The 55,439-nt window shown below is 53.0% G+C and carries 58 protein-coding genes and 5 pseudogenes (2 of these 63 running past the window's edge); 21 read left to right on the forward strand and 42 right to left on the reverse strand.

All coding sequences use genetic code 11. The features are described from left to right. The 3 genes in view from ACJO5Y_RS11085 to ACJO5Y_RS11095 are tightly spaced (at most 18 nt apart) and all read right to left on the reverse strand, a layout consistent with a single transcriptional unit that may run on beyond the window. Positions 1 to 1,114 carry the 5' portion of an MFS transporter gene (locus ACJO5Y_RS11085; protein WP_406987197.1) on the reverse strand. 176 nt of this gene lie to the left of the window's left edge, so 1,114 of the gene's 1,290 nt are visible here — the first part of the coding sequence; its start codon is at positions 1,112 to 1,114; the stop codon falls past the left edge of the window. After that, positions 1,107 to 1,829, reverse strand: coding sequence for an iron-containing redox enzyme family protein (locus ACJO5Y_RS11090; RefSeq protein WP_406987199.1), 723 nt, complete (start codon positions 1,827 to 1,829; stop codon positions 1,107 to 1,109). Before ACJO5Y_RS11090 ends, ACJO5Y_RS11085 begins: the two co-directional genes overlap by 8 nt. 18 nt (positions 1,830 to 1,847) lie before the next feature. Continuing rightward, a complete protein-coding gene (locus tag ACJO5Y_RS11095; protein ID WP_406987200.1) occupies positions 1,848 to 2,435 on the reverse strand; it encodes a GNAT family N-acetyltransferase in 588 nt (195 codons plus the stop codon). Positions 2,436 to 2,673: 238 nt separating this feature from the next. Between ACJO5Y_RS11095 and ACJO5Y_RS11100 the strand changes: the two genes are divergently transcribed. After that, complete coding sequence (locus tag ACJO5Y_RS11100) at positions 2,674 to 3,636, forward strand: DUF6635 family protein (RefSeq protein ID WP_406987201.1); 963 nt, start codon at positions 2,674 to 2,676, stop codon at positions 3,634 to 3,636. A 270-nt stretch (positions 3,637 to 3,906) separates the two neighbouring features. Further along, positions 3,907 to 4,113 carry a cold shock domain-containing protein gene (locus ACJO5Y_RS11105; RefSeq protein WP_406987203.1) on the forward strand — a complete coding sequence of 69 codons (207 nt, stop codon included), beginning with the start codon at positions 3,907 to 3,909 and terminating at the stop codon, positions 4,111 to 4,113. Between the two features lie 76 nt (positions 4,114 to 4,189). Here ACJO5Y_RS11105 and ACJO5Y_RS11110 read toward each other — a convergent pair whose 3' ends face one another. From ACJO5Y_RS11110 to ACJO5Y_RS11135, 6 genes are all read right to left on the reverse strand, one after another. Next, positions 4,190 to 4,351, reverse strand: a complete 162-nt coding sequence (locus ACJO5Y_RS11110) for a PFL_1563 family small protein (protein WP_406987204.1) — start codon at positions 4,349 to 4,351, stop codon at positions 4,190 to 4,192. 77 nt (positions 4,352 to 4,428) lie between these two features. After that, a complete protein-coding gene (locus ACJO5Y_RS11115; RefSeq protein ID WP_406987207.1) occupies positions 4,429 to 4,896 on the reverse strand; it encodes a hypothetical protein in 468 nt (155 codons plus the stop codon). Between the two features lie 82 nt (positions 4,897 to 4,978). Further along, the gene (locus tag ACJO5Y_RS11120) at positions 4,979 to 5,926 is read right to left on the reverse strand and encodes a DUF4124 domain-containing protein (RefSeq protein WP_406987209.1); all 948 of its coding nucleotides are present in this window, start codon (positions 5,924 to 5,926) and stop codon (positions 4,979 to 4,981) included. A 6-nt stretch (positions 5,927 to 5,932) separates the two neighbouring features. Next, complete coding sequence (locus ACJO5Y_RS11125; protein WP_406987211.1) at positions 5,933 to 6,790, reverse strand: ion transporter; 858 nt, start codon at positions 6,788 to 6,790, stop codon at positions 5,933 to 5,935. Positions 6,791 to 6,839: 49 nt separating this feature from the next. Beyond that, positions 6,840 to 7,295, reverse strand: coding sequence for a CopD family protein (locus tag ACJO5Y_RS11130; RefSeq protein ID WP_406987213.1), 456 nt, complete (start codon positions 7,293 to 7,295; stop codon positions 6,840 to 6,842). 53 nt (positions 7,296 to 7,348) lie between these two features. After that, positions 7,349 to 8,107, reverse strand: coding sequence for a TIGR01458 family HAD-type hydrolase (locus tag ACJO5Y_RS11135; RefSeq protein WP_406987215.1), 759 nt, complete (start codon positions 8,105 to 8,107; stop codon positions 7,349 to 7,351). A 177-nt stretch (positions 8,108 to 8,284) separates the two neighbouring features. Between ACJO5Y_RS11135 and ACJO5Y_RS11140 the strand changes: the two genes are divergently transcribed. The 4 genes from ACJO5Y_RS11140 to ACJO5Y_RS11155 are packed head-to-tail and all read left to right on the forward strand — an operon-like array spanning position 8,285 to position 11,457. Beyond that, positions 8,285 to 8,857, forward strand: a complete 573-nt coding sequence (locus ACJO5Y_RS11140) for a hypothetical protein (protein WP_406987216.1) — start codon at positions 8,285 to 8,287, stop codon at positions 8,855 to 8,857. Positions 8,858 to 8,888: 31 nt separating this feature from the next. After that, a complete protein-coding gene (locus tag ACJO5Y_RS11145) occupies positions 8,889 to 9,194 on the forward strand; it encodes a hypothetical protein (RefSeq protein WP_406987217.1) in 306 nt (101 codons plus the stop codon). A 53-nt stretch (positions 9,195 to 9,247) separates the two neighbouring features. Continuing rightward, positions 9,248 to 10,429, forward strand: a complete 1,182-nt coding sequence (locus ACJO5Y_RS11150) for an AAA family ATPase (RefSeq protein WP_406987218.1) — start codon at positions 9,248 to 9,250, stop codon at positions 10,427 to 10,429. Between the two features lie 14 nt (positions 10,430 to 10,443). Next, positions 10,444 to 11,457, forward strand: a complete 1,014-nt coding sequence (locus ACJO5Y_RS11155) for an MBL fold metallo-hydrolase (protein ID WP_406987219.1) — start codon at positions 10,444 to 10,446, stop codon at positions 11,455 to 11,457. Here ACJO5Y_RS11155 and ACJO5Y_RS11160 read toward each other — a convergent pair. Beyond that, positions 11,442 to 12,224, reverse strand: a complete 783-nt coding sequence (locus tag ACJO5Y_RS11160; protein WP_406987220.1) for a helix-turn-helix domain-containing protein — start codon at positions 12,222 to 12,224, stop codon at positions 11,442 to 11,444. The genes ACJO5Y_RS11155 and ACJO5Y_RS11160 overlap by 16 nt on opposite strands. Positions 12,225 to 12,375: 151 nt before the next feature. On the opposite strand from ACJO5Y_RS11160, the gene ACJO5Y_RS11165 reads away from it, so the two are divergent. Beyond that, the gene (locus ACJO5Y_RS11165) at positions 12,376 to 12,783 is read left to right on the forward strand and encodes a hypothetical protein (protein WP_406987222.1); all 408 of its coding nucleotides are present in this window, start codon (positions 12,376 to 12,378) and stop codon (positions 12,781 to 12,783) included. Between the two features lie 87 nt (positions 12,784 to 12,870). On the opposite strand, the gene radD is transcribed toward ACJO5Y_RS11165, so the two are convergent. Next, complete coding sequence (radD, locus tag ACJO5Y_RS11170; RefSeq protein ID WP_406987223.1) at positions 12,871 to 14,640, reverse strand: DNA repair helicase RadD; 1,770 nt, start codon at positions 14,638 to 14,640, stop codon at positions 12,871 to 12,873. Between the two features lie 18 nt (positions 14,641 to 14,658). Next, positions 14,659 to 15,138 (reverse strand): FKBP-type peptidyl-prolyl cis-trans isomerase, encoded by a 480-nt coding sequence (locus ACJO5Y_RS11175; RefSeq protein WP_406987225.1) that lies wholly within the window; start codon positions 15,136 to 15,138, stop codon positions 14,659 to 14,661. Positions 15,139 to 15,441: 303 nt separating this feature from the next. Between ACJO5Y_RS11175 and ACJO5Y_RS11180 the strand changes: the two genes are divergently transcribed. The 3 genes and pseudogenes from ACJO5Y_RS11180 to ACJO5Y_RS11190 all read left to right on the forward strand — a co-directional run. Next, on the forward strand, positions 15,442 to 15,738 hold the full coding sequence (locus tag ACJO5Y_RS11180; protein WP_406987226.1) for a hypothetical protein: 297 nt from the start codon (positions 15,442 to 15,444) through the stop codon (positions 15,736 to 15,738). A gap of 616 nt (positions 15,739 to 16,354) precedes the next feature. Continuing rightward, on the forward strand, positions 16,355 to 21,169 hold the full coding sequence (locus tag ACJO5Y_RS11185) for a M15 family metallopeptidase (protein ID WP_406987227.1): 4,815 nt from the start codon (positions 16,355 to 16,357) through the stop codon (positions 21,167 to 21,169). A 163-nt stretch (positions 21,170 to 21,332) separates the two neighbouring features. Beyond that, positions 21,333 to 21,452, forward strand: a pseudogene (locus ACJO5Y_RS11190) (hypothetical protein); the annotation flags it as partial. Positions 21,453 to 21,478: 26 nt separating this feature from the next. Here ACJO5Y_RS11190 and ACJO5Y_RS11195 read toward each other — a convergent pair. Then, positions 21,479 to 21,844 carry a helix-turn-helix domain-containing protein gene (locus tag ACJO5Y_RS11195; RefSeq protein ID WP_406987228.1) on the reverse strand — a complete coding sequence of 122 codons (366 nt, stop codon included), beginning with the start codon at positions 21,842 to 21,844 and terminating at the stop codon, positions 21,479 to 21,481. A 404-nt stretch (positions 21,845 to 22,248) separates the two neighbouring features. Further along, on the reverse strand, positions 22,249 to 22,890 hold the full coding sequence (locus tag ACJO5Y_RS11200; protein ID WP_406987230.1) for a DUF1294 domain-containing protein: 642 nt from the start codon (positions 22,888 to 22,890) through the stop codon (positions 22,249 to 22,251). A gap of 464 nt (positions 22,891 to 23,354) precedes the next feature. Here ACJO5Y_RS11200 and rlmF point away from each other — a divergent pair, with 464 nt between their 5' ends. Next, complete coding sequence (gene rlmF / locus ACJO5Y_RS11205) at positions 23,355 to 24,323, forward strand: 23S rRNA (adenine(1618)-N(6))-methyltransferase RlmF (RefSeq protein WP_406987232.1); 969 nt, start codon at positions 23,355 to 23,357, stop codon at positions 24,321 to 24,323. 109 nt (positions 24,324 to 24,432) lie between these two features. Here the strand turns inward: rlmF and trxC are convergent, their stop codons facing one another. Beyond that, positions 24,433 to 24,873 (reverse strand): thioredoxin TrxC, encoded by a 441-nt coding sequence (gene trxC, locus ACJO5Y_RS11210; protein WP_406987233.1) that lies wholly within the window; start codon positions 24,871 to 24,873, stop codon positions 24,433 to 24,435. Positions 24,874 to 25,066: 193 nt separating this feature from the next. After that, positions 25,067 to 25,408, reverse strand: a complete 342-nt coding sequence (locus ACJO5Y_RS20845) for a YMGG-like glycine zipper-containing protein (RefSeq protein ID WP_504928336.1) — start codon at positions 25,406 to 25,408, stop codon at positions 25,067 to 25,069. A 283-nt stretch (positions 25,409 to 25,691) separates the two neighbouring features. Between ACJO5Y_RS20845 and choX the strand changes: the two genes are divergently transcribed. Next, entirely contained in the window at positions 25,692 to 26,639 is a 948-nt protein-coding gene (gene choX / locus ACJO5Y_RS11220; protein ID WP_406987237.1) for a choline ABC transporter substrate-binding protein, read from the forward strand. Between the two features lie 96 nt (positions 26,640 to 26,735). Here choX and ACJO5Y_RS11225 read toward each other — a convergent pair whose 3' ends face one another. Together ACJO5Y_RS11225 and ACJO5Y_RS11230 are read right to left on the reverse strand one after the other, a co-directional pair. After that, positions 26,736 to 27,656, reverse strand: coding sequence for a M14 family metallopeptidase (locus tag ACJO5Y_RS11225; protein ID WP_406987238.1), 921 nt, complete (start codon positions 27,654 to 27,656; stop codon positions 26,736 to 26,738). Continuing rightward, entirely contained in the window at positions 27,653 to 27,949 is a 297-nt protein-coding gene (locus ACJO5Y_RS11230; protein ID WP_406987240.1) for a hypothetical protein, read from the reverse strand. The genes ACJO5Y_RS11225 and ACJO5Y_RS11230 overlap by 4 nt, the downstream gene beginning before the upstream one ends. Before the next feature lie 305 nt (positions 27,950 to 28,254). Here ACJO5Y_RS11230 and ACJO5Y_RS11235 point away from each other — a divergent pair, with 305 nt between their 5' ends. Continuing rightward, complete coding sequence (locus ACJO5Y_RS11235) at positions 28,255 to 29,046, forward strand: DUF2914 domain-containing protein (RefSeq protein WP_406987241.1); 792 nt, start codon at positions 28,255 to 28,257, stop codon at positions 29,044 to 29,046. A 79-nt stretch (positions 29,047 to 29,125) separates the two neighbouring features. Here the strand turns inward: ACJO5Y_RS11235 and rho are convergent, their stop codons facing one another. From rho to ACJO5Y_RS11250, 3 genes are all read right to left on the reverse strand, one after another. Continuing rightward, a complete protein-coding gene (gene rho / locus ACJO5Y_RS11240; RefSeq protein WP_406987242.1) occupies positions 29,126 to 30,097 on the reverse strand; it encodes a transcription termination factor Rho in 972 nt (323 codons plus the stop codon). Between the two features lie 212 nt (positions 30,098 to 30,309). After that, positions 30,310 to 30,765 carry a metallophosphoesterase family protein gene (locus ACJO5Y_RS11245; protein WP_406987244.1) on the reverse strand — a complete coding sequence of 152 codons (456 nt, stop codon included), beginning with the start codon at positions 30,763 to 30,765 and terminating at the stop codon, positions 30,310 to 30,312. A gap of 36 nt (positions 30,766 to 30,801) precedes the next feature. Continuing rightward, positions 30,802 to 31,212: a glutaredoxin family protein gene (locus ACJO5Y_RS11250; RefSeq protein ID WP_406987246.1), complete on the reverse strand. Its 411-nt coding sequence runs from the start codon at positions 31,210 to 31,212 to the stop codon at positions 30,802 to 30,804. Between the two features lie 108 nt (positions 31,213 to 31,320). Between ACJO5Y_RS11250 and ACJO5Y_RS11255 the strand changes: the two genes are divergently transcribed. Then, a complete protein-coding gene (locus ACJO5Y_RS11255; protein ID WP_406987248.1) occupies positions 31,321 to 32,805 on the forward strand; it encodes a glutamate-cysteine ligase family protein in 1,485 nt (494 codons plus the stop codon). Further along, positions 32,802 to 33,842: a M14 family metallopeptidase gene (locus ACJO5Y_RS11260; protein ID WP_406987250.1), complete on the forward strand. Its 1,041-nt coding sequence runs from the start codon at positions 32,802 to 32,804 to the stop codon at positions 33,840 to 33,842. Before ACJO5Y_RS11255 ends, ACJO5Y_RS11260 begins: the two co-directional genes overlap by 4 nt. Positions 33,843 to 33,859: 17 nt before the next feature. Here the strand turns inward: ACJO5Y_RS11260 and ACJO5Y_RS11265 are convergent, their stop codons facing one another. The 3 genes from ACJO5Y_RS11265 to gst form a co-directional block, all read right to left on the reverse strand. Next, on the reverse strand, positions 33,860 to 34,354 hold the full coding sequence (locus tag ACJO5Y_RS11265) for a gamma-glutamylcyclotransferase family protein (RefSeq protein WP_406987252.1): 495 nt from the start codon (positions 34,352 to 34,354) through the stop codon (positions 33,860 to 33,862). Between the two features lie 235 nt (positions 34,355 to 34,589). Further along, positions 34,590 to 34,724, reverse strand: a complete 135-nt coding sequence (locus ACJO5Y_RS11270; protein WP_406987254.1) for a hypothetical protein — start codon at positions 34,722 to 34,724, stop codon at positions 34,590 to 34,592. A gap of 138 nt (positions 34,725 to 34,862) precedes the next feature. Further along, on the reverse strand, positions 34,863 to 35,552 hold the full coding sequence (gene gst, locus ACJO5Y_RS11275; protein ID WP_406987256.1) for a glutathione transferase, Atu5508 family: 690 nt from the start codon (positions 35,550 to 35,552) through the stop codon (positions 34,863 to 34,865). Positions 35,553 to 35,845: 293 nt separating this feature from the next. Here gst and ACJO5Y_RS11280 point away from each other — a divergent pair, with 293 nt between their 5' ends. Further along, positions 35,846 to 36,526, forward strand: coding sequence for a flagellar basal body-associated FliL family protein (locus tag ACJO5Y_RS11280; protein ID WP_406987258.1), 681 nt, complete (start codon positions 35,846 to 35,848; stop codon positions 36,524 to 36,526). A gap of 115 nt (positions 36,527 to 36,641) precedes the next feature. On the opposite strand, the gene ACJO5Y_RS11285 is transcribed toward ACJO5Y_RS11280, so the two are convergent. The 14 genes and pseudogenes from ACJO5Y_RS11285 to ACJO5Y_RS11350 form a co-directional block, all read right to left on the reverse strand. Next, on the reverse strand, positions 36,642 to 37,400 hold the full coding sequence (locus ACJO5Y_RS11285; RefSeq protein WP_406987260.1) for a DUF8608 domain-containing protein: 759 nt from the start codon (positions 37,398 to 37,400) through the stop codon (positions 36,642 to 36,644). 75 nt (positions 37,401 to 37,475) lie between these two features. Further along, the gene (locus tag ACJO5Y_RS11290) at positions 37,476 to 39,836 is read right to left on the reverse strand and encodes an AAA family ATPase (RefSeq protein WP_406987261.1); all 2,361 of its coding nucleotides are present in this window, start codon (positions 39,834 to 39,836) and stop codon (positions 37,476 to 37,478) included. Then, a complete protein-coding gene (locus ACJO5Y_RS11295; protein ID WP_406987262.1) occupies positions 39,826 to 40,521 on the reverse strand; it encodes an ABC-three component system middle component 1 in 696 nt (231 codons plus the stop codon). The genes ACJO5Y_RS11290 and ACJO5Y_RS11295 overlap by 11 nt, the downstream gene beginning before the upstream one ends. Continuing rightward, positions 40,514 to 41,809, reverse strand: coding sequence for an ABC-three component system protein (locus ACJO5Y_RS11300; protein ID WP_406987263.1), 1,296 nt, complete (start codon positions 41,807 to 41,809; stop codon positions 40,514 to 40,516). Before ACJO5Y_RS11300 ends, ACJO5Y_RS11295 begins: the two co-directional genes overlap by 8 nt. Before the next feature lie 90 nt (positions 41,810 to 41,899). Continuing rightward, positions 41,900 to 42,634 (reverse strand): nuclease-related domain-containing protein, encoded by a 735-nt coding sequence (locus tag ACJO5Y_RS11305; protein ID WP_406987264.1) that lies wholly within the window; start codon positions 42,632 to 42,634, stop codon positions 41,900 to 41,902. 442 nt (positions 42,635 to 43,076) lie between these two features. Then, a pseudogene (locus ACJO5Y_RS11310) lies at positions 43,077 to 43,364 on the reverse strand (GTP-binding protein); the annotation flags it as partial. Positions 43,365 to 43,622: 258 nt separating this feature from the next. Further along, a complete protein-coding gene (locus tag ACJO5Y_RS11315) occupies positions 43,623 to 44,162 on the reverse strand; it encodes an ATP-binding protein (protein WP_406987265.1) in 540 nt (179 codons plus the stop codon). Continuing rightward, on the reverse strand, positions 44,156 to 45,133 hold the full coding sequence (locus ACJO5Y_RS11320) for a beta-ribofuranosylaminobenzene 5'-phosphate synthase family protein (protein ID WP_406987266.1): 978 nt from the start codon (positions 45,131 to 45,133) through the stop codon (positions 44,156 to 44,158). The genes ACJO5Y_RS11315 and ACJO5Y_RS11320 overlap by 7 nt, the downstream gene beginning before the upstream one ends. After that, the gene (locus tag ACJO5Y_RS11325; RefSeq protein ID WP_406987267.1) at positions 45,114 to 45,863 is read right to left on the reverse strand and encodes a hypothetical protein; all 750 of its coding nucleotides are present in this window, start codon (positions 45,861 to 45,863) and stop codon (positions 45,114 to 45,116) included. The genes ACJO5Y_RS11320 and ACJO5Y_RS11325 overlap by 20 nt, the downstream gene beginning before the upstream one ends. Before the next feature lie 307 nt (positions 45,864 to 46,170). Beyond that, on the reverse strand, positions 46,171 to 46,350 hold the full coding sequence (locus ACJO5Y_RS11330) for a hypothetical protein (protein WP_406987268.1): 180 nt from the start codon (positions 46,348 to 46,350) through the stop codon (positions 46,171 to 46,173). A 40-nt stretch (positions 46,351 to 46,390) separates the two neighbouring features. Continuing rightward, positions 46,391 to 46,954, reverse strand: a complete 564-nt coding sequence (locus ACJO5Y_RS11335) for a GTP-binding protein (protein ID WP_406987270.1) — start codon at positions 46,952 to 46,954, stop codon at positions 46,391 to 46,393. Next, positions 46,902 to 47,042 (reverse strand): annotated as a pseudogene (locus tag ACJO5Y_RS11340) (urease accessory protein UreD); the annotation flags it as partial. The gene ACJO5Y_RS11335 and the pseudogene ACJO5Y_RS11340, both read right to left, overlap by 53 nt. Continuing rightward, entirely contained in the window at positions 47,039 to 47,737 is a 699-nt protein-coding gene (gene urtE, locus ACJO5Y_RS11345) for an urea ABC transporter ATP-binding subunit UrtE (RefSeq protein WP_406987271.1), read from the reverse strand. The gene urtE and the pseudogene ACJO5Y_RS11340, both read right to left, overlap by 4 nt. After that, positions 47,737 to 47,982 (reverse strand): annotated as a pseudogene (locus tag ACJO5Y_RS11350) (ABC transporter ATP-binding protein C-terminal domain-containing protein); the annotation flags it as partial. The pseudogene ACJO5Y_RS11350 and the gene urtE, both read right to left, overlap by 1 nt. 134 nt (positions 47,983 to 48,116) lie before the next feature. Between ACJO5Y_RS11350 and ACJO5Y_RS11355 the strand changes: the two are divergent. The 3 genes from ACJO5Y_RS11355 to ACJO5Y_RS11365 all read left to right on the forward strand — a co-directional run bounded on the left by ACJO5Y_RS11355 (position 48,117) and on the right by ACJO5Y_RS11365 (position 49,638). Continuing rightward, positions 48,117 to 48,620 (forward strand): hypothetical protein, encoded by a 504-nt coding sequence (locus ACJO5Y_RS11355; RefSeq protein WP_406987272.1) that lies wholly within the window; start codon positions 48,117 to 48,119, stop codon positions 48,618 to 48,620. Then, on the forward strand, positions 48,621 to 48,941 hold the full coding sequence (locus tag ACJO5Y_RS11360) for a hypothetical protein (protein WP_406987274.1): 321 nt from the start codon (positions 48,621 to 48,623) through the stop codon (positions 48,939 to 48,941). A 220-nt stretch (positions 48,942 to 49,161) separates the two neighbouring features. Then, positions 49,162 to 49,638 carry a DUF1499 domain-containing protein gene (locus ACJO5Y_RS11365; protein ID WP_406987276.1) on the forward strand — a complete coding sequence of 159 codons (477 nt, stop codon included), beginning with the start codon at positions 49,162 to 49,164 and terminating at the stop codon, positions 49,636 to 49,638. A gap of 25 nt (positions 49,639 to 49,663) precedes the next feature. Here the strand turns inward: ACJO5Y_RS11365 and ACJO5Y_RS11370 are convergent, their stop codons facing one another. Then, positions 49,664 to 50,548, reverse strand: coding sequence for a GIY-YIG nuclease family protein (locus tag ACJO5Y_RS11370; protein WP_406987277.1), 885 nt, complete (start codon positions 50,546 to 50,548; stop codon positions 49,664 to 49,666). A 206-nt stretch (positions 50,549 to 50,754) separates the two neighbouring features. On the opposite strand from ACJO5Y_RS11370, the pseudogene ACJO5Y_RS11375 reads away from it, so the two are divergent. Further along, positions 50,755 to 51,222: pseudogene (locus ACJO5Y_RS11375) on the forward strand (IS1595 family transposase); the annotation flags it as partial. Positions 51,223 to 51,428: 206 nt separating this feature from the next. Here ACJO5Y_RS11375 and ACJO5Y_RS11380 read toward each other — a convergent pair. After that, the gene (locus ACJO5Y_RS11380; protein WP_406987278.1) at positions 51,429 to 52,925 is read right to left on the reverse strand and encodes an MFS transporter; all 1,497 of its coding nucleotides are present in this window, start codon (positions 52,923 to 52,925) and stop codon (positions 51,429 to 51,431) included. 245 nt (positions 52,926 to 53,170) lie between these two features. On the opposite strand from ACJO5Y_RS11380, the gene ACJO5Y_RS11385 reads away from it, so the two are divergent. Beyond that, a complete protein-coding gene (locus tag ACJO5Y_RS11385; RefSeq protein WP_406987279.1) occupies positions 53,171 to 53,374 on the forward strand; it encodes a heavy-metal-associated domain-containing protein in 204 nt (67 codons plus the stop codon). Positions 53,375 to 53,722: 348 nt separating this feature from the next. Here ACJO5Y_RS11385 and ACJO5Y_RS11390 read toward each other — a convergent pair whose 3' ends face one another. Then, the gene (locus ACJO5Y_RS11390) at positions 53,723 to 54,535 is read right to left on the reverse strand and encodes a redoxin domain-containing protein (RefSeq protein WP_406987280.1); all 813 of its coding nucleotides are present in this window, start codon (positions 54,533 to 54,535) and stop codon (positions 53,723 to 53,725) included. 62 nt (positions 54,536 to 54,597) lie between these two features. Then, positions 54,598 to 55,439 carry the 3' portion of an alpha/beta fold hydrolase gene (locus ACJO5Y_RS11395; protein ID WP_406987282.1) on the reverse strand. The gene runs 88 nt beyond the window's last position, so 842 of the gene's 930 nt are visible here — the last part of the coding sequence; its start codon lies beyond the right edge, outside the window; its stop codon occupies positions 54,598 to 54,600.

The raw sequence follows: 55,439 nt of genomic DNA on the forward strand, positions 1-55,439 counted from the left end.
AACCTCCAAGCCAAGCGGTTAGGAAGACGGCTACTTGGTGAACACTGAATAGCAATCCAAACATTTTTCCTTTTATCTTTGGACCATAACAATTCAAGCAAATCATGGAGGTCAGGATGACTGTTCCCATGTACGTCAGCCCGAACAGTACGGCAAAGAGGATGAAGAGAGCCGGGGAATGTGTAACAGAGAGCATTCCCAGGGATAAGGCGCGCGCACCGTAGAGAATCGCGAGCAACCGGGAAACATTGAGTTTGCCGGCGATATAACCGACGACTACCGCACCTACCAGCTCGAATAGACCCAAAACACTGAGCATCAGCGCAACCGTGGATGTTCCTCCCCCACCCAGCGAAAGCGTTCGTTCCTGGACGAGTGGCACCAGATGGATATCAATGAACGCCATTGAAGAACCACATCCAGCGAAACTCATGGCGAGTAGCAAAAACAAAGGTTTCCTCAGGTGTGCGCTGACCTTATCGGAATTTTTATTCTGCTCAATTGCGCTTGTGTCACCGGGGACCGGGAAGACTCGGCTTACGAGAAGAACAGGTATGGTTATGAGCAATGCGAAAGCGATGGCGAGGTAGTTTGAAAGACTGTTCCAAGTCATCCAGTTATTCAACCATACCCATAATGGAGAAAGGACAATGAATCCTATTGCCACACCATTGCTAACGGCTGCAAAGATCAATCCCTTGTGACGCCGGGTGAAAACCCTATCAATCAGTATCCCCACAGGGACAAAACTTAATGCCGCTAATGCATATGCGGCAAGAACGCCGTATGCAAAGAGGAATACTCCGTACTCGCTGGCATTGCCGAGAAGGAAGAACGCTAGTGAGGCTACCGCACCCCCTGAGAGCAAACACAAGTACGGGCCATATCGGTCACACACCGCACCTGCAATTGGAGAAAAAAGTCCAAGGCTCAGCCCAAACAGAGCCCCGGACAAGGCAAAAGCACCTCTGCCAACGCCAAAAAAATCGGCCAAATCGCGAAAGTATATTTGGTATGTTCCTTTAATAGAGGAGCTTAGAAACATAACGATGAAGCCAATCAGTGCGACACCCCACATTACGCCAGCAGTGTTCACCTTGCTTGATTCAGGCATACGAGGGTTCCTCTGTCTCGATCGTGTCGTAGATGCCTTGATACATGCCGTAGAAAAGGTTGCAGGTGTGGTTCACGGACTCCAGAGCTTCTTGCTGCATTTTTTCGGTTGTACATAGATCCGCCACGAGATCGAGCCCTTGCTGCACATGCCCAACATCCTCCTTCTGGTGGACAGAGAAAAACAGCATGTCCGACTCTTTCAGCCCAAACACTCGACCGAGGATTGTGTGTCTCGCTTCCTCGCCCAGGGTCTCAAGATTCTGGCCTTCACTGGCGATCAACACCGCTGCTGCGCCAATGTGGTACCGGTCAGTATTGGTACAAGCTTCCATTCTGAAATCTATTAGCTCTTGAGTAGCGGGAAGGGCAACCGCAGCGTCCCGTTCCTGATTACTGATACCTAATGCTTTAATGAAATCCTGCATTAGCTCAACGTGGTTTTTTGTCCTCGACAACCTGCCCGTCTCCTCTTCGAACATGTTAAAAAGAAGTCGCCGCTTGTGTTTTTCCATCGGACAATAGAAGAAAAGATGTTCAATGTAGGTCAAGAAGTGTTTTGTAAGCTGATAGCCCTGGAGAGAAACCCTTTTTAGGAGCTCTTTATCTGCGCTATTCTCATCCAACAATAGAGAAAATAAAGGATGGCTAAGGGTGAGCTTTTGATGTAGCTTTTCTTCAAGTTCATTTCGAAATTCATCTCGGGTTTTCAGCATATTAGATTCCTCACAGTATTAGCTTGATTTCACATTGCTGAATGTTTTCTCTTTCGAGTATTTTGGACAGCTCAGTTTTCTCTCAAGATCATCAACAGATTGGTGCATGAAATGGCCACGATACGATTTGCCATTGTGGCGAGCGTAGTCATCCAGTACGCCAAAAGATTCGAACCCCCAATACGACCACAGCTTGTGTGCGACCGTTCCCTCTCGAACATCAAGCGTTAGTCGACTGACGCCAATTTCCTTTGACTTAATTACAATGCGTTGGAGAGCCTCCTCTAAATACCCCTTTCCTCGATAAGCGTTTGCAATCACGCCTTTCTGTAACTCCGCGAGATGGTTCGTCGTTTGCAGCGATTGTTGGATAAGCAAGCAGGTCACAATAATCTGACCTTCGATGCTGCCAACCAGTAAGTGCCCACGGCCTTTTAAGATGTGCTTTAGATTATTTAGATAAACCGATTTGTCAGCGCTATCTGCTTCATCGCTAAAACCCAGAATGGCCTCATCTTGAGCAGTGCTTCTTAACAGGCTCCAAAGGTCATCACCAATGACATCAATTACCAAGGGAGAGTCAATCCACGAATAATTCATTTGCATTTTCAGCTCCTTTTATTGCCTTATGCTGCAATTGTTTTTAATGCCCAAAAAGGCTAAAAACGGACTCAAATGCGGCGGAAAGATGACAAGCTGTGTAACCGAAGAAGGGCGGGAGAGCCCGATGGCGCCCCCTGGGTACGCTGGATCAGTCCCATAAATACCTCCAAGAGTGGCCCGGCTTGCTCAATTGCGGTTTAATGCGCCAGACACTCACTCGCCTGCAGACACGCCTGTCACTATGCACACGGTCACATCACCCGAACAAAACGTCTCCGAAGTTGAGATAGACCAGGCAATCCGCGCAGGCATCGAGCGCTACTTTGACGACTGCCGGGCGCGGGTACCGGCGTTTATTGATCGTCATTTCCACTACCCCGGAGCCATCGCAACCAACCGGATGGCGCTGGGATGGGACATGTTACGGGCACCCATCAATCTACTATGGGCGCCGGTGTACGCCCTGGCCTGCCTGGTGAAAATTCTGGCTCCCAAACGAACAGGCCTGATGTGGCTGCACGGTTTGGTAAATCGTGTCGCTGCCGGTTTTACCACCCGCGTACAACAACACATCTCGCACCTGATCCTGGTGGACCTGTTGAACAATGGTCAGGAAGACCCACTGCTGGAGAGCTATCTGATTGAGGCGCTGGAGGCGGTCTATGAGCGCCATACCTGTGAGCCGGTCGATCACCAGCGGTTCAGCAGGTTGATTGAACCGCTGGTCGCGGACGCGCTCAGCCAGTACCGGGTGACCCGCACGGCGTCTGCCGATATCACCAACAGTATTTCATGCACGGTGTTGGGCGCGTTTGCGTTCCAGAAGTTTACCCCGGGTGGTATCGGGCTCGGAGTGGTGCTTGCGTCCATGGTCGCAAAGACCCTGGCCGCCAGGGACTTTATCCTGGGTGAAACCATCGGCGGGTGGTACTACAGCGTATTCCCACCGGAGCCTTCGCTGGCGACGACGGCCATCGTTATGGTCGCTGTGATGGCCGCATTGGCGGCGTTTGCGGCCTTGTCCGGTGTTATCTTCGATCCCGTACAGGCGGCGGTCGGTTTGCATCGCCGGCGCCTGCACAAGCTACTGGATCACCTGCAGAGGGACGTGTCACTCAGCACTCAAAGCAGCTTTCGCCCGAAAGACCAGTTTGTGGCGCGGATTCTGGACACGTTCGACATGATCAGATCGGGTTTACTCTAGCTCACGGCGCTCGACAAACACCGGTTGCCCCGGGCTGGATGGGACTGAGCGAATAATTGAAAACTATGCTATGCAATGCCTCTTAATTAGCGTACCGTCTCTCTCGTTGGAAAGATTTAGCAAAGCATTTCACGAATAAGACCTTTTGTGTTGCCACACCTTTTGTCCTGTTTTTGATTCCGCACGTTTTTTTGTTTCCCGCATACCGCTGATCAAGGATCACAACGATCTCTTGACGGCACATTATTGATTAATTTCAGGATATTTATTATGTCTACAGTTAAAGGCAACGTTAAGTTCTTCAATGAAGCAAAAGGTTTTGGCTTTATTACTCGTGAAGGCGACGCGGACGTTTTTGTTCACTACAGCTCTATTCAGGGTAGCGGTTTCAAAACTCTGGCCGAAGGCCAGGAAGTTGAATTCAGCGTGACCCAGGGCCAGAAAGGTCCACAGGCAGAGAACGTTATTGGCCTGTAAATAACAGCCAATACGTGATGTAAAAAGGCAGCCTCAGGCTGCCTTTTTTATTGAATACCGAAAACTGTACCATTCATTAGCCACTTTTCAGATTAATCTGCTTTGAGCCTGTAGAGGCAAATTGCCCACTTTTACCCTTGCCCACATACTCAACCGCCCCGCCGGACTTTAAAAAAGCAGCCGTCTGCTCCTCAATCATGGCGGTCGTTAACGTAGCTTTTACGGGTTTCTTGCTCATCATATTCCCCAGGTTAAATTTGGCTTGTTCGCCAACATCAAACGACCATCATATCCGAAACAGGAAAAAATTGTTGATCAGTTCTCCTCGAGGGCCTGACCGACACTCTGCTCTGCGTTCTGCCAGGCCTCAGAGAGCTTGTCGAAGGCGTCGTTGAAGCCTTCTTTCATGGACTCCCAGGTAAAATCGGCACTGTCCTGCATACGCTGGTGCCATTCCGCCACCCGTGTCCGCTCCCGGTGCAGGGACGCCAGCGCAGTCTGCGCCTGGGCCCGGGCTATCTTGTCGGCCCCATCCCAGCCCTCCTGCAGGCGATTCTCCAGGGTTGCGGCACGGGCATCGAGGGTGCCGAGCACGTCCTCGATGTTCATCATCAACCGTTCCCGCCGCTCGGCGGTGAAATCCGACAGCTCCTGATTGAGGCTCTGAACTTCCTGCCGCAATGACTCTACGGTCGCCTCGCCGTCATCCTCCGCGGCCTGTGCCAGTGGCATCACCATAGCCAGCAGCAGGGCACTGGCCTGAAATCGCAATGGGAATCGCACTATCTAATACCTCTTCTGAATAAAAATTGAAAATTCCAGTCCTCTTAGGAAACGATACCCAACCAAGAACAACGACAGGAGGCTAAAGCCTGTTGATCACTTTACCCTGTTGGTGCAACCAACGTCTCCAGTCCAAATCCAACATACTGACCCCGCCAATGTAATTATCATCCACCAGGTAATACGCAAGGGTACGATCACCCCGGTTAAAATTGTGCATCAGCCGCACCACAAAGTTACGGCGGGTCGGCTTGGAAAGTAGGAAACCAAGGAACTGGCCGGCCTGGGCCCGCAGGCTGCTGGCCCCCGACATATCTGCATGTCGCCACTTATTGCTGGGTAGTTTCAAAAACTGTTCGATGCCCGTCAAACGGCCCTGTTCACGGGCCTGAGCGACAACCCGCCGGTTGTCCTCGTGACGCTGAAAATACAAACCCGTTTGATCACGCTCCAGCACCTCCATCTGCTCGGCAAGCCCTTCATTCAACCAGGCTGGCGCATAGGGAACGATGGTATCGACGACCGCGTGACTCACCTCGTGCTTGATCGTTTTGAAGGTGCGGCTTCTGTTTTTCTGCACATAAACGACTATCTGATGTTCTGACGATATATACACGCCGTACGACGCAACCGCCATGCCTTTTTTCTTGCGAACAAGGTAGTTCCGGTACTCAGTTCTATCCTTCAAAATCAATATATTAACGGGCACTGTCCTGTACATGTCAAAGGACATCACACGATCAAAAAACTCATAGACATTGTTCACGCCGTCAACAATCTGCCGGCTCTCCTCGTCGCTCAACTCCACATCGACTGCTTTAATCCTGATATCAAAACGCGACCATTTCGACGCGCCTGGCTTCACGTTGACCACTTCCTGATCAACGCTGCGGTCTTCCCGGTCACTGAAATGAACCTTCCCGTCTTCATCAACCCATTTATAAATCTTTGCATAACTTATGTTTGCAGCGATCATAAAGAGCGAAAACACAAGGACTGGATGTACGGCTTTCCTTAACCTTTTAAACATTGCGCTTCACCCGGAGCCGCCCGGCTCGGGCTTCTCCTCATCAAGCCAGGTACCGCAATATTTACAGTAGTTGGCGTCGGTTTCATGCCGATGTTTACCGCATCCCGGGCAGGCTTCATCGGAATAACGTTCCGCACGCAGGGTGCGAATAACTTCCGCGGAAAAAACGCCGACGGGAAGCGCAATAATCGAGTAGCCCGTCAACATGATCATCATGGAAATAAACTGCCCCCAGGGCGTAACCGGCGTTATATCGCCATAGCCCACCGTCGTCAGTGTCACGATTCCCCAGTAAATGGATATAGGAATACTGGTAAAGCCCGCTTCGGCCGGCTCAATGAGATAGAGAAGCGAAGAGAAGATGGTCACGAGCATCAGCACTGTGAACAGAAAAAGCAGGATCTGGGCCCGACTGCGAAGCAGTGCGTCCAGCAGCAGCCGGCCCTCGCCCACTACCGTCATCATTTCCAGCACCCGGAACAGGCGCAAGGTACGCAGCAAGCGCAATACGACGAGAGTCTGCGTACCCGGGAACAAAAGTGCCAGCCAGGTTGGCATGACTGCCAAAACATCAATAACCCCGTAAAAGCTTTTCAGATAGAGCTTCGGCTTCTCCAAACAATAAATACGCAGGCCGAGTTCAAGAGTGAACAGCAGCGTTACACCCCATTCCAGCGCATAAAAGAGCTCACCGAAGCGGGCATGATATTCCGGAACACTGTCCAGAAGAATAATCCCGACGCTGAGAAATATCAGCAAAGCCAAAAAAACATCAAAGCCTTTGGCCAAGCGGGTGTCTGATTCAAAAATGATTTGAAACAGACGCTTTTTGATTCCCAGGCTGCCCGGTTTTTCTGTCGCCATCTACGCTGCCTCTTTACCTGTCATTCAACATCCCGGGATTCCGATGGACTTACAGATACCGGCCGCCGGCACCAATCGCCACCACGATCAGCCCAAGAATCAGGTTGGCGCCTACCAGCTTGCGGATCTGTCCCACCTGGCGCCCGCCTTCCTGGGGGTCCTGGTTGGCAACGGCCTGCTTCAGCCGCCGGAAGGGGGCAAAATAGACGTGAAAATAGATCAGGATCATCACAATCCCCAGCCCCTGCATGACGTGGATATGCCAGCCGGCACCCGCCATGCCACCGAACACGCTGAAGATCATCCAGTAACCGGTCACCAGCAACAGGATCACGGCCGCCCATACCCACCGGAAAAACCGGGACAGGGTGTGACACCAGAGCACGCCCCGCTGCGATGCCTCAATCACCTCAACCACCGCCGGCCGCATGGCCATGTAGGCGAAAAACATACCGCCAACCCAGATAACGGCAGAGAGAACATGCAGTGCGACAGCCAGACTCATAAAGCGATTCCCGAATGAAAAATGTGTGTGATGAGGATAAGCTTCATTCCGCCTCAAAACCAGTGTGACACCACGGCGGTGATATCCTCGAAAACGCCGGCGCCGAGTTCCTCGGCCCTCTCGCGATCGGACTCCCGGTACTTGCCGGTTTTCACCAGCGCCGCCTCAAGCCCGGCCTTCCGGGCGCCGCCAATATCCGCTTCCACATCATCGCCGATCATCAGGCAATCGCCCGGCGCCAATCCCATGCTGTCACAGGCCTCATGGAACATGGCTTCGCCAGGCTTGCCAATGATGGTGGCCTCCACCCCGGCCGCATACTCCAGGGCGCGAATGAAAGGGCCGGCATCCAGGTGCAGGCCGTCGGATTGCTTGAAGTAACGGTTCATGCCCACCGCCAGCAGGGGGACGCCCTCCATCAGTAAACCGAAGGCCTGATCCAGCCGGCGATAATCGAAGCGTTCACCCGCGTCACAGACCACGACCGCATCGGCATCCGAGAACGGCGCCGATTCGAATTCCTCCTCGACGTCGGGATGCACCAACAGCCAGGGTTTCAGATTCCGGGCCTTCAGGTAGCGTGCAACAGCGGCCGGAGCCGTGAGCACCTCCTCCTCAGTGGACTCGAACCCCAATTCCCGAAGCTGCTCCAGCACAGCCCGGGAGGGCTTGCGAGACGTATTGGTGAGAAAACGGACGGGCACGCCGGCCGCGCGTACCCGGGCAATGGCATCCCGCGCGCCGGTCACCGCCTCACCGTCTTCGTGAAGCACACCGGAAATGTCGATACAGAGTCCCTTGGGCTGTGGCATGGCGTTTTGATCTCCTCCGGTTGACCGCTGCTTACTTCATCGAGCTTATCCGGGTACGCCGCCAGGGGATAGGCCACCTGCTTGACCTCAGCCAAGCGGGTGCGGGGCTTGACGGCTTAACCAACCACACATTAGCCTTTCACCCAATGGAATGACTACCCTCGAACGGAATCAACTATGAATCACCTCACCAGACTCGGCGTGGTCCTCACGCTTTGCTTCGCCACAAAGGCTTGCTCTGCGTCCGAGCTCAAACAACTTCCCGCTGTTCAACAGCGAGACGCTGGCGCCAGCATCACCGTAAACAGAGTTGGCCACCCAATTGATTTGCCATTAGCAACGTTGGCGGGCGCCACTTTCGTAGGTAGTAATGGTGAACTGATTCTATACAACGACAACAAAGGATTGTACGCGTCTGTCGTCACTCCCGAAGATTGGGGAAATCCCCCCATTCAAATGAACACGGCGCCCAAACTGATCTTCAATCGGGAGGTAGATGTTGTAAAAGATGCCACCTTTCGTGAGGAGCTCAAAGGCATTATCCGAATCATATTAGAACCCGCCGACCAGAAGGAGCTAAGGATTGTGCAGGTTGGTGAGATTACGGCATATATTGCTTTCAACCCGGAAAAAACAACCATCATGCTCACCTCTCCCAACAAACCTGACCTGTTCAGCCAACTGGTACTGGATGGCTTCAGCTGGGAAGAAATCGAAGAGGAAGTTCTGAAAGGAATCAAGGGAAACTGACATGCTATCCAGACAGGAAAAGGAAGACCTGATGACCGTTATCGATATTCTTTTCGATGACAACCAGTTACGCGCCGTTAAGAAAAGCTTCAACGAAAGGACGCTCGAACTGGTCGAACAAGCAATGGAAGAGCTCGTCAAATGCAACGCCAACATGAAAGAACTGGTCATGGGGCTAACGATGGGACTGTCGGTGTTCACTCGTGGTTGGCTCAAACAGTCCCTCGATAAAGTTGCTCAAGCCCTCCGAGATAAACGACTACAATTTGATGGTATGGCTTGCAGGAATCAGGTCGCGGCAAATTTCGTTCGGCCGATTTACCTATCGGCATTTTAGGTAATCGGTCAGAGGTGGTTATGGCAGAAGCCCCCCTAAGAGACCTTGAGCTTATGATCAAAGCATTTGCCGTATCCAACTACCGCAGCCTGAAAAACATTGTCTCTCCCCTATCTGGCCTCAACGTAGTTACCGGGCCCAACGGCTGTGGCAAATCCAACCTGTACAAGTCACTGCGATTGCTGGCTGAAACCGCGAAAGGCAACCTGATCTCATCGATTGCGCAGGAAGGCGGGCTCGATTACACCTTCTGGGCCGGGCCCGAGAAATTCACCAAAGGCATGAAAGACGGCTCCTCTCCCGTTCAGGGCTCTGCCAAAACACAAAACACCCGCCTAAGGCTGGGCTTTGTGGGCGAAGACTTCGGTTACGCCATCTCATTGGGGATGCCGGCACCGCAGGGATATGCAGGTTACCAAGACCCGTCCATGTTCCAGTTCGACCCCGAGATAAAGCGTGAATGCATCTGGGCTGGTGACGTCTGCCGACCCAGCAGCTGCCTGATCGACCGGGTCGGGCCGGTGGTGAAAGTGCGCTCCGGTCGCAAGTGGGAGGTCTATAACGCCCACCTCAATAGCTACGAAAGCATCCTGAACGAAATCAGTGATCCAGTTGCCGTACCTGAGGTCCATGCCGTCCGGCAAACCATCCGCAACTGGCGCTTCTACGACCAGTTCAGAACCGACCCTCACTCCATCATCCGCACACCGCAGATCGGTACACGAACCCCGGTGCTTGATCACGACGGCCATAGCCTGGTGGCCGCACTGCGAACCATACACGAGATTGGCGACCGGCAAGCCTTGTACGAAGCGATTGAGGATGCGTTTCCCGGTGCAACCATCAATTTTGAGGCGGACTCCGGAAACCGCTTCCTGTTGCAGTTTCTACAGGATGGGCTCTTGCGCCCCTTAAACCAGGCGGAACTATCAGACGGCACGCTTCGCTACCTGTTGTTGGTGGCAGCGTTGCTCACGCCCAGACCACCCTCCCTGCTGGTGTTAAATGAGCCGGAAACCAGCCTGCACCCGGATTTGCTTCCGGCCCTGGGGCGCCTGATCATCCGTGCATCGCGGGAAACCCAGGTTTGGGTGGTTTCCCACGCGCCACGCCTGGTTGCCACTCTGGAAGGGGATGGTGACTGCAACTCTATTGCGTTGAATAAGGATCTTGGCGAGACGGTTATTCTGGGGCAGGGATTGTTGGATGAGCCGCCTTGGCAGTGGGCGGATTAAGAAGAGCCCTATTCATGACCATCGACCGTGAACGCCTTGCAGCCCTTGCTGCGGAACCCCACTTTTACCAGGGCAAGTATCGAAACCTGGAACGCGTAGAGCAGCATGGCCTGGGGGATTTCCTGCGCTGGCAACTCGCCCCCGGCCGCCGTTTCCCACAGGGTAAACGCTACACGCTGCTGCGTCCGGATGGCCACTTGCTGATGAATCCGCCGACAGCGCCGCAGCTGACCTGGCTGGGGCATGCGTCATTCCTGTTCCAGTATCGGGGCCTGAACGTGCTGACCGACCCGGTGTTGTCGGACCGCGCCAGTCCCTTCCGGTTAATCGGGCCGAAGCGGTTCACGCCCCCCGCCCTGACGGTGGCGGACATGCCGCCAATCGACCTGGTGCTGATTTCCCACAATCACTACGACCATCTCGACGAAGCAACGGTGCGCCAGCTGCACCGACGTTTTGGGGCTGACCTGTGCTTCTGTATTCCCATGGGACTGCGACGCTGGTTCGAGAAGCGCGGCATCCACAACCTGGTGGAGCTGGACTGGTGGCAATCAACGTCCCTGACCGACGAAAACGAAGTGTTCTGCCTGCCGGCCCAACACTTCAGCGGACGAACCGCCACGGACACCAACACCTCGCTGTGGTGTAGCTGGCTCCTGGAAATGGACGGCTTTCGGTTCTATTTCGGCGGTGATACCGGCTATGGTCAGGTGTTTCGCGACATTGGCGAGCTGTTTTCCCCCATTGACCTGGCGCTGCTCCCCATAGGCGCATACGACCCGCGCTGGTTCATGGCCCCGGTGCACGTGGCACCCGAAGAGGCGGTCAGGATTCACCAGGATATTGGCGCTCGCCAGTCTGTTGCCATGCACTGGGGCACGTTCGTGTTAACCGATGAACCCATGGACGAGCCACCCCGGCGACTGCGGTTGGCATTGGAGAGACAGGGCATCAGTGAGTCGGCGTTCCGGATAATGCAACATGGGGAAGTGTGGACGCCGCTGTCCATGCTTCAGCCTCGCCAATAAGCCTTGCTGCGCTCATCCATCGGAAAGAAATGCTCGATCCGCAAATTCTGAGCGGTGACATCCAGGGGCGTGCCGATGGTTGCGATGGTGGAAAAGATTCTGAGCTGTTGGTCCCCCAGATTCAGAGTAAACGGAATCGCCGGGTAGTCCAGGTGTTCCACCACGTGGCTTTTCCAGTTTTGCGGGACGCCGGGCACAGTCAGTGCCTGTTCCAGCAATCGGTTAGGCTGATCCCGAAAGGGGCCTGCAAGATGCTCATGGTAGACACGTTGCAGCATGTGGCAGGCGATATTCTCCCAATCGCCCACAAAGAGTTTCATGCCGTGGTCATCCAGCAGCGACAGCAGAAAGTTTGGCCGGGCCGGAAACTGAGCACCCAGCTCCACCATTCTTACCATCATCTCCTGCATGGCCTGGTTGGCCATCACCAGATAATACTCGTGGTCGAACACCACCGCCGGGTACGGCAGGTGCCCCTGCAACAGGTGTTCAAGCGCTTCCTTGATCATGGCCATGCCGGGCGCGCTCAAATCCTGATCGGAGTAGACCTGGCTGTAACCCGCCGAAGACAGCAGGCGGTTGGTCCCGGCCAGGTCCGCTTGCAGCATCTGCGCTAAATGCAGAACCATGCCTTTGCTGGGCTTGCTTCGGCCTGTTTCCAGAAAGCTGATGTGTTTTGCCGACACCTCGCATTCAAGGGCGAAATCCATCTGGCTCAACCGTTTACCCTGCCGCATTTCTCTAAAAAGCGTACCGAAGGCGCTCATCCTATTTCCTGTGAATGTCCGAGTGTTCAGCGATTGTCGCCCTAGAGGGTAGTCTGCACCATTACCTCACAGGTAATTGAGCTTATCACCGCCCGGGTAGAAGCTTTGTAGCGTAGTCAAACACATTGCGAAACCCGATTGAGGTGATCCCATGAAAAACCTAGTCCGTCGATTCAGTGTGAAGCAAATCCTCCTGAGCGATGTATTCCTCTCCACGCCCCTGGCGTTGGCTCTGATTCTGGCCGCTGAGCCGATTGCCCAGTGGGCGGGAGGCCCCGGCGCGACCTTTTACCTGGTGGTTGGCATTGTAATGCTGCTGTGGTGCGTGGATATGGTCGCCATGGCCATCAATGAGCGGTGGCAAGAGAAGTACCTGAACCTGATGATTGCTGCCGATGTTACCTGGAGCCTGCTGTCCCTTGACCTGATGGTGTGGTTTGCGGCAAGTCTGCAGCCCCTGGGTTGGGTGCTGTTCGCCCTGAACGTGCTGGTTCCGCTGGACATGGCATGGATGAAACGGGTTGCTGGCAGTAAGCCGCAACAGCCGGCGTTCGGATAATGATTCAGCCTCCGAGCTGATCGCGTGTGGCTGTGCGTGTCCCGCCAGCCACACAGGCGATCGAAGCGGCCTCCCCCTTCAAAAGCCTTATACTTCATTCGCCTTCCGGTAGTGACCCTGATAATCAAAAATCCGTTCCTGCACCTGCCAATAGTGCTTCTGCTTCCGGGCAATCACAAAATCCGGCGCCGGCAACAAGACCTCTATCTCAAGCACCTCACCAACCCTGCTGAACTCTTTCGGAGCCTGCCCATTCGCGAAACGACGCCCGAACAGCTTGTTAAAGACATTACGCTGAGCCGGCCTGCTGAAATCAAACGACTCGCTGAGTTCCTCCCCATCTTCACCGTGATAGGTGATCCTCAGTTTGCTCTCACCGCCACTTAACGAGACCCCGGCGCAACGGATCACCATGGCATCCTTGAGTTTCAGCGCATCTCTTAGCTGATCATCCGGATCGATGATGGCTTTGTGGCACTGATGACAGTTACGGGCCGCAATATCGTTCTCGCCACCGCAGTGCGGGCACTCCTTGAACCGAAAACGGTAATCGCACTGTTGAGGGCGCCCCTTCTGCACGTCAGGTTTATCCTCTTCAGCAGACCCAAGCAGCCCCTGACAACGGCGTCCGTAGTGCTCAATCACACCGCCGTCGCTGTCGGTTATGCCCCAGAAGATATTGGCAAAACCACAGCCCGGGCAGAACACCTGCACCGGTTCACTGTCGAGGTTCGGTTTCGGCTCCCCTACTTCCGGGTGATGCAGGTTCACATGGTTGCCCGCGTAATCAATCACTAGGCAATCCTGCTTACCTTCGTCCAGACGAAGACCGCGGCCCACGATCTGCTGATACAGGCTGACCGACTGGGTAGGACGCAGAATGGCGATAAAGTCCACATGGGGCGCATCAAAGCCCGTGGTGAGCACGGACACATTCACCAGATACTTTAACTGCCGCTGCTTGAAGCGCTGAATCAGCAACGCCCGTTCGGTCAGATCGGTCGCGCCGGTTACCAGGGCGGTCTGGTGGTCCGGCAGATAGCCGGTGATCTCCCGCGCATGATCCACCGTTGCAGCAAAGATCATCACCCCCTTACGCTCAACCGCGAGCTCCATCACCTGCTCAATGATGGCCCGCGTCACACGCTTATGTTTGCTCAGCAGCTGGTTGACGTCTTTCTCGGCGTATTCGCCAAAGCGATCCTGAGACAACGCGGAGAAATCGTATTGCGCCACCGCCGCGTTCACCAACTCAGGCCTGGTGAGATACCCGCGATTGATCATATAGCTCAACGGCAGTTCGTAAATGCAGTGCTGAAAGGGCTTGCCCTCTTCACTACGAACAAAGCCCCGGTAGTGGTAGCGATAGATCCAGCCCATGGCCAACCGATAGGGGGTGGCGGTTAGCCCGAGCACCTTGAGGGAGTCATTCTGCTGCCGCAGCAGCTCGATGATCCTTTGATACTGACTGGTTTCATCGCCACTGACCCGATGGCACTCATCGATGATGATCAACGAGTATTCATCCCTGAACTGATCCAGATTCGCGGATACCGACTGCACACTGGCGAAGGTCACCTGATGCCGGCTTTCCTTACGTTTCAGCCCGGCGGAGAAAACGCCGCCCATTAACCCATAACTCTGGTATTTGGCGTGATTCTGCTCCACCAGCTCTTTGACGTGGGTCAGCACCAGAATCTTGCGGCGGGCAAGACGGGCCAGCTCGGCAATGACCAGGCTTTTACCCGCACCGGTTGGCAGCACGATGACGGCAGAATCATCCGATTGGCGAAAATGCCTCAACGTGGCATCGACCGCTTCCTGCTGGTAAGGCCGCAGCGTGAAAGGCGCATTCATGTTGCAGGGCTTGATCGATCAATGATGCCCACCCGGCCCATGGGCATGGCCGTGCGCAATCTCTTCCGCATCTGCATCCCGCACTTCGATGACTTCGATATCGAAGGTCAGGGTTTTACCGGCCATCGGATGGTTGGTATCGACATCGGCAAACTTGAGGCCGACCTTGGCGACCACAACATGACGCGGGCCCTGCTCGGTTTGCACCTGGGCGACCATGCCGGCCTTCCAGCGTTTGGCACCCATCAAATGCTTGACCGGCACACGCTGCACGGCGTCGGCCTTGCGCGGACCATAGGCTTTATCCGGAGTGACGGTGACGCTGAACGTATCGCCGGCCTCGCGACCTTCCAGGGCTTCTTCCAGCCCTTTAATAATGCCGCCGTGGCCATGCAGGTAGGCGTTCGGCTCGCCACCACGGGAGTTTTCAACAACGTTGCCTTGTTCATCACTGACGCTGTAGTGAAACAAGACCACCTGATTCTTTTCGATTGGCATAGAGTTCTCTGCGACGGTTCAAAGTTCGCCATTATAACCAGCAGCGGCGCCAGAAACGATGGTAAACACCGGCGCTCAACGGCCACGGCCCCCGTGCTTTATAGTCGCCGTCCAGGCCGCCTATCTAATATGCCGAGTTGATAAGCACAACTTCCTGAGCTTAGATTAAAAGATCATCCGGAATTCTGTATTTCGTGGCGCTTCAGTCTCCTTATCAACACAACGCCATTGAGAGAAGCGGCGATGAGACGCTCAGACAGGACGTTTGTTCCGTCTGAAACATCGTATGCGAAGGAGAAATCTATGAAAAAGCTACGTTCACTCGCCTTTTATGCCTTGATCACACCGGCCATAGCCCTGGGTTCAGCTGCTGTGCTCGCCCAAGAAGGCGGCAGTGGGGATAAGGATCTGGGAGAGCAGGATATGGACCAACATGCTGAACCTGAGGATCAGAACTCTGAGCTACACGAGGAGTCCACCAAGTCCAAATACAATACAGATGACGCAACTGGCACAAATGACCCGGAAACGAATAACCAGTCTGGCAAGCAGAAAAAGGAGGATCGGGAGTCTACTTCGGATAATGATATGGACGAGTAACCCTATCGGACCTGAGCTCAATACCCCTCGTGATAAAAGCCTGGGTGTGTCGAATTGACCGAGCCGGCAGTTCGATGATGTCACCCGCCACACCATCTTCGTTCACCTCCTGCAGCGGCGTGCGCAGGCTTAACCAGCTGTTCGGAAACCCTCACCAAACAGCCCAACGCCGCAGCCCTCACAGTAGTTTTTTGAGTAAGAAACCCTGAGCGCAGAGGGCTCAAACTTTTTCCGACAGCTATAACAACTAGGCTTAATCATCTCGGGCTCCGGGCAAAAACGACGGCGATTATGTTTCTTGTCCCAGTTTTCTGAAGGGCTAAAAAATACAGATTCAGACTTTACAAATTAATAATCCTCGACAAAGCTGAACTCGCTGGAAGCCAAGGCAGGGACGTCGCTGAAGCAAGCGCATCCTGCTGGCAAGCTTTGTAAAAAAATGGATGCAGGCTAGTCTTCTTATCCCTCACCAAGGGCGTAGCGAAGTCCTGATTGACAAGGTTGTCTTGCCCTCAGTGACGTGGTCATACACGGGCCCGGTTGTATTGTCTGACGAGTCTACCCTGGTGGGTAACGATGACACGGATGCTGCTGATACAACAAGAAAGGACCCACCATGTCAGAGGAACTGCGGTTACGCATTGACCCCAAAGAAAGCATCGACACCCAGGAAGCAGAATCTCTTCAGGTACGCATTACCTACCAAACGCCCGGTAAAGCCGAAGAAGAGCAAAGCATTGGGCACCCTGCCAGTGAAACCGTTCGCCTGGACAGGCATGCTCGTGCCGAAACAACGATTCAGCCAATTGCCGTTAACAGGCCCATCAACGCCATTCTCGAGAATCGACAGGGGCTGGAGATTTCAGATCTCGGGACTATCTCCCCGGACACCGAATCTGATTCGTCTACCGCAAAACTGGTGATTACGGCAACGGTTCTCAAACAGGCCCTGGCGCGCCTGACCCCGGACGAGCAACCGGTACTGATGCGTTCCGGCCGGTTTGTCCGCCTGGGACAGCCCGACCAGCGCTTCGACAAATATACGCTCAGCGTTGATCTGATAGACACCCCGGCAAAGCATGACGCGCTCAAGGCTCTGCTTCAGCAATCCGAAGATGAAACCCTACAAACCAACGCCAGCCAGCTTGCCCTGGTGCCGGAGACGGCTGACCAGCTTGGCGCGCTGTCTTTAACTGCCGCAGACCTGAAGTTCGACGGTAGCTTTCATATCAAACGCCCGTTCAGTCCCGGCAGCGAGGCGCCGGGTTGGGCCTGGATGCTGAATGGCCCTGAACTGATCATTGGCTACAGAGAAGACAGTTCCCTGCGCCTGCCACAAAGCGACCTTCGGCTAATACTACCGTGGAGCGAGACTCAAAAAGACGGTGCGGAAGGCAGCGGGCCTGACCCGGCAAAAGGCGAAAAGAATCCTCCCCATGACGTGGATGAGGACAGCCTTCTGAATGAGCCGGACATGTTCAGTGATGACCCTGGCTCTTTCTGCAAACCGTTCAGCAATCCGGCCCGAATTCTGGGGGAACGGCGTTTTCATACGGTTTTCCGGGTCGAGCAACCCGAAATTGAGTCCACCTCCAACACAAAACCGGATTATAAAGGGCTGATGCATCCCAAAGATGCCAGTCAGCCAATGGTGCTGATGAATGCCATGGTGGCTGAAACCGGCGCTGAAACGCGCAATATGGAGTCCGACCTTCCGAGAATCCACAACTTTGCAGGCAGCATCAATCGCTTCCTTCCCCAGAACGGCGCAGCGTTGATACCGCCGGTAAAAGCGATCGACTTCCTGCCACTGCCAAAGGCCGCCTGGCTGAATCGCCGTCAACCGGTGGGCCCAGGCAACCCCATTGACTGGGACGGCGACTCCACCCAATACCAGGCGCTGTCGGTAGCCGGCGGACATATCATGGAATGGCGGGTGCAGTGGCGTTCAAACGGATATTCATTAGGAGATGTGGCACACACTCTGACCCTTGCCCCCCGCCAAACCCGCCGTATCGTCAAGATGGACTGGCGCCGTCGGGAGGAAAGCAGCCGTCGCGAGCGCAGCGGCTTCCGTGAGGAGGTCGCGCAAAGCACCTTTCGGGAGCGCGATTACAGCGACGCGGTGCGCTCCAACATGAACGAATGGAGCAAAGGCGGCAGCAAGTCGCAAACCACCGGTGCGGCCGGGGGCATCGGCTTTGCCATGGGACCAGTGGTAATAGGCGGTGGCGCCTCCCATGGTCGTGCCAGCTCTAGCAGTTGGCAGAAGGGCGGGCGCAGCGTGGCCGCCGCAGAAGAACAGAGCCTGCGGGATGCGGTTCGCCAGTACGGGGATTCCCTTCGACAGTTCGAGAGCACCGTGGTGAATGAGGTCAGCCAGGAGGAAACGGTCGAAGGTGTATCAGAAGTGGTACGCAACCCTAATTACTGCCATTCCCTGACGGTGATCTACCACGAAATTCTTCGCCATATGCGGGTCGACACGGTTCTGGCGGGGGTTCGGGAATGTCTGTTCGTACCTTTTTCAATCCGGCCATTCACCCTGCCCCGTCTTGCCCGGTGGCGGGATGTGTTCGAAGACTACCTGAAAAAACCGGAACTTCGCTGGGCCCTGAAATACGCCGACGATATTGCCAACAACTGGAACGGCGTGGACGAACCGCCCGATGGTTCCCGGATGTCCCAGAAGCTGGAAAGCCTGTCCGGGTCGATCTACATCAAACTGGGCATCGAGCGGCCAAGAGACGAAGTGGTATCCGAAGATATTGATGACCAGCTTAAAGAAGAAGGAGCCGTCGGTGAAAAAGTGACCACAAAAGTCTGGCAGGCCTATGCCGGCATTCTGCCCTTCCCCGTGGGCCAGATCGTCGCCCGCATCCGGGATTACAGCGCCGCCCAGCGTGACGCCTACTTCCAGCGGGAAATTGCGCCCGGCATGGCCCGGCGCTGGTGTGACCGGCTGGAAATCGAGAGTGACAACGGCGCACTGGAAGGCGCCGACTTTACCCTGGTCGGGGAATACCGGTTTAACCGGACAGTTCGGGTGGACTTCACGGTTCCTGCTGATGCCCTGGAGGATACTTCCCGGGAGGACATTACCAGACTGATTTTCTCGGCAGCCGAGGACCTGCCCAAGGGGTCGGTTGCCAACGTGACCAGTGCCACTGTCGAATTCCATACTGCACATTACCATCGCCGTGTCAGAGCCGCGCGGGGCACCCATGACCTGATCGCCCCGCCCGCCTACGACGACGATTCATCCCGCCCGGCGGCTTCCGAGAGCGCAACGCTGTCTTTCAAGCCGACAAACTGGGAGAAACAGAACCCCAGAGACGAAGCTGAGAAAGCCATCGAAAAGGTTCTGGGGCACATCAACGATAATCTGCACTATTACCACAAGGTGCTCTGGTGGACGATGGACCGGGACGAGCTTTATATGCTCCTTGACGGGTTTGCCATCTCCTCCAGTGACCGGCGCTCGATTGCCTCGGTGGTGGAGCGGGAGCCCATTGCCATACTGGGTAATTCACTGGTGTTCAAAGTGGCTGCTGGCGCCTTCCTGGGCATCAATGGCCATGAAAGCTATCAGGAGGCATTTGACTACTACAAAGGTGAAGGCGCGCCGGCGACACCCATGCGTGTAAGCCTGCCGACTGACGGGCTATACGCCCAGGCCATCATGGATCAATGCGAGGCCTGCGAGGAGCACGAAGGCTCCACCGACTGGGTGCTGAATGACGAAGATCCGGCACTGGCGGATTTCCCCAGCAACTTCTTTGATTCGCGCCGCAGCCAGCCCCAGAACATGACGCCATCGCAGATGCCGGATTCCATCATTAACCTGCATAACGCTCCCGCAGCGCCTGGGCCCCAAGGATTCAGCGATATTCTTAATACGCTGGGCAGCAACAACGCGTTCCGCGATATGGCTGGCCTGGAAGGCACTCAGGAAAACGCGCTGGGTGCCATGCAGTCGGCCTCAAATCTTGCCGGCCAGTTCGGCAATTTTGCGCTTCAGGCCCGCCTGGCCGACATCCAGGCAGAGCGGGATGCCGGCAAAAACTTTGATCGAAACCGGGCGGCCATTGACCGGGCCGTCGCCAAAGGATCGATGTCACAGGAGGATGGTGAACAGGCATTGCGGTCACAGGCTAATGAGATGGGACGCCAGCCATCAACAGGACTTTCCCGGGAATCACAGGATCTGGTCGAGCGCTTTGGATCCGATCGAAATGTGTCAGTTACAGAACAAACGCCGGACGGTGTCCGTTCAGTCAATGTCAGCGAACCAAGTCAGCTGATGCGATACGGTGTTGCCGATGCCAGCGGTGGGGCAGCCCCAGCCGTTCCCGCAGAGGAGCGGGACTATGAACCGCTTTCCGACCGATTTATCGTAGCCGACGATCACGCCTATCTGCGGGATCCTGAAGACGATTTCAACCCTATCCTCGATAACGCTGATGAGCATGTGGTTCTGCCCAGGGCAGAGGTGGTTCTGTTGGCCCGTGACAAGGACATAGCGCAGGTGGGCCGGGTCGTCGAAGCCGTTGATCCGAACAATGCCAGCTCTCTGGGGTGGACGAAGTTCAGTAACCTTGCGCAACTTGGTCACGGCGATGAGCAGGAATTCGACGTCATCGCGGATCGGGTCAGCAATCGAGACAGCGAATCCTTCCGCGATTACATCGATTACATTGCCTATCGGAACGACTACTTCGGCTCTCTTGATACCTATCTGGAAAAGCAGACACTTGCGGATGCCGAATACGATCAGCTTACCCGCGGGGAACGCCAGCGCATCGGCACTGCCAATGACACCCCTGAGTCCAGAAAGATTCTCTACCGTTGGCTGCGCGAAGCCTTTCACCGCCAAGGCATCAGCGATCCACTGGACGTCATCCGCAACGGATTGACTCAGGACATGCGCGATAAGCTGGATGCCATTCGCGACGCCTACGCGCCAGAGACATTCTCGGTGTCACAGGTTCTGGTTGTCAGGCCCAAGAAAAAGTACGGCCGATACCGGTTGGGAACATTGAGTAATCATGCAACCGGTACCGCTGTGGATATCACGCCACAGGATGCCAACCCGCAGATCCGCTCGGAGTCCTGGTCCCTGATCGAAACACTTGCGCAGAAGACGGTTGACCGTTCACGCGCTCGTTGGCTTCGGGAGCCCGGCAAGCTTTGGGATGATGTCAAAGCTCTCAACGACGCTTATAAAGCAAAGCTGGAAGAGCGCGTTGACGACGGCGAGCAGCTGAGCGACATTCTCAGCGGCCACAGCAGACTTCTGCGGGCGGCCCAAATTCATGGAGGCTTCTTCAATCTGCCTAGAGACCTCGTGGTCCTTTTCGCGCAACAGGACCTGATATGGGGCGTGACTTTCTCAAGCACGCCGGACCTTCATCACTTCGAGATAGCCTGATTCCAGGCGCTGACACCCGCTGACCTGAAAGGTCGGCGGGTGTTCGGCTGTCGGAGCCAGCGTTAAGTCAAAAGTCCATAAGGCCGCTCCAGAGCGGCAGTAGCTCGGGTATTCTTCCCACCTGGATATCAGCATGTCAGATAAATTTTAGTACGGGGCCACCCGTGTCGCGCTCAAAGAGGGGATGCCAAAAGGCAAATTTGATGGTGGTGCCATCAGTTTTAGAATGGAAGCGGCCTTTATCACCGCTTATGTGGGACAGCTTCAAGGTCGTTGCACCTGAAAGGTGTGCAAAGCTCCCAGCCTCATTCAAGCGGCGCGAGGAGATCCACTATCCTCACCAGCCTGCAAAGTCCATGTCATACCCAAAGCACGCCCAGCTTTGACAAGCGTTGTGATAGTTACACCAGTATCCTTCTCATCAAGAAGTCGGTTAACCACAGTTCGACTAGTATGCATTTTCTTGGCGAGTTGAGACTTGTTAACGCCGTTGTGCCCCATAGCCTGCTGGATCTGCCAGACAATTACTCGCTTCAGCGCCTCAGCTTCTACCTGTTCAAGTGTACCGTCGGATTCAAGCAGATCATCGAGAGAGCTGCCAACGTGCTTATGCTGTGTCATTTTCTTGCTCTCATTCAGACAAGATTCCACCGTCTTCAGGTCTGTTCCGATCACTGAACGGTCATCCTTATCCAGCCTTAGCAACCACTCTTTAACCGGCTCTCGACCATTGGCTGTTCTGTAAAATACGACTAACCATTTTCCTTGTCATACAACCCCTTCCTTGGAGAAAGCCAGTGTACCGAATTAGGTACATTTATGCCAGCCTATATCTTACCCCTCTGAGAATCAGCTCCTTCCGTCTTTTAGAAACTCTCCGAGATTTGCGCATTTGAAATTGTGTATTAACTGGTTGAAGAAAGAAGCCTCTACTCCGACTCTACAAGGTAGGGCTCTATAGCGGCTTTTAGCTCTGGAGAAGGAGTGTTGACTACCATTCTCTCTGAGACCACTTCATGCACAACCATCAGCGATACAGCTTCTTGGCCTAGTACATGGATCGTTACCATACTACCTAGCTACCAGACAAGCGGCCGCAATGACTTCGACAAATCAAAGCCCAATTGCTGCCGCAAACTCATTGCCTCCGGGGCCACAAGCAGCCACCCCAAGGCGCCAAGATTGGCCAGGACCGCCAGCCAGAAAACAAACTGATAGCTCCCCTTCCGTGTCTTGTGGCGAAAAACCTGCTGGGCCATCAGTGCACCGGGCCAGCCGCAACAAAGCTCGAAAAGGTGCAGCGTGTTCTCTGCGGTGCGTTGGCCACCCCGCTGCGCCGACCGTTTATCGATCCAATACATCACGAACAACACCAGACTCACCCCGCCGTAGGCAGCCAGGATCGAGACCGGCAGATAACCTTGTTGGAACAGCCCAGCCAGAATGGTGAAAAGTACCAGCACAACAGCAGCCGCCAGCCAGACTCCCGGAGCAATACTGGCGCCAACCTTTGCCGCCCCAGCATACTGGAACCGCCCTGCCCTCGGCCGGCCCTGAGCGTCCTTCGTGATGCTGTAAGTCACCTTGCGATTGGAAGCCGGCCGGCCCCGGCCTGCATAACTGCTGATATGAGCAAACACCCGTTCACCCCCGCCCTCCGGAGTAATGAAACCAAAGCCCTTGGCGTCATTCCATGCGGTGAGTAACCCTTTCTGATTCAATGCACTTCTCCCTTGGAACGGTAAGTCTCCTCAACCAAGAAGCGCTGATGAGGGCCACCGAGGATCCAGCCCTTCATGTTTTTGAGTAGATCTGTACAGGTTTTCTGAACCATCATGACCTGCCAGTCCAAAACCATAACAACAAGCCAGCAACCCCAAGAAGCACTGCAAAATGGATAGCCAGGTTCTTCTGGGTGGTTGGGGCGGGCTTTCTGGCGAAAGTGAAGTAGTCCTCGCCAAACAGCCCAACGCCGCAGTCCTCACAGTAGTTCTTTGAGTAATGAACCCTGAGCGCCGATGGCTCAAACTTTTTCCGACAGCTGTAACAACTAGGCTTAATCATTTCGGGCTCCGGGCACAACGACTGCGTACCATGTTTTCGTGCATCACATACAGTAAGATTATAATCACGCACCAAGCCAGACCCACTCTACTTTTGAACACCAAGCCCCGGGCCTATTTCTGTGAGCACCCTCCATCGACGTAAAAAAAGCCAAGCCAAGCCTGTTCGCAAAGGCCTACACCCGAGGAATCTACACAACCAGGGCTATGACTTCCCAGCGCTCGTAAAAAGCCACCCAGCACTGGCTCCCCATGTGAAACCGAACGCTCATGGCGACCTTTCCATCGATTTCGCAGACCCATTGGCAGTAAAAACCCTCAACGCCGCGTTATTAAACCGACACTACAACATTGCCGATTGGGATATTCCAGAGGGTGCGCTTTGCCCTCCCATCCCGGGCAGAGCCGACTATATCCATTACATGGCTGACCTGCTTGGGCTTGGGCCTGGGCCTGGGCCTGGGCCTGAACAGCCCAGCATCAAGCTGCTCGACATAGGGACGGGAGCCAATGGAATCTACCCGCTACTGGCCTGCCAGATTTACGGCTGGCAGTGTGTCGGTAGTGACATTAACACCCAGTCGCTTGAGAACGTAGCCACGATTATCGCCAACAACCCCACACTCAAAGACCGCTTCACGCTGCGCACGCAGCACGATAAAAACCATATCTTTGAAGGAATCATTCAAGCCGGGGAGTTCTTTGACGTCAGCGTATGCAACCCACCCTTCCATGCCTCACTCGATGAAGCACTTAAAGGTAACCAGCTTAAACGCAATAACCTTGCTCGTAGTCGCGGTAAACAGCGCGGTGAACAAAAAGCGAAAACCGACTCCCCCACTCTGAATTTTGGCGGGCTGGGCGCAGAGCTTTGGTGTAAGGGGGGTGAACAGCTGTTTCTGAAAAAGCTGATAAGAGAAAGCCAGGTGTATTCAACTCAATGCCGCTGGTTTACCAGCCTGGTTTCAAAAGCCGACAATGTTAAGCCTGCAAAGAAGTTAATTCGTAAACTCGGTGCCGTTGATAGTCGGGAAATAGAGATGAAGCAGGGAAACAAGATTACGAGGGTATTGGCCTGGACATTCATCTGAGCCGCTCCCGAGGTGGCGCATGGTTATGCGAAACCTACCCACAATCCGGGACAGATCTATTTTTCAGTAACGAGTACCGCAAAATGTCGCCACACCGACGAGCAACGCCCTAACGAATGCCCTGGGATTGCAGCCACTGGCTGATCTGGGCCTGGTTCATGGCGCCGCTCTGACGGGCGATTTCCCGGCCATTCTGGAACAGGATCATGGTGGGTATGCTGCGGATGCCGAATTGGCCGGACGGCCCAGGTGCCTGTTCGGTGTTGAGCTTGGCAAAACGCACTTTACCCCGCCACGCCTTTGAAGCCTGTTCGAACTGTGGCGCCATCATCTTGCAGGGACCACACCAACTGGCCCAGAAGTCCACCAGCACCGGTACATCGCTGCGCCCAGCGTGAGCCGCAAAGGTCTGCTCCGTCAGCTCCAGCACCTGATCGGGCCAGAGCGGTTGCTTGCAGGCACCGCAGTTGCCCCCGGCGGACAGCTTGTCGGCAGGTACGCGATTCACTTTGTGGCAATGGGGACACACGAGGTGTCGGGTATCGGTCATGGTTGATCGGCCTCTGACTGTCTAATGATTGCAATAATCAGGGCATATGGACGGAATTCAACCGAAACCGGGACAGTTCTATTTTCCAAAAAAGACTATTTCGGTAGGTGGTTCAGGGTCGAAAATAAAAAAGCCTTTCCGTTGGAGAAAGGCTTTTTGACGCGCACAGATCAAATTGCAGGCTTGTCGCGATTCAGCAGTTGCCCTTTTTCGCCTGGCCCGGTGGGCAGAAATGGCCACCAGACTTCCGGTAAGACCGGCGATCGTCGTAGTCATGACGACGGCGATCATGGTCGCGATCGTATTCTCTCTGATCTCTGGTGGTAATGGCTGTTCCGGTTGCCGCACCGACGGCACCGCCGAGAATAGCACCATCTCTTCCACCTACCTCGTTGCCGATGGCAGCCCCAATCGCTCCGCCAATACCTCCACCTAGAGCGGCGTCGGCTGTATCATCCGCAACGGCACCCAATGAGGTGGCACTCAGAGATAAAAAAACGAGCAGTGATTTCATTTTCATTGATGTAAATCCCATTGTTCAGGTGGTCTGACCTACCCACTATGACGGGAAGGAGACCATTTTCTCCATCGTCCCATCAGGCACGTGTCAGTTTTTTGAACCATTCGAGAATATCAGAAACACACGTGAAGCAACCTGTTAAATTTTATTTACATTTCAACATGTTAACAAAGTTTAAGAGATGCGCATTCCTTATGAATCGGACCTGAATAGGCATCCTAATATCAATTTGATTCAGTTTTAGGTACCATCCCGCGCCAATTTTTTATTAATTGAACGTTCAATTAAAAGGTGCGACATGCGAACGATATTCCTCTTGGCGATTTTTGCGTCGGCTGTGGTTGGACATAAGGCCCATGCAGCCGAGCAGTGTGACCAGGTACGATTCGGTATTGTGGATTGGACTGATGTTAAGGCGACCACCGCCGTGGCTTCTGAACTGTTGCAGGCGCTTGGCTACGAAGTGGATATTGCCAACCAATCCGTAATGGATACGTACGACGCCATGGCGAATGGCGATATCGACGTCTTTCTGGGCAACTGGATGCCGAGTATGGCACCCGTGGCAGATCCACTGATAAATGACCAGAAGGTAGAGCGGCTACGCCCCAACCTCAAAGGCGCAAAATACACCCTGGCTGTACCGCAGTATGTCTATGACGCCGGGCTCAAAAGCTTTTCTGATATCGCCAAGTTTAAAGATAAGTTTGATAACAGCGTGTACGGTCTGGAGAAAGGCAATGATGGTAATCAGCTAGTTCTCGACATGATCGATACCAACGCCTTTGGTTTAGGCCAGTTCAATTTGGTTGAGACATCGGAACGCATCATGTTGGCTCAAGTAAATGGCAAAATTCGTGATCAAAAGTGGATCGTGTTCCTGGCTTGGGCACCTCACCCAATGAACGAGCGATTTGATATCGCGTATTTGGAGGGTGGCGATGATTACTTTGGTCCGAACAAGGGTGATGCAACGGTTTACACCAATACCCGCGCCGGGTTCTCCGAAGAATGTGCGAATGTGGCCCAACTTCTGGAAAACCTGGAATTCTCATTGGCGATGGAAGGTGAGGTTATGGACATGATTATGAACCAGTTTGTTCCTCAAGACCGGGCGGCTCGCCATTGGATGAATCAAAACCCGGATGCAGTGGAAACGTGGCTGGAGGGCGTGACACATCGTGATGGCAGTCAGGCCGATGCCAAAGCCATAGCGCAATCCATGAAGCTGACTCTAAGCAACTAAATTATTCAGCAAGACTGCAAAAGCCCCACCGTGATGGCCAATTCGTCAGGTTTGTGGGACCCGAGACACTCTGAAAATAAATCTGTCCCGGTTTTCCTATCCTGACAGCGCATAGTCGATCGCCGCACACACCGCGGCAACCTGCGCGGCATTGCATTGCTCGGGGGTCACCCGGTCGCTGTCCGGGTAGACCTCGGTGGTGGCCCTGTAGCGGGCGTTGGTCATGCTGGTGCATAGGCCAAGCTGCGCCAGCGGATACTGAATAACGCCCCGAGCGACCGCCGGCGAGCCGAGGATCTCGCCATTGTCATCCGCCGGCGCGATGTGGGTGATCTTTTCCACCGCCTTGATCAACGCCTGCTGGAATTCCGGGTGCGGGCTCTCGGTGTCATCCACCAGGTAGAAGCCATCCGGAATTTCCCCCGGCTCAAACGGTTTGCCATCACGGGCCGCAAGCGCCGGGCGGAACTCGGTTTCGTCGGTATCGGTGGTCTCGTGCAGGTCGATGTGCAGCAGTATTGGCTCCTCTGTCGAAGCGACCAGCTGCATGAGCGCCACTGACTCCCCCGCCTGGCCGTCATCACCAAACGAGCGGTTTGGATCAATCGCGTTCGCGTTCCAGCGATGGATGCGTTCGTAAGCCCAGGGGCTGACGCAAGGCGCGACCAGCAGGTTTACACGACCGGCATAATCCGCTGCGCACTGTTCAACGAACTGCAGCGCCCCATGGACACCGCTGGTTTCATAGCCATGCACTCCGCCGGTAATCAGCACCACCGGCCGATCGGAACGCCAGTCGCGGCTGCGGATTGCCATCAGCGGATAAACGTCCGGGCCATATTCCAGGCGGCCATACTCTTGCACGTTAAAGCGCGAACGCAGGCGCTCGATCACGCTCAACACGTCGGACTCGTAACTGCGTTGACGAGTCTGCCGTGACAGCCACTCAGCACGTTCCGCGTCGCCCCAGGGAGTGCCGGGCGTACCGATTGGATAAGCCGCTGAAGCGGAGTTCATATCGTGGAAATACCGTCGATCTCGGTCACCGTTTTCGCATCCGCCCGCTCAATAATTTTCACGAGGGTGGATTGAATCGTTTCATCGTCCCGGGCATCACCGCCACTTACAAACGTTTGCTTCTGGGGCTCGGCGCCCTCTTCCTCAGTAAATGACACAACGACCTCGGTGGCTGAATCCGGCGCTTTACCAACGTTCGCTTTACCAAAGTACTCCAGCGAAACCAACGGATAGCCATGAAAGCCCTTCTTAACCTGCTTTGCAATACGCTTTTTTGCTTTATCCAAATGCATAATAAGGCCTTTCGCTGCGCTTTTTATCTGGGTGCCACATGAACATCCAGTTGATACCGTTCGCCAATTCTATGCCGTTCAATTCATCAAAAATAGATCTGTCCCGGTTTACCACGGATTTGATGTCGAGAATGAATTAACGGCACCGTAACCTCGTACTTCCACCAGTTTGCTATAGTGAATTTTTAATAATTTTGTCTGCCGTACTTGCAAGTTGCCCCCTTTTTTTCGTCTAACACTTTCGCAGTGTGAAGCTGTTGTGCACATGCCAATCATCCTTTGCCCGTTTCAAGGAAGAACGACCAGTGAAAACAGCGATACCGAAAGAGCGACCTTTTTCAGCTCAGTCCTCCCGCCTACCCGAGCCCGCAGAACCCCAAGAGATTGTTGTGTATCACTGGGGGCGCATCTTTGCTGCTCTCTTCGTATTGTTTCTGGTGGTGGGGGGCATAATATGGGGAGCCTTTGAGATCTTTGGCACCGGGGAACAAAAGGAAGCGCTGGTAGAGCATCAGAGCGTTGAGGCGCCCTCTCTCCCGTCGGTATATATCGACCAGCCCGCGTCCGAGCCTGCATCTATCCAGTTACCGAACACCGCAGCACGAGAAAAACCGGAAGTTGCCGAGCCGCCTGCCTCCATGTCCGAAACTGCCCCGGCAACCCCGTCGAGTGAATCCAGTGCAGAACCCGTCTCCCTTCCGGCGCCGACTGCCGGAGAATCCGAACCGTCCCCGGAAGATGCTACGTCCATCAAGCTACTTTCTGATCACTTGATCCGGGCGCAATTGAGTACGGGCCTGGAGGAAAAAGAGCCAATCGACGAAATCCCGAACGTTTTAAGGATGGACAGTGACGGACTGATTCGAATTTACCTGTTTACCGAAATCCAGGGCATGGAAGGCCAGCTGCACTTCCACGACTGGTACCTGGAGGACGAACGGATTGCACGGGTAGAAATCAGGCCGTCGGTTGACCCCATGCGAGCATCCTCAGCCAAGTATATCGACCGGCACATGTTGGGAGACTGGCGAGTTGAGGTGGTGACAGAGAAAGGCGAGCTTTTGGCCAAGGGGGCGTTTTCCGTCCTCCCTCAATAAGCTTCGTGGGGCTCGTCCCTCAGCCCAAGCAAAAATAAGTCTGTCCCGGTTTCCCCGGGGCGGACCCCGTAACGCGGATTCAATCGATGGACGTCCCGGGGATGCTGTTCAGAAGCTCAGCATTTGTGGGGTACTTCTCAAGCAGCTCAACCAGCTTTCTTGTGCCCTCTAGCGGTTTGAGACCGCTAAGTGCCCGGCGCAACGCTCTAATTTTGTCTAAATATTTCGGATCTAACAGCAGCTCTTCACGACGGGTACTGCTTTTCGAAATGTCCAGCGCGGGGAAGATTCGCTGATTCGCAACGTCTCTTGATAAAGCCAGCTCCATGTTCCCCGTGCCCTTAAATTCCTCAAATATAACCTGGTCCATACGGCTGCCGGTATCAACCAGAACGGTTGCCAAAATGGTAAGCGAGCCGCCATTTTCAAGGTTTCGTGCAGCGCCAAACAACCTCCGCGGGATCTCCATCGCTCGAGCATCAACCCCGCCAGACATAGTGCGACCGCTGCTCTTTCGCTCCGCATTATGCACACGCGAAAGCCTCGTGAGAGAATCAATCACAATCATCACGTTGTGACCCTCGCCTGCTTGTTGGCGGGCGATATCAAGAAGCTCATCGGCAACGCGAACGTGATGAGCATAGCTTTCATCCGAAGAAGAAGCGTGGACCTCAGCCGGGACGCTGCGCCTGAAATCAGTGACCTCTTCGGGTCGCTCATCGATCAATAGCGCGTAAAGTTTAATCTCGGGATACGCCTTTCCCACCGCCTGGCAAATATCTTTTAAAATCGTCGATTTTCCAGACCCCGGCGGTGCAACTATCAAACCCCGCTGCCCCATTCCAATCGGCGTGATCAAATCCATCGCACGCACTGTGAGCTTTTCTGAACCTGACTCCAAACGAATCCCCGGCGCTGGATTGATAGCCACACCGTTTAAAAAACGTTTTTGTGGGTCAGTCTCAACCTCAACCATAGCTTCGGCTTTCTCAGCCACTGGCTTGGCGTCTTTAATTGGTTTCCGGGTTAAACCTAATGTCTTTCTCGTCATGGGAGTTTGATAGCTCTTGTTTGATAGATATTTTTACCGGTCCGGTCACTGACCCGCAAAATGATTTACGAGGACTAGGCCTCGGGGCTTTCTCCAGTTAAAGAAACCCCGGATGAGAAAATAAATCTGTCCCGGTTTTCTCCAATACGCTTTTTTGCTTTATCCAAATGCATAATAAGGCCTGTCACGGGACGTGTTATATGGGTACCGGATCAAACCGGCAGTTCAATAATCTCACCTACCACACCGTCGTCACTCACCTGCAGGCGCCCCACCGTGATCGGCAGAGTAAACCGCCGGGGCCCGGCGCCACCTGGATTGAAGTAAAGCACATCGCCAATCCATTCATTACGGGGTTTGTGGGAATGGCCGGCAATGACCACGCGGTAACGGCCTTGCGGATCAAGATCGAGGGTTTTGACGTCGTGGAGCATGTAGAAAGCGTGGCCCAGGAATTCCAGCTCCTGAACATCAGGAAGGGTTGCTGCCCGGCCGGTTTTGTCGATATTGCCACGGATCGCAATCAAGGGGGCGATCGCCTCCAGCGCTTCCAGAACTTCGTCCCGCCCCACGTCACCGGCATGAAGGATCAGATCGGAGCCTTTCAAAACCTCCAGGGCTTCAGGACGCATTTTGCTGTGGGTGTCTGCGATCACTCCGATTTGCATGCCTACGCCCTCCTGACCAGGTTTTGCTTACTTCTACTAATATGCTCCGTTTCCAACCCCCGGCTCGAATCGTTCCCGCAGCCATGCCCTGATGTCGTCAGACTCGTACAGCCATCGCTCACTGCCATCATCCTGACGCATCTTCAGGCAGGGCACCTTGATCTGACCACCGCCGGCCTCCAACGCGGCACGGTGCTGCGGGTCATGCTGGGCATCTCTGGTTTCAATGTTCAGACCCAGCCGGGCGATTTCCTTGCGTACCTTGATGCAGAATGGGCAGGCCCTGAACTGGTACAGGGCGAGATCCTTGCTGGCCTCGTCGACGCGGGCCTGCTGTTCAGCGCTGCGGGTAACGCCCTTGGGCGTGCTGAGCTTTTCGCTGAGCAGCATGAACGGCGTCAGGACAAGGCGCAGGGCGCGGAAAAAATAACGAATAATGATTCTCATGGGTAACACTCAAACTCCGGATTGAAGGTAATCTACTGGGTGCCGGCACACGTGTACACCTCATTTCCGCTACTATCAAGATAAGTCGGTGTCAGAGGCACAGCCGCTATGGGACTGTCGATAAAGCAATCGGAGTTTACGACGGAAGAGTTTGACCGTTTTGCTGCCAAGGTGCGAACGGACCTTACCGCACTCACCCGCCTTCTGGACCGGCCCGGCTTTGGTGAGGGAGAATCTTCCATTGGTGCCGAGGTCGAGTTCTACATCGTAAACCCGGACCTGCGTGTTCAGCCGATCAACACAGAACTAGCCGCCAGCGTTCAGGATCCACAACTGACGGTTGAGCTCAACCGCTTCAATCTTGAATACAACCTCAGCCCCCAGGCCCTCAAGGGAGCCCCCTTTGCCAGAACCGAACAGGAACTGCTCAAGGCCATGCAGCGAATCAACCAGCACGCCGCACCACTGAATGGCGAACTGGTCCCCATCGGCATTCTACCCACTTTACGCCAGTCCGATATGGGCGCGAAGGTGATGACAGACGAACCCCGCTACCATGCGCTATCCAACGCATTGGTCCAGCAACGGGGCGAGCCCTTCAGCATTCATATCGGTGGCAATGACGTCATCAACCTGGAAGCGGACGACGTCACCATGGAAGGGGCGAACACCGCGTTCCAACTGCACTGGCGCGTTCCAGCCCAGCGCTTTGCAGACTATTTCAACGCGGTGCAGCTGGTGACGCCCATTGCGCTGGCTCTGGCCAGCAATTCGCCCAGCCTGTTCGGCCACCACCTCTGGGACGAAACCCGTATCGCCCTGTTCAAACAAGCCGTCGACAGCCGGTCGCCCAACCACAGAACCTGGAAACACCCGCCACGGGTCTATTACGGCAACGGCTGGGTACGCAGCGCCTGGGAGCTGTTTGCAGCTTCGGCATCCTTGTATCCCCCCATCCTTCCATTGATGTCGGAAGAAGATCCGATGGCTGTTATTGATCGGGGAGGCGTACCGGAACTGACCGAACTGCGACTGCACCATGGGACTACGTGGCCCTGGAACCGGGCCATCTTTGATCACAAAGAAGGCGGCCATCTGCGCATCGAGATTCGTTCCATGCCGGCCGGACCAACGGCCGTGGATATGTGCGCGAACGGGCTGTTCGTCATCGGAGCGGCGTTGGCGGTACTCGAGGATATCCGTCACCTGACGTCGATACTTCCCTTTCACTACACCGAACACAATTTCTATCGTGCCGCCAAATACGGCATCGGTGCAGACATCATCTGGCCGCACAAAGACCAGGTACAGTTACAGGATACCCCCCTGTTGAACGTTGCCCTTGACCTGCTACCGCGCGCCCGGGAAGCCTTGCAACGAACCGCTGTGGACGAGGCGGAGATCCACCGCCTGCTGGGAATCATCGAAGGCCGCATTCAAACCAGGATGACCGGCGCCCGATGGCAGCGACAGATCACCGAGTCTTTTTTCAGGTCCCAGACTACCGACGAGGCGTTCAAGAGTATGCTGTCTCTTTACATGGGCAATCAGAAGAAAAACACACCGCTGCACGAATGGACCTTGTCGCAATGAGCCACTCGAACACCCTTGATTATCTCAACAACCCGTCACCCCAGACCCTGGGCCGCTCGCCCCTGGAGTGGCTGAACCGGCTGCAACGGCCTACGGTGGTTCGCATTGCAGGCCGCGATCCTTCCAGGACCCGGGCCATGGCAACGCTGCTTCACGGCAACGAACCCTCAGGGCTGTTCGCGATTCACCGATGGTTACTGGAGCAGCACACCCCGGAGGTCAACCTACTGTTCCTTCTGGGCGGCGTCCTTCCCGCGAAAATCCCGCCGATATTGTCGCTGCGCCAACTGCCAGACGGGCGTGATCTGAACCGGTGCTTCAAAGAACCGTTTGAAGGAGAGGAAGGCGCAATTGCCGAGGCCATGCTGGCCGAGCTTCAGACAGCCAACCCCGAGTGCCTGCTGGACGTGCACAACACCTCAGGCACGGGCCCTGCCTTCGCTGTGACCATCACCAACGACGCTGCCCATCAAGCGCTGGCGTCGCTCTTTACTGACCGGCTGATCATGACGGATCTTCGCCTGGGTGCGCTTATGGAATATTCCGAGCAGGAGGTTCCCACGGTGACCATCGAGTGTGGCGGGTCTCAGGATGATCACGCACACGAACTGGCGTACGAAGGGCTTGTTCGATATGCCTCACAGCCAGACGTGCTATCGCAGGAAAAAGCGGAATGGAACGTTGCTGTGCTGCGCAATCCGATTCGAGTGGAATTGGCACCCGATGCGACTATCGAGTACAGGTTAACGCCCAGTGGGCACGCGGACCTCACGTTTCCGCCCGACATCGAACACCGCAATTTCGGGATTGTGTCGCCGGATGAACCTCTCGGATGGGTTGGGCAAAAAGGCCTGGACGTTCTCACGGCGATCAGCCACAACCGGGCCGAGAACATGGAACAGGTGCTTCAAATCAGGGATGGGCGAATCTACGCTGCCCAGGCCCTCAAGGCCTTCATGATCACCACCAACCCGGTGATTGCGAAGAGTGATTGCCTGTTCTATGCAGTCAAAGCAACGGGCGATCCCATTTTCTAAACCATAGCGAGCCGCTTTTAATCGTAGATGGCCCGCTCTCTCGCATCTCGTTTTCGATCAGGGTCTTCCTGGCTTCTTGTGGCTGAAATGGCATCGATGTAGTCAGCGGGAACGCCTGTTTCTTTCGCACCAACGATGACGTGATTCAAATACCAGGAGTGAGGCAGCAAAGATGGATCCGTTGACGTTGCACAGTAGGTAAAAGCGTCAAGGGCATTCCCGAGAGCATCCGTAACCGTGACCCGCTTTTCATCGTAACCGAAGCCCAAACCCTCAGCCTTGTCCAGCGGGCCTTTCTCGTCACGCGGTATCCAAAACAGTGCGCCAATGACGAAGTCCTCCGGATTTCCGGTGAACAGTGCGTCGCATTTTGCGGATTTGTCTTTCCTGCTCCACTTATGAAACCGAAGGGAATGCTCAACGAGCGTGAACATACCGATTCGCTCCGCGTTTGGAACCCTCTCTCTTAATCTGAGGAGTGACATATTCGATCCGTAAGCAAAATACTTCATGCTGCCTCTGTGTCTGCACTAGTCCCGGATTTCTCCCTCCACCTTGAGCTCTGTGAAAGAGGTTTTCTACCTGGTTTAGTGGCGCAGAAGTGCCAGGACGCGAGATTTTTTCCTCAATCACCGTCACTCTGGAAAACGCGAATGTGAGGATCACTAATAGTGAGACCAACCCTAAACCAATAGCACCAGCACCGACGAATGCCGCAATGACCTGAAGCGTGTCATTCATCATTCGTCACCTCGTAGATAACTTCACCGATACCTTCGCCAGTGTTCCCTCCAACTGATCCTCCTGCGAAACCGGTACGCCGTTCTCGGCTTGCTTAAGTATCGACAGGACCTGGCTGTCGGAAAAACGTGACTTCTTCATGCAGAATCTCCCTGCGCGTAGCTTACGGAAAATTCTACCTTTGATCACCGCTGTTTTTCGGGGGGATTACCCTCCCTAGCCGCCGAAAAATAAATCTGTCCCGGTTTTCGATGCATTATCCACTCCAATGGCTCCGCGCTACCGTATGACCTCCCGCAGAGACCGCTCAATCTGACCACCACAGTAGGCCTTACCCAACTCCTTCCGCTGATCCTCAAGAAAAGGCCTGATCGACGGACGGTCTTCCACTCGCTGGCAGAGACCCGCCACCCGGGGGGCGTTGTGTTCCAGATCTGCGGCGAGTTCCGGAAAGCTGTGGACGAGGGTGCCAAACAATGCAGCAGTTGCGATATCGGCCACCGTGAGCCTGGAGCCCAGCAGATAGCCCGCGTTCGGCTTGAGGAGGTGCGCCTGGCCGGTCTTTTCGAAAATGGCCATCCAGTCGGCCAGGCGATGGGTCCGGAATTCGGCCCATGAATCCTGATTCCACATCACTGTGCCATTGTAGTTGGTGATTTCCATGAGAATATCATTGCAGTCCAGAATCACCTTCAGAGCGAGGGTGTGTTGCTCAGGCTCGTCGGGAAGAAAATGGTAGGCCTTCGCCAGATGCATGAGAATCGCCGGCATCTGGGCGAACCAGACCTGGGCCCTGCAGTCGTAAAGAAAGGGTGGTGCCATCCCGGGGTACTGGATGTTCAGGTTTTTATCAGGGTAGATCTCGCTGGCATCCAGCTTGCGGTAATCCGCCCGAACCTCCTCCAGAATAAGTTGAATAAAATTACCGCGAAAGGGCAGGCCCCAGTAATAGAGTTCGTAGTCCTGCATTGTGACTCTCCCACTCTGACAGTTGAGAAGATAACTGTTGTCTGGAAGTGTAGCGCACAGGAAAAGACCCGATCCGAAAGCCAGGTCTATTCAACTCAATACCGCTGGTTTAGCAACCTGGTTTCAAAAGCCGACTATGTTAGGGAAAACCGGGGCTGAAAATAGATCTGTCCCGGTTTTCGAACGAAAGTATGCAATTATAATCAGCGGAGATGCTGGCGACAGGAGAGGAAAACTGACTGCTCTAAGGACCCAACGGGGTGAATTCAAACTGCAATCAGGTGACATTGGCAATGAGTGAGACAACCGAGGATAAAACAGTATCTGCGCCGCCACCCGCAAAGAAGGGCTTCAGTGGCTTGCATGTCTTTGGCATTGTCCTGATCACCATCGTTGCCACCGTCGGCGCCGGTTACTGGTGGTTAAGCCTCTATGTGTTTCCTGAGAACTTCGAACCCGTAACCCTGAATGCCAGTGAACAGGATTCACTCAACAACAAACTGAATACTCTGGGCATTGATACCCGAGGCGGCGAATCCGGCCGCCCGTTGCAGCCGGTACCCTACAGTGAGGAAGGCGCCAGCCGGGAAGTACGCTTCAGCGAGCGGGAACTCAACGGTATGCTGGCCAAAAATACTGATCTGGCTCAGAGACTCGCAGTCGACCTTTCGGACGATCTGCTGAGCGCCCTCCTTCTGGTGCCTCTTGACGAGGACTTCCCTGTACTCGGCGGCAGAACCCTACGAGTAAATGCCGGTGTAGAACTCTCCTTTGCCAACGGTCGCCCCCTGGTTAAGTTAAGGGGCGTCAGCCTCATGGGCGTACCCATTCCGAATGCCTGGCTGGGTAACCTCAAGAATGTGGACCTGGTTAACGAGTTCGGCGCCAACCCTGGATTCTGGCAATCCTTTGCAGCGGGTGTGGATTTTATCCAGGTTGAGGATGGCCGATTGCTCGTCCGGCTCAAGGAATAGCGCTGGGCCATCAGAGAAGCCGAGAAAATAGATCTGTCCCGGTTTTCCATGTATGGGATATTCGAGGCGAAACCTATCGATCAGTTTAAAATTGCTCTACCTCCCATTAGCTGGTTTATCCGAATCTTATTGGCCCTTTATTCTTAATGATTTCTTCAGCCAATTGGGCTACTTCGTCTTTTTCCTTTGAGTACAGCTCTCGTAGAACCAGATCCAACGACCTAAAGCCAAATGCAAGGTCATGTTCTTCTAGGTTATCGTCATGACTAGCCTCGTTTCCCAGCCATTTAATTGCATATAGAATGCGGCTTTCTTGTGGATATGAACTTGAAAGTCGATTAATCTTTGAGTGAAGCGATTCACTTTCTCTCTTAGGGGGCTGTAGGTCGTCTACCAGCTTTTCAATAGCCACCCTCAACCTGTTACCTCCAGCAGGTATGTCGGCCCAAGCCACAGCAAAACACGACTCAACTACTTTACGAATCGAATCCGGGCAGCTTTTAGGGACGTTGAAGAGCTTAAGAGTAGGGAAGAAAAACTTCGGCATAAATTCGTCTATATAGATAACATCACCGCATTCAGCCGACGAATCGTAATAGGCGGCCTCTCGACCCGTTCCAACCGTAAACGTCTGTTCATAGCACCGATTGCAGTGGAATCGAGCGGAGAAACTATACTCCGTCATTTCTGGTTCCCAATCAGGCTCCCTACGTCGTTCCGAGGATTCGGAGGTTTCAATATAGTAAAACGATTCGCGATCAAGCGTTAATAGCCCCCGATCACAATGAGGACAGCTCCATTCCGGAGTATATGAATCGTGGAATGTACGTCTAAATCTATGACTAAGGTATGTTAAGTACTGCTGTTCGTTCACTGGCTTCCCCCAAATTTCGAATCGAGCTGACACTTGGCCTTAGAAAGAAAAACACCACTTTCTCCACCAGGATTTTTAGCCACCGAACTCAATCTCACCCGAAACATCCCTAAAGTTTATTCGTCGCGTTAACAGACCTGATTTTCTGAACTTATAGCGCATAAATGCCGACATATTATCTTCATGAGTAGAAACAAAAAGCTGCCGATCTGAAAATTCACTTCTTATCAAATCTACAAAGCCGGCAACGTTTATTTCATCAAGTGTTTGGAGAGGATCATCAATTAGTAGAATCGAATGCTTTGAGTAACGATTATTTAGCGCCAGGGTGAAAGCTATAACCAAAGACGACAACTGGCCGGAACTCATAGAAAATATAACATCATGCTCTTTAGACGGATTCTCCCGGAAAGAAATTGAATCACCCCTATTATCGATAAATATCCCCAATCCTTGATTATAACTTTGGAGCAACCTTCCAGTATAAATGTGAAATAGCAACTCTATATCTCTCGAAATCTTAACAAGATGCTCTTTAATAGAATCCTTATATATTTTTAAAAGCACATTTACGTGTTTCTCAATAACTCCAGCACAGCGAACCCTTTCCTTTAAATATTCGTACCCTTTTTCTTTATCCCTTAGCTCTCGAATAAAAGAAGAGCCATAAGCCTGTTGGATATATTTTATTTTATGATCAATGCTAGATTGATCCAAAACTTTAACAGCCTTTTCATTATTATCGAATATCGTAGCGTATATTTCATCAAAAAACTCGTAAATATTCTCATACGAAACATACTTATAACGAGATACAATTCGCTCCTTAAATTCATCAACTTTTAGAGGTTCATTAACGTCATAACCAGAAACAAAAAGATCCGAAACATCAACACCAAATTTGAGTATCCTCTGCTTATACCTAACCAGGAAATCTATTTGCTTTTCCTCTAAATTCGAAGCTTTTCTTTTATACTCAATAGCTGCTTTTTGGGATGCCACATATTTTTCAAGTTCAGCCTTAATTGGTCCTATAAAATTATCTCTAAACTTAGTCAATTTATTATTTAAGACGCCACCATTCTCTTCTGCAGCTCTGCGCAGTATCTGAGTTTGTTTATCGAGACTTTCGTGTAATTTGCCGGACGTACCCCAATCATGACCACATGCAGGACAAGACGCTTTGTCGCTGGTATGCTTCTCATATTCTTTAAAGGTTTCTATAAAACTAGTGCGCACGCTTACCAATTTTGAGATAGATGCAGCGATACCTTGCGAAACCCCCACTAACTTCTTAATCTCCGACTTGTCTTCTTCAAATTGATCAACTGAGAAATCTTCTCCCATCCTATCTATGACACCATCCATCAGAGCTAATTTGTCGTTTTTAATGGAGTCTATCAATTTAGGAAATATTTCCTCCAACATCCTAATCGAATATTCATAAAATGATACCTCGTCCTTATAGCTATTGATATTATCTAGACGATGACCAAAACTAAGAAGAGCATTTATTGACCTTTCATTAGGAAGAAGCGATTTATTTATTTCCCTATTATGCAACTCGTTCAAATAATCGGAGAACCCAAAACAAAAAAGTTGAATTCTTCGCAAAATACCGTCTTCCGCAATCCAACCGTAAAGACTGTTAGCATCATATAAAAGCTCTTCTGCGTCCCAAGGCTGATTGGTAACGTCAACCAATCGGTGATATGGCACGAATTCTTTTTCAGGAAGAGAAGTTCCTTTAAGACGCTGAACTTCATCCGCTAATCGACTAAGCTTAACGTTCACTTCTTTCGACTTCAGCTTAGAAATACTTTTTTTTAGACTTTCCAACTTTGTTAATTTATCTTTATAATCACCAATATCAAAAAGATGTGCTATTTTCTGCTGCTTATCTTTATCTTTATTCTTAAGAATTGCTGTATTCTCTTCCTGCTCGACATAGTGAAACAGGTTAAAATTTCTCTTGTAATCCTCACCTAGGTACCGATTGAGGAAAACATCTTCGTTAGATATTAGAGTACCGCTACCGATTGTAGACAAGGAGTTCAATTCATAAAGTCGAAATCTTGAATCCGAGACACCCTTAGCTTTTGAAAGACTCTCAAAATCCGCACTTCTTTCTAAATATATAACTTCGGAATCGACCTCAACTTCTGCAGCAATCGCGAGAAATTCGCCTTGTTTTGCCCCGTCATGAAGTAGTGGACAGCCAAGAGCCTGGCTTCTTCTATCAACAGCTATTTTCTCCAATTCAAGATAGCGAGACACTGTTCCAGTCAGCAGTAACTCCATCGCATCGAAAAACGATGTTTTCCCAAAACCGTTTGGTCCATCAAGAACAACCAATGACGCTCCACTGACAGATAACTCAACTCGTCTAAACGTTTTGAAATTTCTAATATGAAGCCGATTAATTTTAAAGCTCATAACCAGTATCTCTAAGCTTGGACAAAATGTTATCCAAATTTTCATCAGGAGAATCACTAACCTGAAACCCGTCATTTAGAAGCAGATCTTGGAAATCCATGAAAAGCATTTTGTCATTTCTCAGGGACGAAATTTTGGTAGCCACACTCTTCTCTAGGTCATCTATACTTTCTTTCTCTTCCTCTCGAATTTTAATAAATGAGGCTTTAATAGCAATTCTATATAAAAGAACTTGCCACCCTTCCTTTCCATACAAATCCTTATACTGGCTAAATATATTCTTATCAACAAGTGCCTGACCAAATGCGTTAAAAAACTCATCTGCCTGGAACTGACTCTTAAATGAATTTAATTCGGACTCTGTATAATACAAGACATGTTTTTTGAAAAAAAATGGATCCTCCTCTGCTTTATGCGCAGCCCTTTTTACAACCTCATTAATCTCTGGGACGTTCCATAAGCAAAGTATATTTGCATTTTTTTCGAATGCTGGGTCATTTAGTCGACGCACAATTTCATCTTGAATTGACTCCTGGACGGCTTCTATAAGATCGGGCTCAGATTCAATCACAACCCAGTAATTTTTTTTATCGATATTTCCTTCGCCATACAGCTCAACCCCACTTACTGAATCCATTTCTACGAATCCGTTACTCAAAAAGAGCTTTCTAATTATTTCATTCATCTTTGAGATCTTCCGAAACTTTGCTATACGAAACTAGTGAGATATCTTTGAAATGAGCAATTCGACGATGAGAAAGCGCATTATCTTCATCCATTGAGTTGGGACCAACAGAATATACAGAGGGCAGTGATTCTACGTCCACTCCAACGGTAACCAGCACCCCCGACTCATATAGAAATTCAACTTCATTGGCGATCGAATTTTGAATTATGCGCTTACATATTTTTTTCGCATCAATTAATTCACTTCCGCGCAGCGCTGTTGGATAGTAAAACCGTCCCTCGTGGAACCAAGAGAATACCAGTCTTTTTTCTCGTTCAATTCCGGCTGTAGTTAATCTATCAAGAACCCTGAACAACCCATCTCTTAGATCTTCAAGACTGAATGTTTCAGATTTGTATTGGTCAATATTTTTAAATTCGCCACGCTTTTGCGGGAGAACCGATTTAATAAAATCTCTTAACCTTCGCTTATCGAGCCCGCATAGCAATGCTATATAGCTATCAAGCTTATCGAAATTACAGACATCACCATCATCCCTGCAAGCTTCATCAAAAAATCTTTTATAATATGTGCCAATATCTATTAAGAGTTGCTTAAAGAAAAAATCTTCTGTTAATAGCGCTTCGGTCAATTCGTCTTCCAATACGTCGCAGATTTTCGAGAAACTAATATATTCTTTAGCGGCGATCTCTCTATCAGTAGCTTTACCTTCTCTCTGTATCTTGGCATGAACATCAATAACCTTATCTATTATAATATTTTCCAAGATATTCCTTGAACGCTCCAAATACGGGCCACTCAATTTATGAGAAGAACCCTCACCTGCCTTTTTATAAATTTCTGATATTTCAGTCTCAACAAGTTGATCTAAATCAGACAAATTACAAAAATTCTGATCAATACCATTGCTTCGATAAGTATAGATTGAGACAGGTTTATATTTAACGTTAAAACCTTCTGGCAGGTCATTTATGCAAGTTGAAACATGAAAGTAAACAGACGCTCCGGGATACTTTAAAGAATCCGTGACTTGCTTTTTTACAGCCCCTCGATACTTGGAAAAACTGCCGTCCTTATACGCTTTTACCTGATGGATGGAAATACATTTGTCGGCTAGATAAACAGCAAAGTCGTCAGCACTTTCCAATTGAAGGCGATAGCACTTCGAATCATCGTAGCTTTTCTCTAACAAACGCAGACAATGGTACAAAGCCACTTTCCCTTGATAAACGAACCCGCTCCAAGTAGATATTGCAGTATGTGGATACTCTTCTGTAATAATCATTTTTATATGCTTTAATAACCTTTTAGTACCAAGAACTGGGACGGACCGTTGTTTGAATCCTAAGGAGGAAACCGAAACTAGATTAGCTGTCTACCTGGTCCGATAAGTGACCAAAGTACTCTGATCGAAATTTCGCCTTAAACCGCATCTTATGGTTAACACACTCCACCAAACCGCCCTCCTGACTTTTACACCCCACAATCTGCTTCGCATGCCTTGCGCGCGCAAAACCGTTTTCAATGAAGCCTTAAACTGACTGCCCTCAAACATCTCGGTAATATGGCTAACCTGATCCGACCTAAGCACCACCCGAATACGAGATTTGAGACTCCATATAAACTTCCAACCCTTGGTCACATTCCCCGGCACCTCAGTCTTAAACGTCGAATCCCCCTCAAACGCCACCAGTAATTGCAACTGCTCGTCGCCCAGCCCCAAGAGGTTTTGTAGCGTCTTTAGGTGTTCGTAATTCTGGCCTAGCGAGGTCTTGATTGTCTGAGAGTAATCAAAAAGTTTCCGGGGACAGCACCGCTGTTTTGCTTTACCGAAGATCCAGCCTTTCATGCTCTTGGCTTGCACAACAAACGCGCAGTGCTGGAAGACGATGGTGCGGTGGAACTGGGTGGCCCCGGATTCCGCCGGGAGGGTGAGGTTCTTGACCAGGTGGTAACGATCTTTATCGACGAACAGGCGAGCGGAGGCGTTCACAACGAACTCTACCAAATGGCCCTTGAACCACGGGGAACGCAGGATGGCTAACAGTAGTACCAGGGGTATGAAATACCAGAGGTGTAAAAGAGGCTGTAGCAGTGCTGAGGGGTCCATCGGCCGTTGTCCCTAACAATCGGTGCTTCCGTAGTGTTTAGCTACCTAAGGTAGACCATCCCAGCTCTCTTTGTCTGCTCCACTTACAAAAATACGTAAATTTTATGCCACAAAAAAGCTGCGAGGCAGTGCCGCGCAGCTTTTGTTTTACCGATACTTTTTTGAAGGAGCAGGCTGGCCGTCAAAGTAAGTCGATTGCGTAGTTTCATGGATATGCTTCTGGCGTAGCCTGGGGCCATGTAGGGCATGAAGCACTCGGTGATGAAGTGCATCTCGAGTACCTACTGGCGGCCGGCGCGGCTGCTGCCGTTGGTCTTTTTACCCTGATGCGACACAAGCGGGATGGGCAGGACTAGCGCTAGCATTGGCGGCGCCCACGCAACTCAGTATCGGCAAGGATATATCTCCGTAGTGCGTTAAGCAGTTTAAAACTTGGTTGCGGTTAGGCGGTTTCAGCGACTTTTCCAGGCCGGCGCTCCGGCAGCATGCCCCGCTCTAGAATAAAACTGATGATCGTCTCCAGCCCGACCCAGTCATACAGATTGGTGAACACGAAGGGGCGTTCGCCGCGCATTTTCTTTGAGTCCCTATCCATCACGTCCAGAGAGGCGTGCAACTGTTCGACAGTGTCGATCTTGTTGATGGTCAGCAGGTCGGATTTGGTGATGCCGGGGCCGCCTTTGCGGCAGATCTTGTCGCCGCCGGATTCCACCAGTACCAGCGCCAGTTCAAAGTTGAGTGGCTGCTCTGCAGGTCGCCGATAGCGGCGGGCGAGCAACCGCCGGTTTCAAGAAATAGATATGTACCAGTTTTACTATTGATATTGCCGACTATGCTGCGGGGTTGATTGGCTATATCCCATAATGGGACTGTGCTCTGTATGGTTTCCGTACTCGTGCCTCCTGTTCGAGTAGGTGCCCTGTTAGTGCTTAGTGGTAACCAGTAACCGGGGTTCGGATCACAGTTAAAAAGTCAGACGGTCTACAGTTTAATTTTTTACCCCAAGCGCTAATTCTGCAGCCGCAAAGTATTCCGTTAGCTGGGTGAAATTGTTTTCGAGCAAGAGAACGTCAGGGTGGTCCCTGATGTCGTTTAAACCCATAGATACATGGAGACGATCATCTTCGTCCATGCGGTTAGCATCGTGGTCACTGCTGCCGGGACGTCCGCGAGCAACACAGCGTGCCACTCGTACTTCGATAAAAGCATCGACGTACAGGACCAATGGACTGTGTCCGAAAAGTCGCCGAACGCAATCGATCTCTTTCATAGATCGCAGGCCGGTCAACACAACCCGCCGATGGGATGGTGCGGTACGAAACAGTTCATTGGGCACCGCACAGGGATTACCGATCAGCGTCCGCGCGGCGAACTCATCAAGGGTTTCCGCACCTTTCCCATCTCGTTCAAAAAGCATTCGCATTACGTCACTTGCTTCTACATGACACAACTTGTGCCGCGCTTCCAAATGAGCCCCGAGAACACTCTTCCCGGCACAGCGTGGTCCCACAACAATCAGCTTCACCATTCTAAACACCGCCCTGTGTTCTGGAACGCTACTTCAGTGGCGAGAAAAGCCCCGTTGCTACGACGATTTGCAACCACAGAAGACGCGTCGTCCGTAATAAAAAAAAGGGCAGGCCCGAGGCTGCTCATTGCTACCCCCTCAGCACCTAAACTCTCAAGCGACTTACGTTCCGATTTTACGCCCGGGCCATACTCTGCCACCTCTTGCCGCTTCCACGCACAGTCTTGCAGCGCGTTAATGGCAGACGTGAACGTTGAGCGGTTTGTCTCCAGAACCCCCGCTGCGACGCCGGACACAACATGGTAAAGAATTTCAGCCACATCTCCTTGCGTTAGTGGCTTAAAGTTGGCGAAGAAACTCTTCTCGGCAGACTCAGTGAGTAGAGGCAGCGCGGGGACGACAACTCCAGCGGGCCATGCAGGCATCTCAGCACGGAGCAGCGGTGTCGCGCGGCCTGGAGTCATCTCTGCCAAGCTCGATGGGCGCGCTGGCCCATTGTGGTGAGGATGCCCTAGATCTACCACGAGACCACCAACGAAATAGGTATTGATTCCGATGCCGGATGTTCCCCCACGTTTGGACAGTCTGGACAAAAGGGTTTGGTCTGGCTCCATGTCATTGGCCAGTAATAGCAGTTCTAAGCACGCCAAGCGCACTGCAGTCGTTGAGCCAAAACCCGAATGAGTCGGCATTTCACCAGAAATAACGAAGCTTAGCCGACTGTCGAGAGCCAACTCGGTCGAGGCTTCGGTTAGTACACGCTCCAGTCGGAGAAGCTCGTAATCCCTAAACCCCACTCGACGATCATCTCTTATCTTGAGTGTCGAGGAGGGAGATGCTTCTACGCGAACTGTCGGCCTATCAATAGCGAAACCAGCACCGCCGTTCCTGCGATATCCGTTAAAACCCATATCAACAAGGGTTAGGTGGATTCGCGGGTACGCCAATATGCTAGGCAGGGTCTGTCGCATTCTTTTGCGCTCCCTCCTTCCATTGTCGTTCAAAAAAGCGAAAATACGATTCGAGAAATGGGCTATCGCTATCTGCGTGAATTGCCGGACTGAGCCGACTCGACTCCATTGGTAATACAGGCCCAAAAATACAATTTCGGTCAGCAAGTACGTAAGTCTGCCCAGGCATGGACGACAGGTACCTGTACTCGAAATTATCGCCATACTCTTCCCTTAGCTCGCGCATTCGGGCGATGACTTTCGTCTGCTGCTCCTGCTTATCCTGCGGAAGACTCTCTAGCCCAGCAACCAGGATTCTGACCTTGACCCCCCGTTGCATTGCATCCAGAAGAAGTCGGTCGACCGGAGCAGCACCCTCTTCCGAGAAAGCGAAGTCAGACAAAAAGCTGTTAGCTGTCTTACCAAGAAAGTCAATTCTTTTCCTGGCTGAACGAATGAGTTCTGCATAGTATCGCTGCCTGTCATCCCGGTGCGGGAGTATATCTTGGAATCCCATACGCTTGAGGCGCTCAATCTCCCGATGATGAGCCATCGCGAGAAGGAACTGGATAAGTACCGCCACGAAAGTTGCAGTCAACCCTCCCATCAACGAGCCTAATTTGGTATTTGCGTCGCCCGTAAAGAACATGTATCCGACGACCATAAGCGATACTATTAAAAGGATAAGGACTATTAGCGACAGTCGTACAGACACGTATCGGTTATAGACAGATTTAAAGCTATTTGGCATTTCTGGACTCCGTTGAAAGTCGTACCGACAGCGCCTGACACTAACTGGACCGAATTCGTCCATGCTGTGTATAACAGAGACTTCAGCATTGGTATGCAAAACGGCCGAACCGAAGCTCAGCCATTCCATATTTAAAACAATACCTTAATCCATGAATTGGATGAACGCACGAAATCGCCTGACTTCCGGATTAATAAGTTTTTCCGGTGGCCAGGCGATTCAAGCTTGGTTTTGCGGGATGACTGGCGTTTACAGCCAGCAGATCTTATGGGATGAGTCTGGTGCTACGTGCTAGCGCTCTGAACCCTTAGCGACGCTCATTAACTTTTTTCCAGGCCATCAGCGCAATCGCACCAACAATCCCAGCCGCAAACAAATACTCAACGTGCAGCACATCACCAATAGCTTCATGCCCCGAATGCGCCAGCACGCTCGCGGAAGCCACTAACAGCCACACACTGGCACTGATCTTTTGAATTCTTTTCATGTCTGTTTCTCCGTTACCGATTTAAGCCAGAACTGTTTTATCAGGCGGACGCAGCCACTTTTTCAGGCCTTCTCTCCGGCAACATCCCCCGCTCCAGAATAAAGCTGATGATCGTCTCCAGCCCTACCCCGTCATACAGGTTGGTGAACACGAATGGCCGTTCACCACGCATTTTCTTCGAGTCCCGTTCCATAACATCGAGGGAGGCGTGTACCTGTTCCGCGATGTCGATCTTGTTGATGATCAGCAGGTCGGATTTGGTGATGCCGGGGCCGCCTTTACGAGGGATTTTGTCGCCGGCGGAAACGTCGATCACGTACAGGGTGAGATCGGACAGTTCCGGGCTGAAGGTGGCGGAGAGGTTGTCGACGCCGGATTCCACCATTACCAGTTCCGGATGACGGCGCTGGAGATCGTCGATGGCCGCCAGGTTCATGGAGGCGTCTTCCCGGGTGTAGATGTCGTTGGTCACCACGGCGATGTCGTAGTGGTCTCGCAGGGCTTTGCACAGCTGGCGCAGCAGCGCGGTTTTAACGGAGCCAACCGGGCCACTGACGTACCAGACGGGTAACCGGCCCGGGCCCGCTCTCGTTGCGGGCTTCAAACCCCAGATCCAGGGCCGCTGCCCAGCGCCGCTCCCGTTCGAACCGGTGGCCGGAGGCGTGAGCGGCGATGGACTGGTAGGCGGTCATACGGTCAGGTGCTTCTTGATCAGTTCATCAGTCAGGCCGGCGATTTCGTCTTCGGCCACCCGGCGACCCCGGTCGATGATGGCGAAGCGGTCGGCATATTTGCGGGCAAAGGGCAGCTTCTGCTCCACCAGCAACACGGTGAGGCCGTCTTCCTCGATCAGCTTGCGGATCACCTCGCCGATCTGGGCCACGATGTTGGGCTGGATGCCCTCCCCGGGCTCGTCCAGGATCAGTAGGCGCGGTTCGATCACCAACGCCCGTCCAATCGCCAGCTGCTGTTGCTGACCACCAGAAAGGTCGCCGCCTCTGCGGTGTTTCATTTCCTTCAACACCGGGAACAGCTCATACACCCGCTCCGGGATTTTCTTGCTGCCGTCTTTACGCACAGCCAGGCCGGTGCGCAGGTTTTCTTCTACGGTCAGCAGGGGGAAGATCTGCCGGCCCTGGGGCACGTAGCCAATGCCGAGGCGTGATCGGTCTTCGATTTTCTTTTTTGTCAGTTCCACATCCTGCGCAAATTCGATGCTGCCGCTTTTGGTGATTTCTTCGCCCATGATGCATTTCATCAGGGTGGTTTTGCCCACACCGTTGCGGCCCATTACGCAGGTGCACTGGCCCTGGGGTACGTCCAGGTCCAGATCCCAGAGGGTGTGGCTTTCGCCGTAGTATTGGTTGAGCTGTTGGATCTTGAGCATTACGCCTCCTCCCCGAGGTAAACCTTGATCACTTCCGGGTCGTTGGAGACCTGGTCCATGGTGCCTTCGGCCAGCACGCTGCCCTGGTGCAGCACGGTGACCTGGCGGGCGATGGAGCGCACGAAGCCCATGTCGTGTTCCACCACCACAACGGACTGTTTGCCGGCGAGGCTGGTGAGCAGTTCGGCGGTGCGTTCCATTTCCTGTTCGGTCATGCCGGCGACGGGCTCGTCTACCAATAGCAGAAAAACCGGGACAGATTTATTTTCGGATTTATGCTCGTGAAGCTGGCCGTCCCGGTTTTCGCTGGCTTTCGACAGGTTGCGCTCAAAAAGGAGTGCCCGTATATTCCTACCAAGTCACTGATAAGGAACCAACCATGAAAAGGATTTTCATCGTTCCCCTGCTGGCCTTGTACCTGTTTGCAGCAGGTTGCATGGCAGGCAATCTCGTCTTGTCACAAGACCTCGCGCTGGACTATCCCGAGCCCAAACTCATTTCCCATACCAGTACCACCCTCATATTCAAATATGAGGACTGGGCGATGTCTCACGAAATAGTAGATGCCGAGACTTTCTATCCCGGTGTCGACCTGTCCGGTGAGGCTGAGCGATTCATTCGTTCGTTTTTCATTGAAGATATTCGGCCATCGTTATCACCCGAGCTACGGGAGATGGCGGTCAAGCAGCGGGAAGCTTTTGATATCCCCGACCATGCGATTTACGAAAACTCAGTTGGCTCATTCGACATACTGGGGGGTTACAGCGAAACCCATGGTCTTGGGCGAATCTACATTTTTGATCGAGCGGCAATTCATCATATTGTCGTCATAGGGAAAGAGGCGCTCTACCAAGAGGTGGCCGACAGTATCAGGGAGAGATAAATGGATATCTACGATCGAGAGCACCTGAAAGAATTTCTGGTAGCCCTTTACGGCAAGCAGGCCAATAACTGGCACCCGAACGAGGAACTGTTCAACCTCACGTACAAGCTCGTTGCTGAATCCGGCGAATGCAGCGAGGCAATGCGCTACGTTCCCGAGCCGCTGGCAGTAGGCAAAGCACCTTTCAAATGGTTGAAGAAAGAAGTGCGATCCAAATTCCTGAAAACACTCCAAGAAAACAAGGAGCAATACGTCATTTGTTTGCGTGGAGCCGCATACAACATGGCGTTGGAATTCAAAATGGCAGCGCAAGGCGTGTAGCGTTTCCTCTGCCCCATTTTGCATCTTTCATACGGAAAGCAGTTACATGTGGGACTGTTTTCCGAACTATCCAGCCTGAATTGCATTAGTGCTGTGCGGTGTTTAACCCTCTATAATATTCGCGAAAATAAACCTGTCCCGGTTTTCCTGCCTGAAAACCGACCATAAGCATGGTGCTACACTGGATTCCCACCCGACAATGGCTCATCCGGAATCAAACATGCGATGTTTTGCTCTACTGACAGCACTCGTGCTAACAGGCTGCACTTCGACCAGCAATGTACCTTCCTCCGGTACCGAGTTCGCTCTTGATGGCTGTACGCCCTTCCTGAACTGTGTATCCAGCACCTCATCAGTGGGCATTTATCACGTGAAACCCATTCAGCTGTCAGCGCCCCTGGATCCGCCGACATGGGACACCGTGAAAGCTGTCGCCACTGCAATGCCGGGCGCCAGGCTCAATGACTCGCGCTTTGGCTACCTGGAGATGACCTTTTATAGCGACCTGCTTCGCTTTCCCGACTACTTCGAAGTTCTGGTGAGCCAGGACCGACGCAGTCTGGATGTCCGATCCCAGTCGCTGGTCGGATTTTATGATCTGGGAGTTAACCGGCGGCGCGTGGAGCGCTTCAGACACAATCTGGTTGAGTCTGGTGTTGCCAGTGGAAATAGCCAGGCTCTAAAAAGCGCTGACTGAGGGAAGGCGAAACCGGTGGTCTGTCTCAGTTATCATTGAGTCCCGAAGGAACCCTTGTGTGCAGACGTGCCTTCCAGCTGTTTTCCAAACGCACCAACTCCCCGGATTCCATATCTGGCGACACTCGTTGCAGAATACTGAAATCGAAGTTTTGCGGATCTCTCCCCAGCAACAACTTATTACGCCCGTGACCGCTGGCAGAATAATTCAGCCACCGACCCAGCAGGTTTTCGTTGCCGCCTGCAGACCCTACATAACCTTTGCCATCAGAGCGATCGTAAATCAGGTAGATACCCCTCCACTGCGCTAGTGTCTGTCGCCAACGAGAAGGTAAAACAGCGATTTCAGACCATGACAAAACCATTTCTGTCCAATGCGGCATTGACTCAACGAAAGCACTGTCCTGAAGTATCGCGGAAACATCCATATCATTACGATGGGCACGCCTCCACCAAGACCGCTCTGGCGGTGGCCAGTCAATAATCAACCTCCCCTTCCACTCTGGGTAGAATCCAACTGGCTCCAGATCAAACCATAAAATAGACTTTCTCGAATCGTCTTCTTGAAACCCAGAGAAACCAAACTTTTTCATTTCCTGGTAAGCCGGAACTTCCCAGAACTCCTCCCGGCTCATGGAATGAAATCCGCCGACCTTATAAAGACCGACAAAAATGGCGCGCCCGGCCTCATGGCCTATGAATGAGGCAACATAGCCCGAACCGGACAACTTCTTGAGTGCTTGTTCTACGCGATCACCCTGCGTTTGCTGGTAGGCATTAAAAACATCAGGTTTCTCTTCAGCCAGCCATGGCAGGACCTTCTTGAGTTCAGGCTCAAAGGGGCGGTGTCGAAAGATAACGACACTCCTCTGATCGATTCCTGAATGGGAGAGCAAAGTGTTGAAGTCCATAGAGGATGATCCTAGCTTTTAATAGTCGCGTCGAAAATAAATCTGTCCCGGTTTACCACAACAGACATCGTACTAACGGGCACCTAACCTGCTCTCCTCTGGCCAACAACTCATCGTTCGGTTAGGTCGCAAAGCGAACGTTCAGATCCGAGTCGTAACGCCCCCGTTTGAGGCTCGTGTGTGTCATGCGTACTGGGGTAAGTCCACATCGCAGTTCCAGGAAGCGTGGCGGGCGAAGTAACAGGAAGCATAAAGCGGATAAGATTCCCGTACTTATTGCACGGGATCGCAACGGTAACATCAGTGATCTGGTGGATCCTGCCTTAAACAAACCGACGGTTCATGCTTTTCTGACGCCGATTATCAATCCTGACTCGATTCTATGTTCAGATGGACACAGCTGGTATAAAACCTTTTCCAGAGAGCACGGCATTGCCCACCACCGACTGGTTACACTCGATAACCCGCGAGTGATCGGGAGGGAATACCACATACAGAACGTCAACAGTTATATGAGTCGATTGAAGGGCTGGATGGCGCGGTTTCATGGGGTTGGAACGGCATATCTGCCAAGCTATCTGGCATGGCGGAGGCTATTTGAGCGCGCTCAGCCCTCCGAAGAGGCCTGGCTCCGAATTGCGATCGGTGCAAACCAACAGCCAATGCCAACATAGCGACATTCATACAGCTAAAACGTTAAAAAGATAAGTACCGAAATGTTCGCGATTGGGCAGTTAAGCACGACGACTAGCACTTGCTGAGCGAGTATCTTTCGCCCGGAGGGCGACCAGGGCAGCGCCCTGGATCCAAGAGCCTTCCTGTAAGGGGAAGGCCAACCGGTGGCCGTCCTTCCCCATGCGCGAGGATGAGGAAGAATCAGCTAGTGCCGGGGCGTATCGCCAAGCGTAGAAACTTGCCCTTTCCTGGCGTTCACGAGCACGGCCACAATGATTGCTGCAATGACAAGGGCAACCCCGCTTGCTGCAAGTGCGAGGCCATAGCCATGGATAAGAGCATCGCTGGCCGACTGCACCAGTTCGGTGTCCCCGGCTTCACGGCCGCGATGAAGGGCGTTGAGCGCGTCCGGCAATCTGCTGGCCGTGACTGAGACAGAGATAGTCGAAAGTATGGCCAGTCCCAAGGCAACGCCAATCTGTTGCGAGGCGTTGAAGAGTGCTGATGCGATGCCTGTCTCCTGCGCCTGCACGCCCTTCACAGCGGTCAATGCCAGCGCAATCACCGCAGTCACAAAGCCGAAGGCGGTGAGGAAGGCGGCAGGCATGAAGTGCCAGATGTAGTTAAGCTCCTGCCCGATGGTCGAGAGCCAGAACAGGGCAGCACCACCGATCAACGCGCCCGGTACCGCGACCTCGCGCGGCGCGAACCACATAACGAGTTTGGAACTGATGCCCGCCCCGAGAATGATACCCGCGCCAAAAGGAAGGAACGCCAGCGCGGTCGAGACTGGGCTATAGCCCAGGATATGCTGCAAATAGAGTGTCAGCAGGTAAAGCATGCCCATCGGGCCGAAACCCAGCAGCAGCATGGCAAGATAGGAACCCGCCCGATTGCGGTCCTTGAGCAGATGTAGCGGCAACAACGGATCCTTGCCGCGTGCTTGTATGGCGAGGAAAACAGGCAGCAGTATTGCGGACGCGGCGAATGAAGCGAGCGTGATGCTGTCGTTCCAGCCATGCTCTCCGCCACGGGTAATCCCATAAACGAGCGCGGCCATGCCGCCGATGCTGGTGAGCGCGCCCACTAGATCGGGACGTCCCTTATGCAGTTCCGCCTCGACCAGTGCTTTTGAGCCAGCCAGCACCGCCAGGCCGGTGGGAATATTGATGAAGAACGCCCAGCGCCAGCCGAGCAACCCCGTCAGCAGTCCACCGAGGATTAGCCCGGCGATGATGCCAAGACCGGACATGGCACCGTAGACGGCTATGGCCTTGTTGCGCGCTTTCCCCTCGGGAAAGGTCGTGGCAATCAAAGCCAAGGCATTGGGCGCGGTCAGTGCTGCTCCAACCCCCTGCAAGCCACGCGATGTGATCATGCTCAGGCCGTCCTGAGCCAATCCGACGAGAAGCGACGCAACGGTGAAAATCGCCATGCCGATCTGCAACATGCGCCGGCGTCCATACAAGTCGCCCAGCCTGCCTCCGAAAAGCAGCAAACCACCGAAGGCGAGGATGTAGGCATTAATCACCCAAGGCAGGTTTGCTGCCGATATTCCTAGGTCTTGCTGGAGCGTCGGTAACGCGATATTAGCGACCGTATCGTCAAGCACTACCATGAGCTGGGCTGTGGCGATAACGGCCAGGGCCAGGCCGAGCGAACCGTTTTGGCGGCCTGCCTGAGAACGGGATTCTGTGGACATCGATTAGCTCCTATGTGTTTAGCGAGATTACCGAGTACCGGTCTACGCTGACTTTTCAATAGAGCGTAATCGTTCCAACTGTTGGAAGGTCAAAGGCTGCGGTGGTCAAGGCAACAGATCCGTATAATTGCAAGGTTTACACAAAGACTGGGCTCCGTGTTTGACCTTACCAGCGTTGGAAAGACTAGATTGCTCGCCGGGACGATCAGGTTCCTCAAGTCTCTTATTCTGCGAAGGAGTTTGGTATGTATCGATTCGAAGTTTCCGGCATGACCTGTGGCCACTGCACATCCGCCATCGAAAAGGCCATCAAAACCATCGACCCACAAGCGGAAGTTTCTACAGACATAGAGAACTCCGAGATCACGGTGCGCAGTCAGGCAGATGAGGCGCGCATCAGTGGTACCATCCGCGAGGCAGGGTACGACAACCAGAAACTTGCTGGGTAATCTTTCTGGACAAGGAAGTCCGTTTCTAAAATTGACCCGCCCTCAGCGCTTCTCGCACCCGCGACGTTGCGTGCGACTGAGTTATCCCGGTTGCCCCGAAACGCGAGGCGGTAAGTTGCCGTCTACCCTCCGGTTCTCACTCCTCTACGCCATCCCCGGCCAGACCGCTGATAATCGGGCAGTCTGGCCGAGCATCGCCCTGGCAGTTTTCCGCAAGGTGCGTGAGTGCCTGGCACATCTCCTAGAGTTCATGCAGATTAATGACTATTGCGAGGTTTAACGGTCAAGAAGTGTAACCACGGGCCGGTGCCCATGAAGGTCGGGGGCCTCGTCGGTCGCCCCCTTCTTCTACAAGTTACGCGCTTCGAGGGCCTCCAAGGAGCGCGCCAGGCTGGCCCGTGACAGCTCACCCACGTGGCTGCCCACCTGTCGGCCTTGGGCATCATAGAAGAGTGTGGTGGGCAGCCCCATGGAACCGACACGTTGGCCGAGGCGGGCGCCCCTGTCCAACAGCACGTTTTCAAGCATCAGCCCGTGGGATTGGAGAAAACTGCGAACTCTTTCAACGCTTTCGCCCTGGTTAACAAAGAGAAACAGGATCTCTTCATGCTCCGCCTGAGCCGCTTCAAAGACCGGCATCTCACGCTGACATGGGGGACACCAGGTGGCCCAGAGGTTGATCACTAACCGTTTTCCCCGGTAGTCCGCCAGCGCCACCGGCACCCCTTCATGATCCTGCAGGGCGATTTCCGGCAGGCGCGTGCCTTGGGCCATCGAAAACCAAAAATAGTTGCCAAAGCCCCAGCTCAGCACACCGACGACCAGGGCGATGCCGAGCGGTTTGCGCACCGGCCGGTCACGCCAGGCAAGCCAAGCGCCTAACACCAGGGCCGCCACGATGCCGGGCCAAGCCAGGAAGCCGCCGTCACGAATATCGAACACGCCCCAGAGATCGCCGCGATAATGTTCGAAATAGGTGATAACGAAGGCGAGCCGGGCCACTAGCAGGGTCACCACGAGCAGGTGAAACATCTGTCGTTCCGGATTACCTCCGCCTCGCCGGCTCACCCACCAGCCGGTCAGCACCGCCAGTAGCAGACTCCCCAGCAACAGGACATGGGCCACCGCCAACGCCAGCGGCCCGATATTCACGGTCAGCATAAAACCCCTCGGGCGTTGATTGCGGTGAAGAAGATCATAAACCGGAACGGCGTCGATCAGTCTCAGAGGTCGCCAGGCGCCTGCCAGCGCGATCCCGCTGGGGTTGAGCGCTCTGATGGAGTAATCGAGTTTCCCAAGACTTCAATAATTCTATCCGCAATATATTCACAATGAGTTTCCAAAGCGAAGTGGCCGGTGTCCAGGAGCTCTACTGTCGCGTTGGGATTGTCTTTTTTGAATGCATGGGCACCCGGGGGAATGAAAAAAGGATCATGACTTCCCCATATAACGAGAGTTGGCAGCTGTGATTGCCTGAAATATTTTTGAAACTCCGGATAGAGTTTCAGGTTGTTCTGATAATCCAGGAATAGATCAAGCTGGATGTCCTTATTGCCCACACGTTCTAATAGCGCGGCATCCAAAGTATATGATTCTGGCGCGACAAGTGAGGTATCCGACACGCCTTCCAGGTACTGCCACCGCGTGCCCTCAAAATGCAAAATAGCATCCTGCACTTTTTGACGATTTTCTGTGTTGGGCTGCTCCCAATAGGCTCTGACAGGGGCCCAAGCTGGTCCCAACCCATCGAGGTAGGCGTTACCGTTTTGTGAAACCAATGCGGATACACGGTGGGGGGCAGAAATCGCCAACTTCAGCCCCACAGGCGCACCGTAGTCGAATACAAAAAGAGAAAAGCGGTTGAGATGCAGCTTCTTCACGAAGGCATCCAGAGTATTTGCAAGGTTGTCGAAAGAATAATGATAGTTGCGCTTGTCGGGGACCTCTGTAAAACCAAATCCAGGTAAATCCGGAGCTATCACATGGTAGTGCTCTGCCAGCCGCGGGATAAGATTCCTGAACTGGTGCGATGAGCTTGGGAAACCATGGAGAAGCAGAAAAACTG

Origin of the sequence: Marinobacter alkalisoli (genome assembly GCF_045449855.1) — a bacterium.
GTDB lineage: Bacteria > Pseudomonadota > Gammaproteobacteria > Pseudomonadales > Oleiphilaceae > Marinobacter.

Coding starts and splice junctions, on each gene's coding strand:
- ACJO5Y_RS11125 (WP_406987211.1), bottom strand. CDS start 6,790: ATGGCGACAGAAAAACCGGGCAGCCTGGGAATCAAAAAGCGTCTGTTT.
- ACJO5Y_RS11140 (WP_406987216.1), top strand. CDS start 8,285: ATGAATCACCTCACCAGACTCGGCGTGGTCCTCACGCTTTGCTTCGCC.
- ACJO5Y_RS11270 (WP_406987254.1), bottom strand. CDS start 34,724: ATGAAGAAGTCACGTTTTTCCGACAGCCAGGTCCTGTCGATACTTAAG.
- ACJO5Y_RS11160 (WP_406987220.1), bottom strand. CDS start 12,224: ATGAGCGCCTTCGGTACGCTTTTTAGAGAAATGCGGCAGGGTAAACGG.
- ACJO5Y_RS11305 (WP_406987264.1), bottom strand. CDS start 42,634: ATGGACCCCTCAGCACTGCTACAGCCTCTTTTACACCTCTGGTATTTC.
- ACJO5Y_RS11315 (WP_406987265.1), bottom strand. CDS start 44,162: ATGGTGAAGCTGATTGTTGTGGGACCACGCTGTGCCGGGAAGAGTGTT.
- ACJO5Y_RS11180 (WP_406987226.1), top strand. CDS start 15,442: ATGAAAAAGCTACGTTCACTCGCCTTTTATGCCTTGATCACACCGGCC.
- ACJO5Y_RS11145 (WP_406987217.1), top strand. CDS start 8,889: ATGACCGTTATCGATATTCTTTTCGATGACAACCAGTTACGCGCCGTT.
- ACJO5Y_RS11150 (WP_406987218.1), top strand. CDS start 9,248: ATGATCAAAGCATTTGCCGTATCCAACTACCGCAGCCTGAAAAACATT.
- choX (WP_406987237.1), top strand. CDS start 25,692: ATGCGAACGATATTCCTCTTGGCGATTTTTGCGTCGGCTGTGGTTGGA.
- ACJO5Y_RS11260 (WP_406987250.1), top strand. CDS start 32,802: ATGAGCCACTCGAACACCCTTGATTATCTCAACAACCCGTCACCCCAG.
- ACJO5Y_RS11255 (WP_406987248.1), top strand. CDS start 31,321: ATGGGACTGTCGATAAAGCAATCGGAGTTTACGACGGAAGAGTTTGAC.
- ACJO5Y_RS11230 (WP_406987240.1), bottom strand. CDS start 27,949: ATGCATTTGGATAAAGCAAAAAAGCGTATTGCAAAGCAGGTTAAGAAG.
- ACJO5Y_RS11365 (WP_406987276.1), top strand. CDS start 49,162: ATGCGATGTTTTGCTCTACTGACAGCACTCGTGCTAACAGGCTGCACT.
- ACJO5Y_RS11385 (WP_406987279.1), top strand. CDS start 53,171: ATGTATCGATTCGAAGTTTCCGGCATGACCTGTGGCCACTGCACATCC.
- ACJO5Y_RS11135 (WP_406987215.1), bottom strand. CDS start 8,107: ATGCCACAGCCCAAGGGACTCTGTATCGACATTTCCGGTGTGCTTCAC.
- ACJO5Y_RS11295 (WP_406987262.1), bottom strand. CDS start 40,521: ATGAATGAAATAATTAGAAAGCTCTTTTTGAGTAACGGATTCGTAGAA.
- ACJO5Y_RS11095 (WP_406987200.1), bottom strand. CDS start 2,435: ATGCAAATGAATTATTCGTGGATTGACTCTCCCTTGGTAATTGATGTC.
- ACJO5Y_RS11300 (WP_406987263.1), bottom strand. CDS start 41,809: ATGATTATTACAGAAGAGTATCCACATACTGCAATATCTACTTGGAGC.
- ACJO5Y_RS11355 (WP_406987272.1), top strand. CDS start 48,117: ATGAAAAGGATTTTCATCGTTCCCCTGCTGGCCTTGTACCTGTTTGCA.
- ACJO5Y_RS11360 (WP_406987274.1), top strand. CDS start 48,621: ATGGATATCTACGATCGAGAGCACCTGAAAGAATTTCTGGTAGCCCTT.
- urtE (WP_406987271.1), bottom strand. CDS start 47,737: ATGCTCAAGATCCAACAGCTCAACCAATACTACGGCGAAAGCCACACC.
- ACJO5Y_RS11370 (WP_406987277.1), bottom strand. CDS start 50,548: ATGGACTTCAACACTTTGCTCTCCCATTCAGGAATCGATCAGAGGAGT.
- rho (WP_406987242.1), bottom strand. CDS start 30,097: ATGACGAGAAAGACATTAGGTTTAACCCGGAAACCAATTAAAGACGCC.
- ACJO5Y_RS11330 (WP_406987268.1), bottom strand. CDS start 46,350: ATGAAAAGAATTCAAAAGATCAGTGCCAGTGTGTGGCTGTTAGTGGCT.
- ACJO5Y_RS11390 (WP_406987280.1), bottom strand. CDS start 54,535: ATGCTGACCGTGAATATCGGGCCGCTGGCGTTGGCGGTGGCCCATGTC.
- ACJO5Y_RS11175 (WP_406987225.1), bottom strand. CDS start 15,138: ATGCCAATCGAAAAGAATCAGGTGGTCTTGTTTCACTACAGCGTCAGT.
- ACJO5Y_RS11245 (WP_406987244.1), bottom strand. CDS start 30,765: ATGCAAATCGGAGTGATCGCAGACACCCACAGCAAAATGCGTCCTGAA.
- ACJO5Y_RS11090 (WP_406987199.1), bottom strand. CDS start 1,829: ATGCTGAAAACCCGAGATGAATTTCGAAATGAACTTGAAGAAAAGCTA.
- ACJO5Y_RS11165 (WP_406987222.1), top strand. CDS start 12,376: ATGAAAAACCTAGTCCGTCGATTCAGTGTGAAGCAAATCCTCCTGAGC.
- ACJO5Y_RS11130 (WP_406987213.1), bottom strand. CDS start 7,295: ATGAGTCTGGCTGTCGCACTGCATGTTCTCTCTGCCGTTATCTGGGTT.
- trxC (WP_406987233.1), bottom strand. CDS start 24,873: ATGACCGATACCCGACACCTCGTGTGTCCCCATTGCCACAAAGTGAAT.
- ACJO5Y_RS11325 (WP_406987267.1), bottom strand. CDS start 45,863: ATGCCAAATAGCTTTAAATCTGTCTATAACCGATACGTGTCTGTACGA.
- ACJO5Y_RS11100 (WP_406987201.1), top strand. CDS start 2,674: ATGCACACGGTCACATCACCCGAACAAAACGTCTCCGAAGTTGAGATA.
- ACJO5Y_RS11155 (WP_406987219.1), top strand. CDS start 10,444: ATGACCATCGACCGTGAACGCCTTGCAGCCCTTGCTGCGGAACCCCAC.
- ACJO5Y_RS11265 (WP_406987252.1), bottom strand. CDS start 34,354: ATGAAGTATTTTGCTTACGGATCGAATATGTCACTCCTCAGATTAAGA.
- ACJO5Y_RS11185 (WP_406987227.1), top strand. CDS start 16,355: ATGTCAGAGGAACTGCGGTTACGCATTGACCCCAAAGAAAGCATCGAC.
- ACJO5Y_RS11280 (WP_406987258.1), top strand. CDS start 35,846: ATGAGTGAGACAACCGAGGATAAAACAGTATCTGCGCCGCCACCCGCA.
- ACJO5Y_RS11290 (WP_406987261.1), bottom strand. CDS start 39,836: ATGAGCTTTAAAATTAATCGGCTTCATATTAGAAATTTCAAAACGTTT.
- ACJO5Y_RS11120 (WP_406987209.1), bottom strand. CDS start 5,926: ATGTTTAAAAGGTTAAGGAAAGCCGTACATCCAGTCCTTGTGTTTTCG.
- ACJO5Y_RS11105 (WP_406987203.1), top strand. CDS start 3,907: ATGTCTACAGTTAAAGGCAACGTTAAGTTCTTCAATGAAGCAAAAGGT.
- ACJO5Y_RS11110 (WP_406987204.1), bottom strand. CDS start 4,351: ATGAGCAAGAAACCCGTAAAAGCTACGTTAACGACCGCCATGATTGAG.
- ACJO5Y_RS11225 (WP_406987238.1), bottom strand. CDS start 27,656: ATGAACTCCGCTTCAGCGGCTTATCCAATCGGTACGCCCGGCACTCCC.
- gst (WP_406987256.1), bottom strand. CDS start 35,552: ATGCAGGACTACGAACTCTATTACTGGGGCCTGCCCTTTCGCGGTAAT.
- ACJO5Y_RS11250 (WP_406987246.1), bottom strand. CDS start 31,212: ATGAGAATCATTATTCGTTATTTTTTCCGCGCCCTGCGCCTTGTCCTG.
- ACJO5Y_RS20845 (WP_504928336.1), bottom strand. CDS start 25,408: ATGGGATTTACATCAATGAAAATGAAATCACTGCTCGTTTTTTTATCT.
- ACJO5Y_RS11380 (WP_406987278.1), bottom strand. CDS start 52,925: ATGTCCACAGAATCCCGTTCTCAGGCAGGCCGCCAAAACGGTTCGCTC.
- ACJO5Y_RS11320 (WP_406987266.1), bottom strand. CDS start 45,133: ATGCGACAGACCCTGCCTAGCATATTGGCGTACCCGCGAATCCACCTA.
- radD (WP_406987223.1), bottom strand. CDS start 14,640: ATGAATGCGCCTTTCACGCTGCGGCCTTACCAGCAGGAAGCGGTCGAT.